The 57671-nt window shown below is 61.7% G+C and carries 53 protein-coding genes (1 of these 53 running past the window's edge); 29 read left to right on the plus strand and 24 right to left on the minus strand.

Features of this window, described 5'->3' with window-relative positions:
- Positions 1-4850: S-layer family protein (locus tag DNK59_RS27980; RefSeq protein ID WP_110725281.1), on the plus strand; the 4850-nt coding region annotated here is incomplete at its 5' end.
- A 52-nt stretch (positions 4851-4902) separates the two neighbouring features.
- On the opposite strand, the gene DNK59_RS27985 is transcribed toward DNK59_RS27980, so the two are convergent.
- Together DNK59_RS27985 and DNK59_RS27990 are read right to left on the minus strand one after the other, a co-directional pair.
- Positions 4903-5298 (minus strand): YbaN family protein, encoded by a 396-nt coding sequence (locus tag DNK59_RS27985; RefSeq protein WP_110725282.1) that lies wholly within the window; start codon positions 5296-5298, stop codon positions 4903-4905.
- A gap of 10 nt (positions 5299-5308) precedes the next feature.
- Positions 5309-5896 (minus strand): YecA family protein, encoded by a 588-nt coding sequence (locus DNK59_RS27990; protein WP_016962628.1) that lies wholly within the window; start codon positions 5894-5896, stop codon positions 5309-5311.
- Positions 5897-6170: 274 nt separating this feature from the next.
- Here DNK59_RS27990 and recQ point away from each other — a divergent pair, with 274 nt between their 5' ends.
- Positions 6171-8297, plus strand: a complete 2127-nt coding sequence (gene recQ, locus DNK59_RS27995; RefSeq protein WP_110725283.1) for a DNA helicase RecQ — start codon at positions 6171-6173, stop codon at positions 8295-8297.
- Between the two features lie 119 nt (positions 8298-8416).
- On the plus strand, positions 8417-8851 hold the full coding sequence (locus DNK59_RS28000) for a MarR family transcriptional regulator (RefSeq protein WP_016962630.1): 435 nt from the start codon (positions 8417-8419) through the stop codon (positions 8849-8851).
- Between the two features lie 97 nt (positions 8852-8948).
- On the opposite strand, the gene DNK59_RS28005 is transcribed toward DNK59_RS28000, so the two are convergent.
- Complete coding sequence (locus DNK59_RS28005) at positions 8949-11138, minus strand: patatin-like phospholipase family protein (RefSeq protein WP_110725284.1); 2190 nt, start codon at positions 11136-11138, stop codon at positions 8949-8951.
- A gap of 71 nt (positions 11139-11209) precedes the next feature.
- On the opposite strand from DNK59_RS28005, the gene DNK59_RS28010 reads away from it, so the two are divergent.
- A complete protein-coding gene (locus tag DNK59_RS28010) occupies positions 11210-11497 on the plus strand; it encodes a SelT/SelW/SelH family protein (RefSeq protein ID WP_110725285.1) in 288 nt (95 codons plus the stop codon).
- Here the strand turns inward: DNK59_RS28010 and DNK59_RS28015 are convergent.
- Both DNK59_RS28015 and DNK59_RS28020 read right to left on the minus strand, forming a co-directional pair.
- The gene (locus DNK59_RS28015) at positions 11491-12384 is read right to left on the minus strand and encodes a DMT family transporter (RefSeq protein WP_110725286.1); all 894 of its coding nucleotides are present in this window, start codon (positions 12382-12384) and stop codon (positions 11491-11493) included. The genes DNK59_RS28010 and DNK59_RS28015 overlap by 7 nt on opposite strands.
- A 50-nt stretch (positions 12385-12434) precedes the next feature.
- Positions 12435-13244, minus strand: a complete 810-nt coding sequence (locus DNK59_RS28020) for an AraC family transcriptional regulator (protein WP_092320494.1) — start codon at positions 13242-13244, stop codon at positions 12435-12437.
- Between the two features lie 132 nt (positions 13245-13376).
- Between DNK59_RS28020 and DNK59_RS28025 the strand changes: the two genes are divergently transcribed.
- A complete protein-coding gene (locus DNK59_RS28025) occupies positions 13377-14198 on the plus strand; it encodes a UDP-2,3-diacylglucosamine diphosphatase (RefSeq protein WP_110725287.1) in 822 nt (273 codons plus the stop codon).
- A gap of 13 nt (positions 14199-14211) precedes the next feature.
- On the opposite strand, the gene DNK59_RS28030 is transcribed toward DNK59_RS28025, so the two are convergent.
- Positions 14212-14802, minus strand: a complete 591-nt coding sequence (locus DNK59_RS28030) for an HD domain-containing protein (RefSeq protein WP_110725288.1) — start codon at positions 14800-14802, stop codon at positions 14212-14214.
- A gap of 95 nt (positions 14803-14897) precedes the next feature.
- A complete protein-coding gene (locus DNK59_RS28035) occupies positions 14898-15209 on the minus strand; it encodes a DUF962 domain-containing protein (RefSeq protein WP_092320496.1) in 312 nt (103 codons plus the stop codon).
- A gap of 159 nt (positions 15210-15368) precedes the next feature.
- Between DNK59_RS28035 and DNK59_RS28040 the strand changes: the two genes are divergently transcribed.
- Positions 15369-16430: an AraC family transcriptional regulator gene (locus tag DNK59_RS28040; protein WP_092320497.1), complete on the plus strand. Its 1062-nt coding sequence runs from the start codon at positions 15369-15371 to the stop codon at positions 16428-16430.
- On the opposite strand, the gene DNK59_RS28045 is transcribed toward DNK59_RS28040, so the two are convergent.
- Positions 16387-17841: a TrkH family potassium uptake protein gene (locus tag DNK59_RS28045; RefSeq protein ID WP_092320498.1), complete on the minus strand. Its 1455-nt coding sequence runs from the start codon at positions 17839-17841 to the stop codon at positions 16387-16389. The genes DNK59_RS28040 and DNK59_RS28045 overlap by 44 nt on opposite strands.
- A gap of 122 nt (positions 17842-17963) precedes the next feature.
- Between DNK59_RS28045 and DNK59_RS28050 the strand changes: the two genes are divergently transcribed.
- Positions 17964-18530, plus strand: a complete 567-nt coding sequence (locus DNK59_RS28050; RefSeq protein ID WP_092320499.1) for a nitroreductase family protein — start codon at positions 17964-17966, stop codon at positions 18528-18530.
- 82 nt (positions 18531-18612) lie between these two features.
- On the opposite strand, the gene DNK59_RS28055 is transcribed toward DNK59_RS28050, so the two are convergent.
- From DNK59_RS28055 to DNK59_RS28080, 6 genes are all read right to left on the minus strand, one after another.
- Positions 18613-19953, minus strand: coding sequence for a HAMP domain-containing sensor histidine kinase (locus DNK59_RS28055; protein ID WP_110725289.1), 1341 nt, complete (start codon positions 19951-19953; stop codon positions 18613-18615).
- A gap of 66 nt (positions 19954-20019) precedes the next feature.
- Positions 20020-20457 carry an LTXXQ domain protein gene (locus DNK59_RS28060; RefSeq protein WP_092320501.1) on the minus strand — a complete coding sequence of 146 codons (438 nt, stop codon included), beginning with the start codon at positions 20455-20457 and terminating at the stop codon, positions 20020-20022.
- A 138-nt stretch (positions 20458-20595) separates the two neighbouring features.
- A complete protein-coding gene (locus DNK59_RS28065; protein ID WP_016965848.1) occupies positions 20596-21273 on the minus strand; it encodes a response regulator transcription factor in 678 nt (225 codons plus the stop codon).
- A gap of 7 nt (positions 21274-21280) precedes the next feature.
- A complete protein-coding gene (locus tag DNK59_RS28070) occupies positions 21281-21691 on the minus strand; it encodes a translation initiation factor 2 (RefSeq protein WP_110725290.1) in 411 nt (136 codons plus the stop codon).
- A 110-nt stretch (positions 21692-21801) separates the two neighbouring features.
- Complete coding sequence (locus tag DNK59_RS28075) at positions 21802-22101, minus strand: YciI family protein (RefSeq protein WP_060838104.1); 300 nt, start codon at positions 22099-22101, stop codon at positions 21802-21804.
- Position 22102: 1 nt separating this feature from the next.
- On the minus strand, positions 22103-22699 hold the full coding sequence (locus tag DNK59_RS28080; RefSeq protein WP_110725291.1) for a septation protein A: 597 nt from the start codon (positions 22697-22699) through the stop codon (positions 22103-22105).
- Positions 22700-22786: 87 nt separating this feature from the next.
- Between DNK59_RS28080 and DNK59_RS28085 the strand changes: the two genes are divergently transcribed.
- The 5 genes from DNK59_RS28085 to rluB all read left to right on the plus strand — a co-directional run bounded on the left by DNK59_RS28085 (position 22787) and on the right by rluB (position 27588).
- Complete coding sequence (locus DNK59_RS28085; protein WP_016965852.1) at positions 22787-23647, plus strand: PHP domain-containing protein; 861 nt, start codon at positions 22787-22789, stop codon at positions 23645-23647.
- Positions 23648-23660: 13 nt separating this feature from the next.
- Entirely contained in the window at positions 23661-24290 is a 630-nt protein-coding gene (locus DNK59_RS28090) for an L-threonylcarbamoyladenylate synthase (RefSeq protein WP_092320606.1), read from the plus strand.
- 120 nt (positions 24291-24410) lie between these two features.
- Positions 24411-25109: a ScpA family protein gene (locus DNK59_RS28095; protein ID WP_177431316.1), complete on the plus strand. Its 699-nt coding sequence runs from the start codon at positions 24411-24413 to the stop codon at positions 25107-25109.
- A gap of 12 nt (positions 25110-25121) precedes the next feature.
- Complete coding sequence (scpB, locus tag DNK59_RS28100) at positions 25122-26135, plus strand: SMC-Scp complex subunit ScpB (RefSeq protein ID WP_110725293.1); 1014 nt, start codon at positions 25122-25124, stop codon at positions 26133-26135.
- Between the two features lie 262 nt (positions 26136-26397).
- Positions 26398-27588, plus strand: a complete 1191-nt coding sequence (gene rluB, locus DNK59_RS28105; RefSeq protein WP_092320507.1) for a 23S rRNA pseudouridine(2605) synthase RluB — start codon at positions 26398-26400, stop codon at positions 27586-27588.
- 168 nt (positions 27589-27756) lie between these two features.
- Here the strand turns inward: rluB and DNK59_RS28110 are convergent, their stop codons facing one another.
- The 3 genes from DNK59_RS28110 to DNK59_RS31740 all read right to left on the minus strand — a co-directional run bounded on the left by DNK59_RS28110 (position 27757) and on the right by DNK59_RS31740 (position 29554).
- The gene (locus DNK59_RS28110; RefSeq protein WP_110725294.1) at positions 27757-28722 is read right to left on the minus strand and encodes a leucyl aminopeptidase; all 966 of its coding nucleotides are present in this window, start codon (positions 28720-28722) and stop codon (positions 27757-27759) included.
- Positions 28723-28785: 63 nt separating this feature from the next.
- Positions 28786-28923, minus strand: a complete 138-nt coding sequence (locus DNK59_RS31965) for a hypothetical protein (RefSeq protein ID WP_016964425.1) — start codon at positions 28921-28923, stop codon at positions 28786-28788.
- Between the two features lie 274 nt (positions 28924-29197).
- Positions 29198-29554 carry a hypothetical protein gene (locus DNK59_RS31740; protein WP_146249913.1) on the minus strand — a complete coding sequence of 119 codons (357 nt, stop codon included), beginning with the start codon at positions 29552-29554 and terminating at the stop codon, positions 29198-29200.
- 395 nt (positions 29555-29949) lie between these two features.
- Here DNK59_RS31740 and DNK59_RS28115 point away from each other — a divergent pair, with 395 nt between their 5' ends.
- Both DNK59_RS28115 and arfB read left to right on the plus strand, forming a co-directional pair.
- Positions 29950-31371: an amino acid permease gene (locus DNK59_RS28115; RefSeq protein WP_092320509.1), complete on the plus strand. Its 1422-nt coding sequence runs from the start codon at positions 29950-29952 to the stop codon at positions 31369-31371.
- A gap of 181 nt (positions 31372-31552) precedes the next feature.
- Positions 31553-31966 carry an alternative ribosome rescue aminoacyl-tRNA hydrolase ArfB gene (gene arfB, locus DNK59_RS28120; protein ID WP_110725295.1) on the plus strand — a complete coding sequence of 138 codons (414 nt, stop codon included), beginning with the start codon at positions 31553-31555 and terminating at the stop codon, positions 31964-31966.
- Here the strand turns inward: arfB and DNK59_RS28125 are convergent.
- The 7 genes from DNK59_RS28125 to DNK59_RS31745 form a co-directional block, all read right to left on the minus strand.
- Positions 31963-33162, minus strand: coding sequence for an MFS transporter (locus DNK59_RS28125; RefSeq protein ID WP_110725296.1), 1200 nt, complete (start codon positions 33160-33162; stop codon positions 31963-31965). The genes arfB and DNK59_RS28125 overlap by 4 nt on opposite strands.
- 117 nt (positions 33163-33279) lie before the next feature.
- Positions 33280-33462, minus strand: a complete 183-nt coding sequence (locus tag DNK59_RS28130; RefSeq protein ID WP_110725297.1) for a hypothetical protein — start codon at positions 33460-33462, stop codon at positions 33280-33282.
- A gap of 85 nt (positions 33463-33547) precedes the next feature.
- Positions 33548-33679 carry a hypothetical protein gene (locus DNK59_RS32195; protein ID WP_256596728.1) on the minus strand — a complete coding sequence of 44 codons (132 nt, stop codon included), beginning with the start codon at positions 33677-33679 and terminating at the stop codon, positions 33548-33550.
- Between the two features lie 196 nt (positions 33680-33875).
- The gene (locus DNK59_RS28135) at positions 33876-35066 is read right to left on the minus strand and encodes an amino acid aminotransferase (protein ID WP_110725298.1); all 1191 of its coding nucleotides are present in this window, start codon (positions 35064-35066) and stop codon (positions 33876-33878) included.
- A complete protein-coding gene (locus DNK59_RS28140; protein WP_007930096.1) occupies positions 35066-35422 on the minus strand; it encodes a 4a-hydroxytetrahydrobiopterin dehydratase in 357 nt (118 codons plus the stop codon). Before DNK59_RS28140 ends, DNK59_RS28135 begins: the two co-directional genes overlap by 1 nt.
- A 69-nt stretch (positions 35423-35491) precedes the next feature.
- Positions 35492-36283, minus strand: a complete 792-nt coding sequence (gene phhA, locus DNK59_RS28145; RefSeq protein WP_110725299.1) for a phenylalanine 4-monooxygenase — start codon at positions 36281-36283, stop codon at positions 35492-35494.
- Positions 36280-36606, minus strand: a complete 327-nt coding sequence (locus DNK59_RS31745) for a hypothetical protein (RefSeq protein ID WP_146249914.1) — start codon at positions 36604-36606, stop codon at positions 36280-36282. Before DNK59_RS31745 ends, phhA begins: the two co-directional genes overlap by 4 nt.
- Here DNK59_RS31745 and DNK59_RS28150 point away from each other — a divergent pair.
- The 15 genes from DNK59_RS28150 to DNK59_RS28220 form a co-directional block, all read left to right on the plus strand.
- A complete protein-coding gene (locus tag DNK59_RS28150) occupies positions 36589-38142 on the plus strand; it encodes a sigma-54-dependent transcriptional regulator (RefSeq protein ID WP_110725375.1) in 1554 nt (517 codons plus the stop codon). The two genes, DNK59_RS31745 and DNK59_RS28150, sit on opposite strands and share 18 nt — an antisense overlap.
- A gap of 240 nt (positions 38143-38382) precedes the next feature.
- Positions 38383-39123, plus strand: a complete 741-nt coding sequence (locus DNK59_RS28155; RefSeq protein WP_016965788.1) for a flagellar basal body rod protein FlgF — start codon at positions 38383-38385, stop codon at positions 39121-39123.
- 45 nt (positions 39124-39168) lie between these two features.
- A complete protein-coding gene (gene flgG / locus DNK59_RS28160; RefSeq protein ID WP_110725300.1) occupies positions 39169-39954 on the plus strand; it encodes a flagellar basal-body rod protein FlgG in 786 nt (261 codons plus the stop codon).
- Positions 39955-40015: 61 nt separating this feature from the next.
- Positions 40016-40711 carry a flagellar basal body L-ring protein FlgH gene (gene flgH, locus DNK59_RS28165; RefSeq protein ID WP_110725301.1) on the plus strand — a complete coding sequence of 232 codons (696 nt, stop codon included), beginning with the start codon at positions 40016-40018 and terminating at the stop codon, positions 40709-40711.
- A gap of 15 nt (positions 40712-40726) precedes the next feature.
- The gene (locus DNK59_RS28170; protein WP_110725302.1) at positions 40727-41836 is read left to right on the plus strand and encodes a flagellar basal body P-ring protein FlgI; all 1110 of its coding nucleotides are present in this window, start codon (positions 40727-40729) and stop codon (positions 41834-41836) included.
- A gap of 10 nt (positions 41837-41846) precedes the next feature.
- Positions 41847-43109: a flagellar assembly peptidoglycan hydrolase FlgJ gene (gene flgJ, locus DNK59_RS28175; RefSeq protein WP_110725303.1), complete on the plus strand. Its 1263-nt coding sequence runs from the start codon at positions 41847-41849 to the stop codon at positions 43107-43109.
- A gap of 10 nt (positions 43110-43119) precedes the next feature.
- Positions 43120-45171: a flagellar hook-associated protein FlgK gene (gene flgK, locus DNK59_RS28180; RefSeq protein ID WP_110725304.1), complete on the plus strand. Its 2052-nt coding sequence runs from the start codon at positions 43120-43122 to the stop codon at positions 45169-45171.
- 13 nt (positions 45172-45184) lie between these two features.
- A complete protein-coding gene (locus DNK59_RS28185) occupies positions 45185-46750 on the plus strand; it encodes a flagellar hook-associated protein 3 (protein WP_110725305.1) in 1566 nt (521 codons plus the stop codon).
- Positions 46751-46859: 109 nt separating this feature from the next.
- Positions 46860-50441, plus strand: coding sequence for a glycosyltransferase (locus DNK59_RS28190; protein ID WP_110725306.1), 3582 nt, complete (start codon positions 46860-46862; stop codon positions 50439-50441).
- Between the two features lie 58 nt (positions 50442-50499).
- A complete protein-coding gene (locus DNK59_RS28195; protein WP_110725307.1) occupies positions 50500-53433 on the plus strand; it encodes a TIGR00180 family glycosyltransferase in 2934 nt (977 codons plus the stop codon).
- 247 nt (positions 53434-53680) lie between these two features.
- The gene (rfbF, locus tag DNK59_RS28200) at positions 53681-54451 is read left to right on the plus strand and encodes a glucose-1-phosphate cytidylyltransferase (RefSeq protein WP_110725308.1); all 771 of its coding nucleotides are present in this window, start codon (positions 53681-53683) and stop codon (positions 54449-54451) included.
- On the plus strand, positions 54433-55506 hold the full coding sequence (gene rfbG, locus DNK59_RS28205) for a CDP-glucose 4,6-dehydratase (RefSeq protein ID WP_110725309.1): 1074 nt from the start codon (positions 54433-54435) through the stop codon (positions 55504-55506). The genes rfbF and rfbG overlap by 19 nt, the downstream gene beginning before the upstream one ends.
- Positions 55499-56821 carry a lipopolysaccharide biosynthesis protein RfbH gene (gene rfbH / locus DNK59_RS28210; protein WP_110725310.1) on the plus strand — a complete coding sequence of 441 codons (1323 nt, stop codon included), beginning with the start codon at positions 55499-55501 and terminating at the stop codon, positions 56819-56821. The genes rfbG and rfbH overlap by 8 nt, the downstream gene beginning before the upstream one ends.
- Positions 56821-57516 (plus strand): sugar phosphate nucleotidyltransferase, encoded by a 696-nt coding sequence (locus DNK59_RS28215; protein ID WP_110725311.1) that lies wholly within the window; start codon positions 56821-56823, stop codon positions 57514-57516. The genes rfbH and DNK59_RS28215 overlap by 1 nt, the downstream gene beginning before the upstream one ends.
- Positions 57513-57671, plus strand: partial view of a CBS domain-containing protein gene (locus DNK59_RS28220; RefSeq protein WP_110725312.1) — the start only. The gene runs 1209 nt beyond the window's last position; the window shows 159 of its 1368 coding nt (coding positions 1-159); the start codon lies at positions 57513-57515; its stop codon lies beyond the right edge, outside the window. The genes DNK59_RS28215 and DNK59_RS28220 overlap by 4 nt, the downstream gene beginning before the upstream one ends.

Here is a 57671-nt window from a genome sequence, read left to right on the forward strand (position 1 = left end):
CCGGTACCGGCGTTGTCAGTTACAGCTACACCCTCAACGGTAACGATGCCCATCCGACGGCCAACGGCGCCAACAGCCTGAGCGAACACTTCAGCGTGGTGGCTACCGATACCGATGGCAGCAGCGCTACGGGGTCGCTGGATGTGAACGTGGTGGATGACCTACCCACCGCAGTCAACGACAGCAACCCGGGCACGGCCTCGGAGAGCCAACTGACCCTGACCGGCAACGTGCTGACCAACGACACTCAAGGTGCAGACCGCGTGCCTAGTGGGCCAGTCACGGCGGGCACGTTCACCGGTACCTACGGCACTCTGGTACTCAATGCCAACGGTTCCTACACCTACACGCTGAACACCTCGGATGCCGACTTCAAAGCCTTGCACGGCAATGGCAACGGCACTGAAACCTTCGCCTATACGATTACCGATTCCGATGGAGATCCCAGCACGGCGAATCTGGTGCTGCAGATCCATAACAATGACGATCCGGTGGTCCTTAACGGCCTGGACGTCAATGGTGGCGAACTCACCGTCTACGAGAAGAACCTGACCACCGGCAGCAGCCCTAATACCCCGGCCCTGACCCAGAGCGGCACTTTTACCGTGACCGCGCTGGACGGCCTGCAAACCCTGAGCGTGGGCGGTATCAATGTGGTCAGCGGCGGTGTGGCTGCGGGCTTCCCGCAAAGCGTCACCACCGCCCTGGGTAACACCCTGACCATCACTGGCTACAACGCCGGTACCGGCGTTGTCAGTTACAGCTACACCCTCAATGGCAACGATGCCCATCCGACGGCCAACGGCGCCAATAGCCTTAGCGAACACTTCAATGTGGTGGCGACGGATACCGATGGCAGCAGTGCCACCGGAACCCTGGACGTGAACGTGGTGGATGACCTACCCACCGCAGTCAACGACAGCAACCCGGGCACGGCCTCGGAGAGTCAGCTGACCCTGACCGGCAACGTGCTGACCAACGACACTCAAGGTGCCGACCGGGTAGCTTCGGGCCCAGTTACGGCGGGCACGTTCACTGGCACTTACGGAACCTTGGTGCTTAGCTCCAACGGTTCCTACACCTACACGCTGAACACTTCGGATGCCGACTTCAAAGCCTTGCACGGCAATGGCAACGGCACTGAAACCTTCGCCTACACCATTACCGATTCCGATGGAGATCCCAGCACGGCGAATCTGGTGCTGCAGATCCATAACAATGACGATCCGGTGATCCTTAACGGCCTTAACGTCAACGGTGGCGAGCTGACGGTCTATGAGAAGAACCTCAGCGATGGCAGCAGTCCCAATACCCCAGCCCTGACCCAGAGCGGCACTTTTACCGTGACCGCGCTGGACGGCCTGCAAACCCTGAGCGTGGGCGGTATCAATGTGGTCAGCGGTGGTGTGGCTGCGGGCTTCCCACAAAGCGCTACCACTGCTTTGGGCAACACACTGACCATCACCGGCTATAACGCCGTTACCGGCGTGGTCAGCTATAGCTACACCCTGCTGGACAATGAGGCCCATCCAACGGCGCAGGGTGCCAACAGCATTGCCGAACACTTCAATGTGGTGGCCACCGATGGCGACGGCAGTGCGGCTTCCGGGGTGATAGACGTCAATATCGTCGATGATCTGCCCGGCGCTGTGGCGGACACTGCCAGCGCAGTGGAAGGCGCCACCATCAATGTCAGTGTGCTGGGCAATGATGTGTTGGGTGCCGATGGCGCTGCAGTCGGCGGCGCGGTGGTCGGTGTGCGCGCCGGCAGCAATACCGCCACCTCGGCCATTGGTGGGCTGGGCACTGGCATCGCTGGCACCTACGGTACCCTGACCCTGGATGCCGCCGGCAACGCGGTGTACCACAGCAATCCGAACTCGGTGAGCCCGCCCGGAGCCAGTGATGTCTTCACCTACACCATCCGCGACAGCGATGGTGATGAGAGCACCACCACCCTGACCATCAATGTCACTGACAGCGGCCTGAAGGCGGTGACCGATCAAGACGTTACTGTCTATGAGAAAGCCCTGGACCTGAACAAGGATGGCCAGGATCTGGCCGCTGGCACCGTGATCGGCAGTAATCCGGGCTCCACCGCGGAAACCGCCAGCGGCACCCTGGTGGGATCGGTCAGTGGCGGCTCCGGAGGCATCACTTTCAGCCTGGTGGGCAGCGCCACAGGCAGTTACGGGCAGATTCTGCTCAACCCCAATGGCACCTATACCTACACCCTGACCTCGGCGCCGAAAACTACCCCCAGCGCCAACGATGGCGCCAATACCCTGAGTGAAAGTTTCACCTACAAGGCCACCGATGCGCTGGGCAACAGCACCACAGGCAGCATCCTGGTGAGCATTGTCGATGATGTGCCCAAGGCGGTGGCCAGCGAGCGCTCCGTCACGGCGGTGCAGGTGGATTCCAACCTGCTGCTGGTGATCGATGTGTCGGGCAGCATGGCCGATCCTTCCGGTGTCACTGGGCTGACGCGGCTGGACCTGGCCAAGCAGGCCATCAGCGCCTTGCTCGACAAGTACGACAACATGGGCGATGTCAAAGTCCAGCTTGTCACTTTCAGCAGCACTGCCACCGACCGGACTCCGGTGTGGGTAGACGTGGCCACGGCCAAGTCGATTGTCGCCACGCTGGTGGCTGGGGGCGGGACCAACTACGACGCGGCGGTGGCGGCGGCGAAGCTGGCCTTTGTCACCAGCGGTCAGCTCACGGGTGCGCAGAATGTCGGTTACTTCTTCTCCGATGGCGCGCCCACTGCGGGTCAGGAAATCGGCACCGCGGACGAGGCAGCCTGGAAAGCCTTCCTCGACGCCAATGGCATCAAGAACTATGCAATTGGCCTGGGCAATGGGGTCAGTAACACCAACCTCGACCCGCTGGCTTATGACGGCAGTACCCACATCAACACCAACGCGGTGGTGGTCACCGATCTGAACCAGCTCAATTCGGTGCTGGCCGGTACGGTGCAGGGCTATCCGGTCACCGGTAGCCTGCTGGGGGATGGTGGCAGCTTTGGTGCCGACGGCGGGTTCATCAAGTCGATCGTGGTGGATGGCGGAACCTACACCTACGACCCCAAAGGCAACAGCAACCAGGGCTCGCTGACCTTCAGCGGTACCACCAACAACGGCACCTTCAATACCGTCAACAACAGCGTCAGCATCGCTACCAGCAATGGCGGCACCCTGGTGGTGAATCTCGATACCGGGGACTTCAGCTACAGCTCGCAAAAGGTCACAGGCTCGGTAGTCACCGAAACCTTCGGCTATACGGTGAGCGATAACGATGGAGACCTGGCGAGCTCGACCCTGGTGGTCAAGGTCAATCCCAATTCGCCTCCGGTCGCCGGGGATGACCACGTCATCACCAACGTGCTGTCCAGCAGCGTGGCGATTCCCGGGGATGTGCTGCTGGCCAATGACAGCGACGCCAATGGTGATCCGCTGAATGCGGCGCCCACCACGTTCAACACTGGTTGGGCGGCCAGGGGCGCGGAGTTCACGGCGGCCAGCCAACAGACCATCAGTTTTGCCGGCACGGGCAACAATAGCGCCAATCAGGCCATCACCATTGATCGCGCCTCGTTCAATGCCAATGCGGCGACCATGACCGCGGTGGTGCTGGTCAGTGGTTACCTGGGGGCTGTCACCAACGCCAATGCCAACGATGAGGATGTAATCACCGTCAACCTCAAGCAGGGGGAAACCCTGAATCTGGATCACAATCTGGTTGCCGGCCACATCACCATGGAGTACGCCTTCAACGGCGGTGCCTACACGGCGATCGCCGATGGCGGTACCTTCACGGCGGCGGCAGACGGGCCCTACCAGATCCATATCGTCAACATCACCAACACCAGCGGTAGCAACACGACGGCCGCGGAATCCTATCAGCTGACCATGACCGTGAATTACTCCGGGGCGCAGAACGTCACCCCGGATTACCACGGTACTTACACGGCCAGCGATAGCCATGGTGGCAGCGATGTCGCGGCAGTGAGCATCTCCTATCAGGATGGACACACCCTGACCGGGACGTCCGGTGATGATGTGCTGGTGGCGGGCAGTGGTGACAGCATCCTCATTGGCGGCGATGGCAACGACGTCCTGACAGCGGGTGCGGGCAACAACTCCCTGTACGGTGGCAACGGCAATGACCTGCTGTTCAGCGGGCCGGGCAATGACCTGCTGGATGGCGGAGCGGGTATCGATACCGCCAGTTATGCCCATGCCACGGCGGCGGTGACGGTCAACCTCGGCCTGGTGGGAGCGCAGAACACCCTGGGCGCGGGCACCGACACCCTGACCGGCATCGAGAACCTGGTGGGTTCGAACTACAACGACACCTTGACCGGCGATGGCAATGCCAACGTCATTACCGGCGGCCTGGGCAATGATGTGCTCAATGGCGGTGGTGGCGATGACCTGCTGATTGGCGGGATGGGTAACAACACCCTGACTGGAGGCAGTGGCAGCGATACCTTTCAGTGGCTGCAGGGCAACAATGGGCACGATGTGGTGACCGACTTCACGCCGGGCACCGACAAACTGGACCTGTCGCAGCTGTTGCAGGGGGAGAATGCGACTTCCGCTTCCCTGGATGACTACCTGCACTTCAAGGTCACTGGCAGTGGCGCGACCCTGGTCACCAGCATCGATGTCAGTGCGGCGGCGGGGGCGACACCGACCCAGACCATTGATCTGGCGGGTGTCGACCTGGCCAGCCATTACGGAGTTACGCCGGGGGCAGGCGGGGTGATTGCCGGGGGGGCAGATACGGCCACCATCATCAACGGCATGCTCAACGATCACTCGCTGAAGGTGGATACCGTCTGATGCTTGTCACGGTCCTTGAGGCCGCTGCCCCGGCAGCGGCTGCAGGGACGGCTCAGGGGCGCTGCAAGGTTTTCTGCCGCAGGATGTAAGTGCTGACCAGCACCGCGCTGGTCAGCATGAAGCTGCGCGCCCAGATTGACGGCACCAGGTAGCAGGAAAAGCCGATGCTCAGCCACATCAGGCTGATCGCGTACACCTTGCCCTTGAGCGGAATGCCATTGCCATCCAGGTAGTCGCGGATCCATGGCCCCAGGTGCGGGTGCTGCACCAGCCATTGGTAGAAACGTGGCGAGCTACGGGCGAAAGAGGCGGCCGCCAGCAGCAGGAAAGGGGTGGTGGGCAATACCGGAAGGAAGATGCCGATGACCCCCAGCGCTACGCTCAGCCAGCCGATGGCCAGCAGAACGTAACGCAATACCCGGGGGCGTTGGCCTATGGACTTGGCCATAGGCGCCGACTCAGTGGTGACGAGGCTTGAGCAGCGCGGGTTTTTCGTCGGGGGCGTTGCACAGCAGGTACAACGCCGTCAGGGCTTCGGGGATCTGTACGATCATGTCGTCCATCAGGTTGGCATCGGTGGCGATGTCCGAGAATTCCGGCTGCTCGTCGAACAGGCCGGAGCCGACCATGATCGGCAGCAGCATCTCGCTGACTTCTTCCTCTGCGGTTTCGAACCAGGCCGCTTCACGCAGGAATACGCCCTCCATGAAACCGATGCACCAGCCGCGCAGGTCGGAGTCGTCCGGGTCGTCGCCCAGGTCGAGTTCGCAGGGCAGCTCGAACTCCTCGTCGGAGGCCAGTTGGCGGGCGATGTGCGCCTTGAGGGCCAGCAGCGTGGATTCGATGGCTTCGCGTTCGGCGTCGTCGCGGTAGTGCGGTTCTTCGGCGAACAGGGCGTCGATCCACTCACGGTCGGGAACGCTTTCCGAACAGATCGACAGCGCGGTCAGGTAGCCGTGAGCGGCCACGTAGTCCAGCGCCTCGTCGTGCAGATCATCTGCATCGAGGAAGACTTGCAGGCGGGTTAGTTGCTCAGCGAAGGACATTGACGGCTACCTTGGGGAATAAACGATGCTGAATTCTAGGCTTTCTTGCGCGCTCAAGCCAGCTGTGGGGCAGATTTGAGCGGTTCTAAAGGTTACCAGCGGTCCTTTGTCCGCGCCCTCTGTCGGGTAGGGCTCGGGTATACTGCCGCGTTTTGTGATGCCCCGCAGGCCCGAACGCAGTTGCGGACAAGTCCGCTAACGCATTTGTCGGTGAAGCGTGCCGGTTTTTCGGCCAGTCTGCGCCCAGGGAATTCGGTGATTTTTGGAGTTTTTCATGCTCGAACAGGCTCAACGCGTCCTCAAGGACATCTTCGGCTACGACAGTTTCCGTGGTCGCCAAGGTGCGATCATTGAGCGCGTGGCCAGTGGCGGCGATGCCTTGGTGCTGATGCCCACCGGTGGTGGCAAGTCCCTGTGCTTCCAGGTCCCGGCCCTGCTTCGCGAAGGATTGGCGGTGGTGGTATCGCCCCTGATCGCGCTGATGGACGATCAGGTAGCGACCCTTGAGGAACTCGGTGTCGCGGCTGCCGCCTTGAACTCGACCCTGAGCGCCGAGCAGCAGCGTGACCTGGCGGCGCGCATTCGTCGCGGCGAGGTGAAGATGCTCTACCTGGCCCCGGAACGCCTGGTTCAGCCGCGCATGCTGGCGTTCCTGCAGAACCTCGACATCGCCCTGTTCGCCATCGACGAAGCCCACTGCGTGTCCCAGTGGGGCCACGATTTCCGTCCCGAGTACCTGCAGTTGGGGCAACTGGCGGAAATGTTCCCCAATGTGCCGCGCATTGCCCTGACCGCCACCGCCGACAAGCGCACCCGGGAAGAGATCGTCAATCGCCTGCACCTGCAGGACGCCGAGCGCTTTCTCTCCAGCTTCGACCGGCCGAACATCTTCTACCGCATCGTACCCAAGGAGCAGCCGCGCAAGCAGTTGCAGGCGTTCCTCAACGAGCGGCGCAGCGATGCCGGGATCGTCTATTGCCTGTCGCGCAAGAAGGTCGACGAGGTGGCGGCCTTCCTCTGTGAGCAGGGCTTTACCGCGCTGCCGTATCACGCCGGCCTGCCCAACGAGCTGCGGGCCTATCACCAGAAGCGCTTCCTCAACGAGGAGGGCCTGATCATGGTGGCCACCATCGCCTTCGGCATGGGCATCGACAAGCCCAACGTGCGTTTTGTCGCTCATATGGATTTGCCCAAGTCCCTGGAAGCCTACTATCAGGAAACCGGTCGCGCCGGCCGTGACGGCCTGCCGGCGGATGCCTGGATGGCCTACGGGCTGCAGGACGTGCTGATGCTCAAGCAGATGCTGCAGAACTCCGAAGGCGACGAGCGCCACAAGCGTCTCGAGCAGCACAAGCTCGATGCGATGCTGGCCCTGTGCGAGGAAACCCGCTGCCGGCGCCAGACATTGCTGGCCTATTTCGATGAAGACATGCCCCAGCCTTGTGGCCATTGCGACAACTGTGTCGACGGGGTGCAGACCTGGGACGCCACCGAGCCGGCGCGCCAGGCACTGTCGACGATCTACCGCACCGGCCAGCGCTATGGCGTCGGTCACCTGGTGGATGTGCTGCTGGGCAAGGACACGGAAAAGGTGCGCAGCTTCGGTCATCAGCACTTGTCGGTGTTTGGTGTCGGCAAGGCTCGCAGCGAAGGCGAGTGGCGCTCCCTGTTTCGCCAGTTGGTGGCGCGCGGGCTGGCGGATATTGACCTGGAAGGCTACGGCGGCCTGCGTCTGAGCGACAGTTGTCGTCCCTTGCTCAAGGGCGAGGTGACCCTGGAGCTGCGCCGCGATCTCAAGCCGCAGAGCAGCCCGAAAAGCAGCACCAGTCAGGCCAGCCAGCTGGTACGGGGCGAGGAACGCGAGCAGTGGGAAGCGCTGCGAGCCCTGCGTCGCAAGCTGGCGGAAGAGCATGGGGTGCCGCCTTATGTGATTTTCCCCGACTCGACCTTGTTGGAGATGCTGCGCAGCCAGCCCGGCTCCATGGCGGAGATGGCCGAAGTCAGCGGCGTCGGTGCGCGCAAGCTGGAGCGTTATGGCGCGGCCTTCCTCGAAGTGCTGGGGGGCGGTGTCGAGGCGCCGAAGGTGGTCGCCGATATCCGTCACGAGTTGATCACCCTGGCCCGTGCCGGGATGACCCCGGTGCAGATCGCCGGGCAGCTGCAATGCACGGAAAAGAATGTCTACACCTTGCTGGCCGAAGCCATAGGCAAGCAGCAGTTGTCTCTGGAACAGGCTCTGGACCTGCCGGAGGACCTGCTGGGAGAAATCCAGGATGCCTTCCTCGACGGTGAGGGCGAATTGCCCCCGGTGGCCGAGATCAGCGAGTTGTTTGCCGGACGCGTGCCTGAAGGGGTTTTGTATTGCGTGCGCGCGGCCTTGCAGTCGGAGTTTGAAATATGAGGGGGTGCGTCAATGTTGTAACGATTCAGTCCCTTACAGGCCTTGCCTCCGTGCAAGGGGCATGCTTAGCTGACTAATAATTAGGTTTTCTTTATTTTCAGTCTGATCATGAGTGTTTTATGCCGTTAACCGATGAACACCGTTTTGGTATGCAGCTGGCGCATATGTCTCGCGGCTGGCGTGCCGAACTGGATCGCCGCCTGGCCGGGCTCGGCCTGTCCCAGGCCCGTTGGCTGGTGCTGTTGCACCTGGCTCGTTTCGAAGACGCGCCAACCCAGCGTGAGCTGGCACAAAGTGTCGGCGTGGAAGGTCCAACCCTGGCCCGTCTGCTGGACAGCCTGGAAACCCAGGGTCTGGTCCAGCGTCAGGCGGTAATGGAAGATCGTCGGGCGAAGAAGATCGTGCTCTGTCCTTCTGCCCGGCCTCTGATCGAACAGATCGAAACCATTGCTACCGCCTTGCGCCATGAATTGTTCATTGGCGTCGACGATGAAGACCTGCGGGTCTGCATGCGCGTTCATGGGCGCATCCTGGCCAATCTGGAAAAATCCTGACACCTTCCGCCGGGGTTGCCTGACCCCGGTTCGTCCTGTATTCGCCTCTCCCTGAATATTGCTGATTGCGCCACCCGGTGCGGCACTTGCGCGTCTGTCAGAAAGTCTGGCCGAGGTTCAGCGACAGGGCCTTCTGGTTGTCGTCGTTGAAGCCGTAGCTGAAATTCAATGGCCCCAGCGGTGTATCGAACCCGAGGAAGATGCTTGCGGCATTGATATAGCCGCTGTCAAAGGCGTTGTCGTTGTTCCACGCCCGACCACGCTCCAGCGAACCTCCCAGGTACAACGGGAAATCCAGCGGCAGGTAGGAGCGTGGCGTCAGTCGACGCAAGTACACGGCCCGGGCCAGGGTGATGTTCTGCCCGGACAACGCGTCCTGGCGGAAGCCCGACAACTGCCGGGCGCCACCGAGGAGGAAGCTCGAAGTCACCACGTCGGTGTTGTCCAGGGTCCGGCCGTAGCGTCCGCCGAGGACGAAGGTGTTGGGGCCGCTGCTCAAGGCCTTGTCCAGCTTGAATTCCCACTGGCGGTAGCGATTGTCCGAGCCCAAGCTGGGTTCGAACTGGCGCAGGGTCAGTCCGATGTCCTCACCGGAGTGCGGGAAGTAGACGTTATCCAGCGAATCGAAGGAGTACTGCAGCTGGTAGTAGCCTTCGTTGAAGTGCACGCTGGGCAAGTCGTGATCGCCGATGCGTACATCGGCCTTGCCCCAGGCTTCGCCGACACCGAAGCGGACTTCGCCGCTGTTGCCGATCTGTCGTCCCAGGTTGAGGCCGAGGCCGTAGCGTTCCACGCGATACTCGGCGATCGGATCGTTGTCCAGCACCGCTTCGACGTTCTGTGCTTCGGCGGCGATGAAGGGGGCAATGAAGTAGCGCGAGCCGGCGTCCAGTGGCTGGTAGAACTCGCTGTAGATTTCCTGCTGGTCGCCGACCTGCACACGGGTCAGCCACTCCGCACCGAGGCTGTTGATTCCGTTCATGCGATAGCTGGCGCCGATATTGAAGGCGCTGTCGCCACGCATGTCATCGGACAGGTTCAGGCCCAGGCGCAGGTAGTCGGTGCCGCTGCGCTTGCCGCGGGCACTGATCACCAGGGTGTTGTCCTGGCCCTTGTGGGTTACGCGATACTGCACCTGCTCGAAGAAATCCAGGCCGTACAAGGTGCCCATGTCGGTTTCCAGGCGGCCCAGGTCCAGGGGCTCGCCGATCCGCTGGCGGATGTAGTAGCGAATGACCTCATCGCTGACCTTGGAGTCGTTCTCCACCTTGATCGCGCTGATGATGGGCGTGCGCTGGCTGGGCTGGCGCGCGGCCGTCAACTGCGCGTCCTGCGGCTCGGCGGGGTGCAGGCGAGCCAGGCGCGCGTCGAGGATGCGGGTAGCGCGATAACCGGCGTCGATCACTTCCTGGGCGCGGCCGAAGTCGGTGACGCCGAAGCTCGACAGCGAAGGTTGGATCAGCACGTCGTCCTTGTGCAGAGTCGCCAATTGTTCTTCCGAGTTGCGGCGGGTCATCAGGGTGATGGACTGGTTGAGCACATCCACCACGGTATTGAGTTGCTTGCGCGAGCGCAGCGGGGTGCCGATGTCTACCACAATGGCAATGTCGACTCCCATGTCCCGGGCCACATCCAGGGGAATGTTGTCGGTCATGCCGCCGTCCACCAATAGCCGCCCATCCAGTTCCACCGGGGCGAATACCGCCGGAATCGACATGCTGGCGCGGATTACCTGGGGCAGGTGGCCTTTGCGGAACACCACCTTTTCGCCGCTGGCGATGTCCGTGGCCACGGCCCTGAAGGGGATTGGCAGCTTGTCGAAGTCCCGGGTGTCACTGGCGTGGGCCAGTTTGCTTTCCAGCAACAACGCCAGGTTCTGGCCCTGGATCACCCCCAGGGGCAGGCCGAGACTGCCGTCGTCACGGAAGCTGAGTTTCTGCTTGACCAGAAAGTCCCGATCGTCCTGCTTGCGCCGAAAGGGCACGTCCTCCCGGGGCGGGGCATCGGACAGGGCCTGTTTCCAGTCAATGTTCAGGGCCAGTTTCTCCAGCTCGTCGATCTTGTAGCCCGAGGCATAGAGCCCTCCGATCACTGCGCCCATGCTGGTGCCGGCGATCGCATCGATGCGGATGCCTTGCTCTTCCAGGGCCTTGAGCACGCCGACATGGGCCAGGCCGCGGGCCGCGCCCCCCGAAAGCACCAGGCCGATTTTCGGGCGCGGCGCTTCACTGGATTGAGCGATCAGGGGCAGCAGGCAGAGCAACAGGCAGGACAGCAGGCGGCGCATCGTGGATCTCGGGACGGGCGATGAAGCCGGCTATTATAGCGACGCCCTTGAACCCAGGAGTCCGCCGGACCATGACTGAACGTAAACCCGAAGTGATCATCACCTATTGCACCCAGTGCCAGTGGCTGCTGCGGGCGGCCTGGCTGGCACAGGAGCTGCTGAGCACCTTCAGTGACGACTTGGGCAAGGTGTCCCTGGTGCCCGCTACCGGTGGAACCTTTCATATCAGCTGCGATGGCGTGCAGATCTGGGAGCGCAAGGCCGACGGCGGCTTTCCCGAAGCCAAGGTGCTCAAGCAAAGGGTTCGCGACTGCATCGACCCCGAGCGTGACCTGGGACACAACGACCGGGTTCAGTGAGAGCCGGCCGGCGCCGTTGTGGCCTGCTTGTTTGAGGCGGCCGAGAGTCGGCTCGACACCACGATCGCGACGATGATCAAGGCGCCCCCCATCAACATGCGCAGCGTCGGATTCTCGCCGAACAGCAGCCAGGCCACGGTAATCCCATAGACCGGTTCCAGGGCGAAGACCACCGCCGCCGTGCGAGCCTTGATCACCGCCAGGCTGGCGACAAACAGGCTGTGGGCCAGACCGGTGCAGAAAATCCCCAGCAGACTGATCCACAGCCAATCCATGGCCCGCACCTGGCCAAGCTCGGGGGCCGCCACCGGCAGCAGGCACAGGGCGACCACCATGTTCTGGCAGAGGGCCGCCTGCACCGCGGGAATGCGTCCGGAACTGGCGCGGTTGTTCAAGGACAGCAGGGCAAACAGCAGGCCCGAACCCACGGCCCAGAGCAGGCCGGTGGTGGCCTGGCTGGCGAGGTCGAAGTCCGGTGTGACCAGTACCAGGCCGATGCTCACCAGGCTCACCAGCAGTATCTCGTTGAAGCGGATCCGCTCGCGGAAGATCAGCCCCTCCAGAATCACCGTGAAGGCCGGGAAGCTGGCAAAGCCCAGGGTCGCGATGGCCACCCCGGCGACCTTCACCGCGACGAAGAAGCTGACCCAGTGTCCGGCCAGTAACAGGCCACTGAGCAGCAGGCGCCGCCAATCGGTGGCTGCCAGTGTCTGCCAGGGCGTGGCGCTGGCCAGGCGCGCGAAGCCAGCCAGGGCCAGCACGGCAAAGGCCGCACGACCGAACACGATAACCGCAGGCGAGGCGACGGCCAGTTTGCCGAACACGCCGGTCAGGCCGAACATCAGGGCGCCGATATGCAAGGCGCCAAGGGCGGTACGTGGAGTCATCTTGATCCTCAAACAAAAGACGGTGACGGCCTGAAGGGCTGCGGCTCAGTTTAAGTAGGGTCGGTGCCAGCGTCTGTCGCGATCCTGGGTTTTTTTGTCGAGGGATTAGCCTGGGCTCCCTGCCTGAGCCGTCGGGGGGAATGACCGAACTCGCGCAACATGGCGGCAGCGAAGGCGCTCTGTGAGCTGTAGCCCACCCGGCTGGCGATCTCGCCGACCGGCAGGGCCGAACCACGCAGCAGTTCCAGGGCCATGTGCAGGCGCCGTCGCCGCACGTATTCCATGGGCGTTTCGCCACACTCGGCGATGAACCGTGCGTGCAAGTGGGCGCTGGAAAGACCGGCAATTCGTGCCAGATCGGCCACCTGTAGCGGATGGGCGGCGTGGCGTTCTATGTGGGCCTTCATGGCGGCGTAGGGCAGCCGTCGCTCGCCAGGATGAAGCGGCGTCGAGTGGTTGAGGCTGGCCAGCAGCAGGACTGCGCCTTGCTGGGCAATCAGGGGATCGTCCACCGGGCTGTCCGCCAGCCAGTTGACCAGGCGGCTCTGGCTCGGCCCGAGGAGCCGATGTCGGGGCACATCGAGCAAACGCCGGCTGGCCTCGGCGTGTTCGCCCAATGATTGTTGCACCCAGTGTTCATCGGGGATGTCCAGCACCAGGCAATGGCTTCCACTGGGGCTGCCGCACACATGCCGGGCGCCGGCCGGCACCACCACGAAGCTCTGTTGCTGCACCTGACTGCCCCGGCCTTCGACTTCGAAATCGAGCTGGCCACGCAGGCCGAACACCAGTTGCGCATGCTCGTGGCTATGGGCGATCAGGTCGTGAGTGTAATGGCGCAGGGTGAGGATAGATCCCATCACGGTCTCCTTGGCAGAGGCGCAGTCTACACCGCCAGTCGGGCGGTTCGGGCTGTCATCGCATTGCCGCATTTTTGTCATGGGCTATTAATCGCTGGGGCGCAAGCTCGCAAAAAATCCCGGAGAGCGTCCATGACCCATGTCGAACTCGCCAAGCCCAGTCGCAAGCAACGGGTACGGACCTTATGGATTTCCGACGTACACCTGGGGACCCGGGATTGCCAGGCGGAGCATCTGGCGCAGTTTCTCAAGGGCTACCAGGCTGATCGCATCTACCTGGTGGGGGACATTATCGACGGCTGGAAGCTGCGCGGCGGCATGTACTGGCCCCAGGCCCATACCAATGTGATCCGCCGCTTGCTGACCATGAGCAAGCGCGGCACCGAGGTGATCTATGTCACCGGCAATCATGACGAATTTCTGCGCCGTTACTCCAAGCTGATCCTGGGCAATATCCAGTTGGTGGACGAAGCGGTGCATGTCACGGCGGATGGGCGTCATCTGCTGGTGATTCACGGTGACCAGTTCGACGTCATCACCCGCTATCACCGTTGGCTGGCCTTTCTCGGCGACTCGGCCTACGAGTTCACCCTGACCCTCAACCGCTGGCTCAATCACTGGCGGGCGCGTTATGGCTACGGCTACTGGTCGCTGTCGGCCTACCTCAAGCACAAGGTCAAGACCGCGGTGAGCTTTATCAGTGACTTCGAGGAGGCCATTGCCCACGAGTGCGTCAAGCGCGAGCTGCACGGGGTGGTCTGTGGCCACATTCACCATGCCGAGATCCGCAAGGTCGGTGAGGTGGACTATCTCAATTGCGGTGATTGGGTCGAGTCCTGCACCGCGTTGATCGAGCATTGGGACGGCAGCATCGAACTCTATCGCCTGGCCGACGCCCAGGCCCGGGAAGCCCAGCTCAAGGCCGAACTCACGAAAGTGGCGGAGCCGGCCTGAGCAGGAACGGGCCTCAGTCGGAGTCGGACTGTTCCATGGCCGCCTGGTACAGCGACTGCCGGGGCTTTGCGAACAGCCGTTGCAGCATGGGTTCGAAGAAGCTCAGGGGCAGACTGGCGTAGGTTGGGTCGAACGCCGCGGCATCGTACTTGGCGCAGAATTCGGCAGTGCGCTGGTACAGCGGATGCTCGCAAAATTGCTCGCGCAGATGGCGGTCCATGCCCAGATGGTGGAAGAAGTAGTAGCCCTGGAAGATTGCGTGCTTTTCCACCATCCACAGGTTCTCCGGGCTGACGAAGGGCTTGAGGATGGCGGCGGCGATATCCGCATGATTGTAGGAACCCAGGGTGTCGCCGATGTCGTGCAGCAGGGCGCAGACTACGTACTCCTCGTCGCGCCCGTCATGCCAGGCGCGGCTGGCGGTCTGCAGTGAATGGGTCAGGCGGTCCACCGGGAAACCGCCGAAGTCGCCTTCCAGCAGCTGCAGGTGGGCCAGGATACGGGCGGGCAGTTGCTTGGCATAGGCACTGAAATCCGCAGCGATGATCGCCCAGTCCTCTTGGCTGCCATCCCGCATGTGGGTGAAGCGTGCGTGAGCCTTCATCGTTCGGCCTCTTGTTGTCAGGGGAAGTCGGGCCTGTGCCCGAGCCCGGCCGTGGCATTGATCGCGCGGTGGCGAGGACGGATGGCCGGTGGGCTCTAGAACGGCACTTTGCCGAGAATCATGTCGCGGTACATGACGAAGTCCCCCAACAGGCTGTACAGCGGGTGCTGAAAGGTGGCCGGACGATTTTTTTCAAAGAAGAAATGCCCGACCCAGGCAAAGCCGTAGCCGGCCAGCGGCAGCGCCAGCAACAGCAGCCAGGCACCCCTGCCGATGGCCAAGGCCAGGAGGAAGATCACCAGGCTGGTACCGATGAAGTGCAGGCGACGGCAGGTGCTGTCGCTGTGCTCGCTCAGGTAATAGGGGTAGAACTCGGCGAAGCTGCTGAACTGTCGGATGTTTTCCATGGCCGCGATCTCGGTTGTTTGTTGTTGTGCGGGCGGATGTTCTGCGGGAGCTTATGTGAGTCTAGAATCCCTGGCTGCGCAGGCCAGTGACAATAGGCGCCACTTTAGTATCCTTGGGAAATCGGCCGTAGCATGCGGCTTGTCATGTAAGAAGCCCTAATGAGCGAACGAACGACTTCTGCAAGCTGGGCCTTGGGAATAGTCAAGGCTCTGGAGATGGATGGCCTGGACTGCCGTGCTTTGTTCAAGCAGTTGGGGCTCGACTACGGCGCTCTCGAAGACCCCGACGCGCGCTTCCCCCAGGATTCGATGACCCGGCTCTGGCAGCGTGCCGTCGAGCTGTCCGGCAACCCGGCGATTGGCCTGAATATGGGCAAGGTGGTGCGTCCCGCATCCTTTCATGTGGCCGGTTACGCCTTGATGTCGAGTCGTACCCTGGTCGAAGGCTTTCAGCGTCTGGTGCGCTATCAGCGCATCATTGCCGAAAGTGCCGACCTGAGCTTTCGTCTTTTACCCGAGGGTTATGCGCTGATCCTGACGGTACATGGCGACCATCTGCCGCCCACCCGGCAAAGTGCCGAGGCCTCCCTGGCCTGCGCGCTGGCCCTGTGCAGCTGGTTGACCGGGCGTGCCCTGCAGCCACGCAAGGTCCTGCTGCAGGGCGAGCAGCCCGAGGATGTGCAGCCTTACAAGGATATGTTTCATGCCCCGCTGGCGTTTTCCGCACCCTTTGATGCGCTGATCTTCGAACGTGCCGACATGGAGGCGCCGCTGCCCACGGCCAACGAGGCCATGGCCTTGCTGCACGACCGTTTTGCCGGTGAGTACCTGGCGCGTTTTTCTGAAAGCCGGGTGACCCACAAGGCGCGACAGGTGCTGTGTCGCCTGTTGCCCCAGGGCGAGCCCAAGCGCGAAGTGGTGGCGCAGGCCCTGCACCTGTCCCAGCGCACGTTGCAGCGTCGCCTGCAGGAGGAGGGCACCAGCTTCCAGACCCTGCTGGACGACACCCGGCGAGAATTGGCCGAGCAGTATCTGGCGCAGCCGCGCATGACCTTGCTGGAGATTGCCTACTTGTTGGGGTTCGCTGATCCGAGCAATTTCTTCCGGGCGTTCCGCCGCTGGTTCGACATCACGCCGGGTGAGTATCGGGCGCGCCTGCAGGCGCTGCCGGCGTCGGTCAATGACGCCAGAACGCCGGAATACACAACACGAACACCGTGATGATCTCCAGTCGGCCCAGGAGCATGCCCAGGGACAGGATCCACTTGGCGGCATCTGGCAGGGTCGAGAAGTTGCCCGCCGGGCCGATGGTTTCGCCCAGGCCCGGGCCCACGCCGGACACGGTGCTGGCGGCGCCGGTCAGCGCGGTCATCCAGTCCAGGCCCAGGAGCGACAGGGCCAGGGCAATCATGCAGATGGTGATGGCGAAGAAGAACGAGAAGGTCAGGATCGAACGGACGATTTCCTCGTCCAGGCGGTGGCCGTTGTACTTCTGCTTGATCACCGCCCGCGGGTGGATCAGCTGATTGAGGTTGGCCTTGAGCAGGATGTAGGCCACCTGGAAGCGGAAGATCTTGATCCCTCCGGCCGTGGAGCCTGAACAGCCGCCGACGAACCCCAGATAAAAGAACAGCATCAGTGAGAAATTGCCCCACAGGCTGTAGTCGCCCAAGGCGAAGCCGGTGGTGGTGACCACCGAAGTCACGTTCAGCGCCACGTGACGCAGGGCGTCCAGCCAGTGCAGGTCGGTGGTCCACCAGTACCAGGTGCCCAGCACCAGCCAGGTCACCAGGAGCATGCCGAGCAGGCCCTGGACCTGCTGATCCTTGATCAACGCCTTGCGGTTGCCGCGCAGGGTCGCCACATAGAGGGCGAAGGGCAGGCTGCCGAGGATCATCACCACCACCGCCACCCAGTGCACCGCCGGTTGCTGCCAGTGGGCCAGGGAGTCGTCGGAGGTGGAGAAACCGCCGGTGGAGATTGCCGACATGGCGTGGTTGATGGCGTCGAACACGTTCATGCCGGCCCACCAGAACGCCAGGCTGCCGAAGACGGTGATGCCGACATAGGTGGCGACAATCAGCCGCGCCACCATGTGCGAGCGCGGCATGACCTTTTCCGAGCGGTCCGAGGACTCGGTCTGGAACAGGCGCATGCCGCCAATGCGCAACAGCGGCAGGATGGCCACCGCCATGCCGATAAAGCCTATGCCCCCCAGCCAGTGCAACATCGAGCGCCAGATCAGGATGCCCGGGGACATGCTGTCCAGGCCGCTGAGCACGGTGGCGCCGGTGGCGGTGATGCCGGACATGCTTTCGAAGAACGAATCGGTGTAGCTGATGTGCTGGGTCAGCAGGAACGGCAGGGCGGCGAAGATGCACACCACCACCCAGCTGGAAACCGTCAGCAGGTACATGTCTCGCGGGCGCAAGTGGATGTGCTCGGGGCGCCCCGGGATCACCAGGGCCAGCCCGGCGATAAAGGTGATCATGCTGGCCCAGAGGAAAGACGGCAGGTCGCCGGTGCGATCGAAGATCACCAGTGTCGCCATCGGTACCACCATGGCGATGGCCAGGGTGATGAGGAAGATGCCGATGATGAAGCCAATGATTCTTAAAGTCGGCAACGCCATGTATTGCGCTCGGGCTGGTAGCTGAAGGGCGCTCATTCTACCTGCGGGGCAGGGCATGTAAACCGGCACCCTGGCGGCGGATGCCGTTAGAATGGCCGGACATTTTTTTCAGGAGGTGGCCGATGGAGGCTCTCGACGCTTTGCTCAACCGTGTTTCCGTGCCGCGCCTTGTGGAGCCCGCGCCCAGCGCCGCGCAGCGCGAAGCACTGTTCGCAGCCGCCCTGCGGGCGCCGGACCACGGGCAATTGCGCCCCTGGCGGTTCCTCACCGTCGAAGGTCAAGCCCGTGATCAGTTGGGTGAGCTGCTGGTCGAAGCCGTGCAGCTACAAGGCGGCGAAGTGACCCAGGCCGCGCTGGACAAGGCCCGGGCCATGCCTCTGCGTGCACCGCTGGTGGTGGTGGTCGTGGCGCGGCTGCAGGAGCATTTCAAGGTGCCCAAGTCCGAGCAATTGCTGGCGGCGGGCTGTGCCGCCCACGGCATTTTGCTGGCGGCCTATGCCCAGGGCATTGGCGCCGTGTGGCGCACCGGCGAGTTGTCCTATTCGCCGCACGTGGCCAAGGGGCTGGGCCTGGCTGAGGGGGAAGAGATCATCGCCTTCCTGTACCTGGGGACGCCGCTGAACGAGCCTCGGGTCGCACCGAAAATCGATACCGGCGAGTTTGTCAGCGCTTGGACCGCCAAGGCCTGATCGGCACCAGCGATCTCTGTATTGCATCGCGGGCAAGCCCGTTACCGCCGGACCTGGCAGTAGCGGTTTGCCCGCGCTGGTTTCAGGCGGGGGCTGGCGCGCCGGGCAGCAGGGGCAACTCCAGGGTGGCGATGAAGCCGCCCTGGGAATGATTGTCCAGTAACAGACTGCCGCCATGACGCTCCGCCGCCCGGCGAGCAATGGCCAGGCCCAGACCATGGCCGGGCGCGTTTTGCCCTGGCGCACGGAAGAACGGCTCACCCAATTGTTTCAGGTGCTCGGCGTCCACCCCGGGCCCGTGGTCGCGCACGCTGATCAGGATCCTGTCGCCGTGGCGCTGGGCCTGGACCTCGATCGGTTGCCCTGCGGGGTTGAAGCGCTGGGCATTGCGCAGCAGGTTATCCACCGCCCGCTCCAGCATGGTCGGCCAGCCCCGCAGGCTCAGTTGCGGCTGGGCGTCGATCTGCACCTGTTGCTCCGGGCAGGCCAGCTGCGCGTCTTTTTGCAGGGCCAGCAACAAGGCATTGAGGTCCACGTCCTCGGCGCTGGCGTTGTCCGCGTCGACCCGGGCCAGCACCAGGATCTCGCTGATCAGCGCCTCCAGGCGATCACATTCCCGAGTCAGTCGGGGCCAGAGCTTTTCCCGCTCTTCGGGGGCGGCACGCTCGGCCAGGGCCAGGGCGATGCGCAGCCGTGCCAGGGGGGAGCGCAGTTCGTGGGACACATCCCGCAGCAACTGGCGCTGGCTGCCAATGAGGCTTTGCAGGCGCGAGCCCATGCGGTTGAAGTCCCGGGCCAGCACGCCGAACTCATCGCGCCGATTGGCCAGGCGCGCCAGGCTGTTCTGCTGGTAGCTGGCCTGGCCCAGATCATGTACGGCACCGCGCAGGCGGCTCAGCGGGCGGGTGATGGACAGGGTCACCAGCAGGCTGAACAGGGTCAGCACCACCAGGGCGATGGCCAGGGCGCTAAGGGGCCAGGTCAGGCTGTCGCGGTGCCAGGCGTCCAGCTCCGGATGGGGGATGCGGTAGATGAACAGGTAGGTGTCGCCGGTGGTCGGGCTGGTGTATTCCGCGGTAAGGCGGCGCCAGGGCAGGTGGCGGTCGTCGTTGTTCTGCCGGGCCTCGAAGGCGGCGGCGCGGCGCGGGAACGTCCCGCGTACCACCGGGTCGCCGCTCTCATTGAGGACTTGAACATCGATGTGGTACTGGCGCTTGCGCTGCTGGAGGATGTCCTGGGCGGCGTCTTCGCCCTGGGTTTCGTAGGTTTGCGTCCACTCCGCGGTGAGGCTGTTGAGCCCCGGATGGCGGCTGAGGATCCAGGCGTCCTGGTTGAGCATGTGCCCGAGCAGGATCGACAACCCGGCAACCAGGGTGATGGCCAGCCAGAAACTGGCCAGGATGCGCCAGAACAGTGAACGCACAGAAACTCCTCGAACGCGAAAGCCCAGTGGCGCGGGCCACTGGGCTGGGGGATGAAGGCTAACGCATTATTGCGCCTTTTGCGGTTGTTGCGCTTTCCAGGCCTTGAACTCGGCCCATTCGGCGCGACGTTCTTCTTGTTTCTTGACGATGGCGTCGAACTCTTTCTGCTGCTCGGGCTTGAGCAGGGCGCGGATATCGGCCTGGGTTTTCTGCTGTTTGGCGGCCAGTTCGTCTTTCATGGCTTTCTGGTCGGCCGGCGAGAGTTTCTCCAGGTATTTTTCCACCACGGCCTTGCGGTCGTGCATCTGCTCGCCCATCAGCTTGCCGATCTGCTGGCGTTGCTCACGGCTCAGGTCCAGTTGACCGAAGGGGCCTTTGCCGCGCATGTGCTCGCTGTGCCGTGGACCGTCCATCGGCCCCATCGGGCCCGGGCCTTCGGGCATGGCCATGGCCACGGTTGGCAGGGCGGCGGCGAACAGCAGAGCGATCAGGGTCTTGCGCATGGTGTGTCTCCTTGTCTCATTCCCGGTAAGTTCCGGATGAGTTCAGGTTACCCAGATCAAGGTCAGCGGCGGTCAGTGGAGGGTAAAGCTTGGGTAAAGACGCCGGGCCGGCGCCCTGACAATAGCGTCGGGACGCGCTTACAGGCTGTAGTAGTAGCCGCGGCTGCGCAGGGCGACGATGCGCGGGCGACCATCGGGATGGGGGCCGATCTTCTTGCGCAGATTGCTGACGTGCATGTCCAGGCTGCGGTCGTACAGGGTCAGCTTGCGGCCCAGCGCGATCTGCGCCAGTTCCTGCTTGTCCAGAGGCTCGCCGGGTTGCTTGAGCAGGGCCTCCAGCAGGCGACTTTCGGAAACCGTGAGGCTGATGTCCTGCTCGTCGATGGTGGCCACGCCGCGAATCGGGCTGAAGCACAGGTCGCCCAGCTCCAGCTGACTGGAAGCCGCCACCGGGTGGCTGCGGCGCAGGACCGCGCGCAGGCGGGCGGTGAGTTCGCGAGGGTCGCAAGGCTTGGCCAGATAGTCGTCGGCGCCCAGTTCCAGGCCGAGGATGCGGTCCAGGGGCTCGCCGCGGGCCGAGAGCATCAGCACCGGGAGGTCGGGGTGGTCGTTGCGCAGTTGCTTGAGCAGTTCCAGGCCGCTGCCGTCGGGCAGCATGACGTCCAGCACCACGGCTGCCGGGGCCGCTTCGGCCAGGGCCCGGCGTGCGCTCAAGCCGTCGTGGCAGGCACGTACTTGAAAGCCTTCCTGGCCGAGCCAACTGCTCAGGAGCTCGCACAGCTCCTGGTCATCATCAATCAGTAACAGGTCGCTCATGAATCACTCAATTTAGCCATTGTCGACGCTTGCGATGCCCGCCACTGGCGAAGATACCGCAGAGCAGGGCGATCAGGGCCACGCCGCCGCCAGTGACGAACCATTGCTGCTGATCGGTCAGCAGTCGCGGCACCGGGTTGGCCTGGGCCTCTTTGAGCTGCAGCTTGAGGCGCTGGTTCTCCTGGCGCAAGCGGGCCAGCTGTGGGCTTTCCCGTTCGGCGTCGGCGCTTTGCAATTGTTTGCTCAGCTCTTCTCGCAGGCGCTCGCTTTCTTTCAAACGTTGCTGCAACTCGGTGATCTGACTGCCGGCGCTCAGGGACAGCGGCGTCGAATGGCCGGTTTCCTGGGGTTCCTCGGCAAGGGCCGGAGCCCCGATCGACAACATGACCAACAGCAGGCACAGCGGACCTTGGCGCATCGAAACTCCTGATTCCAATCGAGTGTTGGGCAGGTTGTCGGCCGTCAAACGAGAATAATGAGCGATTGAGAACGCGATGGACCCTGAAGGTTCATCGCGCCGGGGAGGATTTACGGCATCGATTGCCTGAACGGCTTGACTAGCACATTGGCGTAGACGCCGGCGGTGACGAAGGGGTCGGCTTCGGCCCAGGCCTGGGCGGCTTCCAGGGACTCGAATTCGGCGACGATCAGGCTGCCGGTGAAGCCGGCGGCGCCGGGGTCATTGCTGTCGATCGCCGGGTGCGGGCCGGCCAGCACCACACGCCCTTGTTCATTGAGTACCTGCAGGCGCTCCAGGTGCGCCGGGCGTGCGGCCAGGCGTTTTTCCAGGGAGTTGGCGACGTCTGTGGCAATGATTGCGTAAAGCATGTCAGTCCTCGGTTTTCGGGGTGGTGGGGTCGGCGTCGTGCAGGTGGCGCGACAGGTAGATACCCTGGCCCACCAGGAATAGTACGGTCATGCCCAGGCTGCCGAAGACCTTGAAGTCGACCCAGATGCTCTGGAAAGTGAAGGCGACGAACAGGTTGGCGGCGCCGCAGAACAGGAAGAACGCGATCCAGGCAATGTTCAGGCGGGTCCACACCGGATCCGGCAGGGTCAGGGCATGGCCCATGATGCGTTTGATCAGCAGGCGGTCGCCGATGAAATGGCTGCCGATGAAGGCCAGGGCGAACAGCCAGTTGACCACCGGGGCTTTCCACTTGAGGAAGGTTTCGCTGTGGAACGCCAGGGTCAGGCTGCCGAAGACCAGGCAGGCGACCAGGGTCAGCCACTGGCTCTTTTCCAGTTTGCGCTGGGAAATGAACAGCGCGCCGTACACCACCAGGGAACTGATGATCAGCACCGCCGTGGCGCTATAGATGCCGCCCACGCTGACTTCGTGCCCGGCCAGGTCGACGACCCGGGGGTCGATTTTATAGATGATGAAAAACAGGAACAGCGGGATGAAGTCGATGAATTGTTTCACAGTGGCAGCCAGAAGCAGGATGTGGCGGCATAATAACAAACATCCCTGATCGCGAAAGCGCCAGCTGACTTGAGGTTTTAACATCCTGTGAATGTCGATTTGCACTGCCATAGCACGGCCTCCGACGGCGCCCTGGCGCCTGCGGTTCTGGTTGCGCGTGCGTACGAGAGAGGCGTGCGAATCCTGTCCCTGACCGACCACGACACCCTCGAAGGGCTGGACGAGGCCCGTCAGGCCGCGGCGCAACTGGGCATGCAACTGGTCAATGGCGTCGAGCTGTCCTGCACCTGGGGTGGCGCCACTATTCATGTGCTGGGCTACGGATTCGATACCAGAGCCCCGGCTCTGGTGACCGCCATCGAGAAGCTTCACGCAGGGCGCTGGCTGCGTTCCGAGGAGATCAGCCGCAAGCTGGCCCTCAAAGGCATGCCGGGCGCCTTGGAAGGCGCCCGGGCCATCCAGCAGGAGCTGGGCGACAGCGGCAACGCCCCGGCGCGGCCGCATTTTGCCGATTACCTGGTGCGTGCCGGCTTCGTCAAGGACCGCGCCGAAGCCTTCCGCAAGTGGCTGGGGGCGGGAAAGCTGGGTGACGTCAAGCTGCACTGGCCCACCCTGGAGGAAACGGTCGGCACCCTGCGCGAGGCCGGTGCCTGGGTCAGCCTGGCCCATCCCTGGCACTACGATTTCACCCGCAGCAAGCGTCGCCGTCTGATTGCCGACTATATTCAAGCCGGTGGTCATGCAATCGAAGTGGTCAATGGCCACCAACCTGCGGAGCAAGTGGGCAGTTTGGCTATTCTTGCTCGTGAATTCGGACTGCTGGTCAGCGCCGGCAGTGACTTTCATGGTCCAGGAGGCTGGTCCGAGATCGGCGAATACCGCCCGGTACCCGAGGATCTGCCACCGCTATGGTGTCGCTTCAAACATGAGCCAATTATTGCCGCCTGAACAGGTAGAGACAGTGAGTCAATTTTTCCAGATCCACCCGGAAAACCCCCAGCCGCGCCTGATCAAGCAGGCTGTCGAGATCATTCGTGGCGGTGGCGTGGTGATCTATCCCACCGATTCGTCCTACGCCATTGCCTGCCAGATGGGCGACAAGGGGGCGATCGAGCGAGTACGGCGCCTGCGGCAGTTGGACGAAAAACACAACTTCGCGCTGATCTGCAGCGACCTGTCGCAATTGGGCCTGTTCGCCAAGATCGACACCGGCACCTTCCGCCTGCTCAAGGCCCACGTGCCGGGGCCTTACACCTTTATCCTCAATGCCACCCGTGAAGTGCCGCGCCTGCTGCTGCATCCCAAGCGCCGCACCATCGGCCTGCGGGTGCCGAGCAATCCCATTGCCCTGGCGTTGCTGGCCGAGCTGGGCGAGCCGCTGATGAGCGTCAGCCTGATCATGCCCGGCGATACCGAGGCCCTGAGCGATCCCTATGAGATGCGCCAGTTGCTGGAGCACCAGGTGGACCTGATCATCGACGGTGGTTTCGGCAGCACCGAGTCCTCCACGGTGATCAGCCTGGCCGATGGCGAGCCGGAAGTGATCCGCGTCGGTTGCGGCGACCCTGCGCCGTTCATGGCCGAGGCCTAGATGTCCGCAGTAGAAACCGTCGACGAGCAGGCCGGTGCCCAGCAGGAGCTGCCATTCGCCATGGTCTACGGCCAGGCGGTCATGGAAATGCCCCTGGACCTGTACATTCCCCCGGATGCCCTGGAGGTCTTCCTCGAAGCCTTCGAGGGTCCGCTGGACTTGCTGCTGTACCTGATCCGCAAGCAGAACATCAATATTCTCGATATCCCGGTGGCGGAAATCACCCGCCAGTACATGGGCTATGTGGAGCTGATGCAGTCGGTGCGCCTGGAGCTGGCCGCCGAGTACCTGGTGATGGCGGCGATGCTCGCCGAGATCAAGTCGCGGATGCTTCTGCCGCGTTCCGCCGAGGTCGAGGAAGAAGAGGACGACCCGCGGGCCGAACTGATCCGTCGCCTGCAGGAATACGAGCGCTTCAAGGCGGCCGCCGAAGGCATTGACGGCCTCAGTCGGGTCGGCCGCGATGTGCTGGTACCCAAGCTGGATGCTCCCGAGGCCCGAGTGCGCAAGCTGCTGCCGGATGTGGCCCTGGAAGAGTTACTGATGTCCATGGCCGAGGTGCTGCGCCGTGGCGACATGTTCGAAAGCCACCAGGTCAGCCGCGAGGCCCTTTCTACCCGCGAGCGCATGAGCGATGTGCTGGAGCGGCTCAAGGGCGGCGGTTTCGTGCCCTTTGTCGAGCTGTTCACTGCCGAGGAAGGGCGCCTGGGGGTGGTGGTGACCTTCATGGCGATCCTCGAACTGGTCAAGGAATCCCTGGTCGAGCTGGTGCAGAATGAGCCCTTTGCGGCCATCCACGTACGGGCGCGAGCCGAATAACGAGCTTAAATCATGAACCTGAATGAACCCCGCGAGCTGGCTTCCCTGCTCGAAGCCTTTCTGTTGGCCTCGGGAAAACCCCAGTCCCTGGAACGCCTGTTCGAACTCTTCGAAGAAGCCGAGCGGCCGGATCCTGCGGTCTTCAAGAAGGCCCTGACCCTGCTCGGCAAATCCTGCGAGGGGCGGGCGTTCGAGCTCAAGGAAGTGGCTTCCGGCTATCGCCTGCAGATCCGCGAAAAGTTCGCCCCCTGGGTTGGTCGCCTGTGGGAGGAACGCCCGCAGCGCTACTCCCGTGCCCTGTTGGAGACCATGGCCCTGATCGCCTACCGCCAGCCCATCACCCGTGGCGAGATCGAGGACGTGCGCGGCGTGGCGGTCAACAGCAACATCGTCAAGACCCTGCTGGAGCGCGAGTGGATTCGGGTGGTGGGCTACCGTGATGTGCCTGGCAAGCCGGCGATGTTCGCCACCACCAAGGCCTTTCTCGACCATTTCAACCTGAAGAACCTCGACGACCTGCCGCCGCTGGCCGAGCTGCGGGAGATCGAGGCCGAGCCGGTGCTGGAGTTCGATGACGCCCCCGTGCCCGAGCACTTGCAGCAACTGGCCGATGCCAGCGCCGAGCAGGAGGAGCCCAAGGAGGAAACCAGCTTCCATACCCTGTTGCTGGAGCTGGACTCCATGGAGGAGGGGATCAAGACCGACTTCGATGACCTGCATCGCGATGCTCCGGTAGAGCTGGAACAGGTGGAGCAGCAAGAACCGGTGCTGGGCCTCCCCCGGGAAGAGGTCCAGGCCGAAGCTGAGATCCTCGCTGATGAAGCCGATGAATTCCCGGTCGAGCCCGAGGATGAGCCACTGTTCGAAGCGCAGGACGATGTGCTGGGTGTCGCCGAGGCCCGGGCCAAGTTACTGGCCGCGGTAGCCGCGCTGGAGCCCGCTGCGCCGGAGTTGAGCGAAGAAGAGGCCGAGGCCCTGGCCCTGGCCGAAGCCATCGAAAACGAACGCCGCCTGCTGGACGACTGACCGTGTAGGAGCTGGCTTGCCAGCGAAGGCGTCAACCGCTCCGGTGCAAGGCCTGCGGCCTTTTTCGCCAGCAAGCCGGCCCGGCGCTGCGTCACCGGTGGGCGGAAAAAAGCCCGGGCGGCGACTTATCAACTAGTCTGTGATGCGCAATCGCCGCCATGAGCGTATGATTCGCGACCCTTTGGCGATCCCTTCGCCACAGAATCTGTTTTCACGTCTTCAGGCCGCTCTAGCCTGAAGCGCTACACCGGGAGGTGCCCAGATGAGCGATACCGATCAGAACGACCAGGAAATCCGTCCAGCCGGCGAGAAGCTGCAGAAAGTCCTCGCCCGCATCGGCGTCGGCTCGCGCCGCGACGTCGAGTCCTGGATCAGCCAGGGCCGGATCAAGGTCAACGGCAAAGAGGCCACCCTGGGCCTGCGCGTCGACCTGCATGACGCCATTTCCATCGATGGCAAGGTGATCAAGCGCGAAGAGGCCGCCGAATCGGTGCGCCGCGTGATCATGTACAACAAGCCCGACGGCGAGATCTGCACCCGTGACGACCCGGAAGGCCGTCCGACCGTGTTCGACAAGCTGCCGCGTCCACGCGAAGGCCGTTGGATCAACATCGGCCGCCTGGACATCAACACCACCGGCTTGCTGATGTTCACCACCGACGGCGAGTTGGCCAACCGCCTGATGCACCCGTCCTACGAGATGGACCGCGAGTACGCGGTGCGTGTGCGTGGTGAAGTCGACGACGAGATGATCGAGCGCCTCAAGGCCGGGGTCATGCTCGAAGACGGCCCGGCCAAGTTCACCGATATCCAGCAGGCGCCCGGTGGCGAAGGTTTCAACCACTGGTATCACTGCGTGGTGATGGAAGGTCGCAACCGTGAAGTACGCCGCCTGTGGGAATCCCAGGGGCTGGTGGTCAGCCGCCTGAAGCGGGTGCGCTTTGGTCCGGTGTTCCTCAACTCCGACCTGCCGATGGGCCGCTGGCGCGAAATGAGCCAGTACGAAGTCGACGTGCTCAGCGCCGAAGTCGGCCTGACCCCGGTGGCCTTGCCGCAGCTCAACGCCAAGTCCAAGGACAAGCTGGAGCGCATGCAGCGCAAATCCTCGCGTCCGGTGGGCAAGAGCGAGCGCGTGCGCACCCTGCGTCCGGCCAATGGCGCGCCAGCCACCCCGCGTGTTTCCCGTGAACCGCAGATCGAAGGCGAGCGTCCAGGGCGCAAGCCGGCGGCCCGTCAGGACGGTGAGCGTGCGCCACGCGCGCCGCGTCCGGCCAGCGGTCGGGGCACACCGGTAGCTGAGCGTCCGGCGGACACCAAGCGCCCGGCCAAGCCAGCGCCGAAGTCCAAGCGCCCAAGCCTGGTGCTGGACAAGGACGCACCGTCCGGCAAGCGTCGTGGCGCTCCGGCCGGTACCGGCCAGCGTCCTGGCTTCGGTCGTCGCAAGCCGGAGTAAGCGTCGGCCAGCCGACAACAACGCCAACCCTCGGGTTGGCGTTTTTTTTGCCCGGTGCTTCGTAGGAGCCGGCTTGCCGGCGAACCGGCTCTCAAGTCCTTGGCAAGGCTTGTGATCGCCTTCGCTGGCCAGCAGCCCCTACACAAGCCAGCGTCTACGCCAGGAGGGTTAGAAGGCGAACTGGCCGTCGAACACCGGCTTGTTGTCCACCGCCAGCACCCCTGAGCTGAAGATCAGGTCCAGGTGGTGGCTGCCCTTGGCACCGCCTCCCAGCCCCAGGTGCAGGCCGCAGTGACGCTCCTCGAAGCCGGAATTGCGCCCGTAGAGGGACCTGATGCCTTCGTTGGTGCCGATGCCCAGTTCCTCGATGCGCCGGTTGGACGGGTTGGCATCCAGGTATTTGTTGAAGTCGTTGGCCAGTCCGGGCACCTCGGTGGCGACGCGGGTGATGGTCGAGTTGTCGATCCACAACTCCAGCGGTGCTTGCAGTACCCCGTACTTGCGGGCGAAGGGGATGGTGCTGAGGAAGGTGCCGAGAAACTTCACATGACCGTTGATGGCCTCGCTGTGGGTGGCGATTTCCCCGGGGGCCAGGTCGTAGTTGCCGACGCCGTTGATGTCGGTCCATTTCTTCACGCCGCTCAAGGGCGTCTCGAAATATGAGCCCTGGGGGTCGCTGAAACTCAGGGTCGAAGCCTGGGACAGGCGGCGGATCAAGGTGGCATTGAGGTCGGCGATACGCTGCGGCTCGACGCTGAAGGTGTCGTAGAAGTACTCGCCGTAATCCTTGAACAGCAGCGACTTCTTCCAGTGCTCGGCCATCAGAGCGTGCAGCGGGCGGAGGAACTCCGGGCCGTCGGGGCGGGGCTGGGCCAGGGTCGAGGAGTCGTAGAAGAAAATGTACAGGTCGCAGTCGATGATCGCCCGTGCCAGGCGCTCGGCCGGCTCCAGGTCCAGGCGCAGGGCGTTGAGCGCCAGCGGCGTGGTCTGGCGCGCCTGTTCGAGGATGGCACTGACCATGGCCTGGTAGTCGGCGGTGTGGCCGATCACCACCTGCGGTGACCGGGCGTTGCCCAGGGCCGGGTGGCGTTCGAGGTAGTACAGGAAATGGCGGATGGCGCGAGTCTGGTCCATAAAACCTCCCTGGAGGACAAAGGTGACCGGGGCAGGCGCAAGGCCTGCTCCGGTCCGGGCGCCTTACATTGGCCACATCGCCGTGCCGAACGGCACCACGGCGTCGGCCTGCATCATTTCCACGGCTGCATCATGAGTGGCCGCTTCGAACCACTCGTCCAGTTGCAGTTCGGTTTCCAGGTCTTGTTCCAGTGTTTGCATGGTGACTCTCCTAGATGACGTAGTGCATAGCAGTCCATTGGCGGAGCGGATCAGCAGTGCTGAACGGGATGGTTGCAAAGGCTGCCTGGCCGCTCCTCGTACCCGTCGGACGAGGCGTCCGGCAAGTGGCTGGAAACCTAGTTCAGGGCATTTTGAAGTGCAAAAAAATAATTAGATTTTTTTCTACTGAACTTTATTTTCTATTTTTGCGCGGAATATTTATCGCCTGAAAACAAAAAGCTAAGGCATTCCCGGCGGCGCAGCGGCCAGTGCGTCAATTTGCAGTCGCAGGCGCGGATGATCTGTATCGGCAAGTTAACGTTACGGTCTGTAAAGAAAAAATTACGAAATTTGACGTATTGCCCCCTGAAACGGCGCGGGTGGCGGCGCTGTAAGGAAAAACTGCCGCCGGGTCGCCAACCATTCGTTTGCCGAGGCTCTGGCCCGCTTGTTCCAGAGCGCCAAGGCGGGTGAGATGCACACCTGCCTGCGTACAGGTGCATAACAAGAAGGAGGCGCAATGAACGCCGTAACCGACTTTCACCGACACCCTTCGAAGGACGATGGTCATCGCGCCTTCATCGACGACCCCACGCGGTCCGTCCAATGTTCCGCCGCCGATGTCGAGCATCGAGCAGGCCCCGCAAGATCCCGGTTACCGGCACGCTGATACAGCGGTGTCTGGCGGCAGGGGGTCAGGGGTGTACAATGCGCGGCGTTTTAACTGTGACCCAACTGCGTACCCGCGCATTTTGCGTCTGCGCCGCGCGTTTCAGGCTGCCCCGAGGGCGCTGAGAGCACCGCTGCCGGGCCAATAAACTCAAGGTTATCCACCTTGTTCACTCCGCCGCGTCACGAGCGTGGTGGGTTCGATTTCGTCACAGATAAAAACAAACAGGTGACGCATGACCGTTAGAAAAACGCTGAACTTCGGGTGCCTGCGCTGGGGTTTGCTCCGCGCCGCTTAAGCCTCACCGGGCGGCAACGTCTTGCAAACATCATCAAACCTTGCGTGAGAACCTTTTCATGAGTGGACAAAACTCGCATTCGGGCGAGCTGAAACGCGGCCTGAAAAATCGCCATATTCAACTGATCGCCCTCGGCGGCGCGATCGGCACCGGTTTGTTCCTGGGCTCGGCCGGGGTACTCAAATCCGCCGGTCCGTCGATGATCCTTGGCTACGCCATCTGCGGTTTCATCGCCTTCATGATCATGCGCCAGCTCGGCGAGATGATCGTCGAAGAGCCGGTGGCCGGCTCCTTCAGCCACTTCGCCCACAAATACTGGGGCGGCTTCGCCGGTTTCCTCTCCGGCTGGAACTGCTGGATTCTCTACATCCTGGTCGGCATGTCGGAGCTGACCGCGGTCGGCAAGTATGTGCACTACTGGTGGCCGGACGTCCCGACCTGGGCTTCGGCGGCGGTGTTCTTCGTGATGATCAACGCCATCAACCTGGCCAACGTCAAGGTCTTCGGCGAGGCCGAGTTCTGGTTCGCCATCATCAAGGTGGTGGCCATCGTCGGCATGATCGCCCTGGGCAGCTATCTGCTGGTCAGCGGCCATGGCGGCCCGCAGGCCTCGGTGAGCAACCTCTGGTCCCACGGCGGCTTCTTCCCCAACGGCGTCAACGGCCTGGTGATGGCCATGGCAATCATCATGTTTTCCTTCGGCGGCCTGGAAATGCTCGGTTTCACCGCCGCTGAAGCCGACAAGCCGAAGACCGTGATCCCCAAGGCGATCAATCAGGTGATCTACCGCATCCTGATTTTCTACATCGGCGCCCTGGTGGTGCTGCTGTCGCTGACCCCGTGGGACACCCTGCTGGTGACTCTGAACGCTTCCGGCGATGCCTACAGCGGCAGCCCGTTCGTCCAGGTGTTCTCGATGCTGGGCAGCAACACCGCGGCGCACATCCTCAACTTCGTGGTCCTGACCGCGGCGCTGTCGGTGTACAACAGCGGCACCTACTGCAACAGCCGCATGCTGCTGGGCATGGCCGAGCAGGGCGATGCGCCGAAAGTCCTGGCCAAGATCGACAAACGCGGTGTGCCGGTGATGTCGATCCTCGCCTCGGCGCTGGTGACCTTCGTTGCCGTGGTGCTCAACTACCTGATCCCGCAGCACGCGCTGGAGCTGCTGATGTCCCTGGTGGTGGCGACCCTGGTGATCAACTGGGCGATGATCAGCTACTCGCACTTCAAGTTCCGCCAGCACATGAACCGCACCGGCCAGACCTCGCTGTTCAAGGCCTTGTGGTACCCCTATGGCAACTACATCTGCCTGGCGTTCGTGGTGTTCATCCTCGGCATCATGCTGATGATCCCGGGCATCCAGATCTCGGTGTACGCGATCCCGGTGTGGGTGGTGTTCATGTGGGTCTGCTACCTGATCAAGAACAAGCGCAGTGCCCAGCACGCGCTGCAGGCGGCCGGTGCTGCGCTGAAGTAAGCGCGGCTATGGCCATGACCGACCCGGCTGCGGCCGGGTTTTTCATGCCTGTGATTCTTGTGCGGGCCCAGGTTTCTCTGGCCGGCAGGCCGGCTGCAAGTGTGTGCTGGCCAGCGAAGAGGTCCGCCAGTGCCTGGGTAATGGAGGTATCCTGTGGGCCCTGAACACGGATTCCTGTTCCATGCTGGTGATTTCCAACAACGTGCATCTGCCGGATGCCGAGATCGAGCTGACCGCCATCCGCGCCCAGGGCGCCGGCGGGCAGAACGTCAACAAGGTGTCCAGCGCGGTGCATCTGCGCTTCGACATTCCGGCCTCTTCCTTGCCGCCGTTCTACAAGGAGCGGTTGCTGGCGCTGCGCGACAGTCGCATCACCAGTGATGGCGTGATCATTCTCAAGGCCCAGCAATACCGCACCCAGGAGCAAAACCGCGCCGATGCCCTTGAGCGCCTCACCGAGCTGATCCTCAGTGCCGTCAAGGTGGAAAAGAAGCGCCGCCCCACCAAGCCGACCCTGGGTTCGAAGAAGCGCCGTCTGGAGAGCAAGGCCAAGCGCGGCAACATCAAGGCCGGTCGCGGCAAGGTGGACTTCTAGCCGAGCGCGCGTTCCTTGCGTTGCCTGGGTGCCTGACGGTACAGGTACAGGCTGAGTATCAGGCCGCTGCAGGCGGCGATGGCGGCGAAGAGAAAGATCGAGGCAAAGCCGAAGCCGGCGGCAATCGCCCCGGCCAGTGGCCCGGTGATGCCCAGTGACAGGTCGATGAACAGCGAGTAGGCGCCCACCGCGGCACCCCGGCTGGAGGCTGGCACCAGGTTCACTGCTTCCACCCCCAGGGCCGGGAACACCAGGGAGAAGCCGAAGCCGCTCAAGGCCGCGCCAGCCAGCGCCCAGTGAGCGTCCGGGGCCTGCCACAGCAGCAACAGGCCAAGGGTTTCCACCGACAGGCAGGCGATCGCCACGCGAAAGCCGCCGAGGCGGTTGATCAGGTTGCCGAACAGCAAGCGGGCACCGATGAAGCTGGCGCCGAACAGGCTCAGGCACAGCACTGCGTTGGCCCAATGCTGAGTGGCGTAGTACAGGGTAATGAAGGTGGCGATGGTGCCAAAGCCGATGGAGCCCAGGGCCAGGCCGCAGCCGTGGGGAAAGACCTTGCCCAGCACGTGGATGAATGGCAGGCGTTCGCCGGCAACGATGGGCGCGGCGACTTTCGGCCAGGCCAGCAGCAGGCCGAGCACGGCCAGCAGGATGATGCTCGAACCCATGCTCCACAAGCCGAGATGATCGACCAGCCAGGCGCCCAGGGGCGCGCCGATGGCCAGGGCGCCGTAGTTGGCGATGCCGTTCCAGGAGATCACCTTGGCGGTGTTGGCCGCGCCGACCCGGCCGATGCCCCAGCCAATCGAACCCGAGCCCACCAGGCTTTCCGCGCTGCCCAGCACCAGGCGGCCGGTCAGCAGGCTGATCAGGCTCAGGGTCGGCAGATGTTGCAGCCAGGCCGAAAGCAGCATGAACACCCCGCTCAGTCCGCAGCCGGCCAGGCCGTACATCACCGCGCGCTTGCTGCCCTGGTTGTCGATGATGCGTCCGGCGTAGGGGCGGGTGAGCAGGGTCGCCAGGTATTGCACGCTGATCACCAGGCCGGCGATCGCCGCGCCAAAACCCAGGTCGCTATGCACATAGCCCGGCAGGACCGCCAGGGGAATGCCGACATTCAGGTAGCCGATAAAGGTGAACAGGACGATGGAGACGACTTGCAGCGTGACCGCCAAGGGGCGCTGGGAATCTGGCATGGGGATGGGTCCACGGCGACAGCTAAATAGATAGGCTGCTTATGATACCGATGTGGATGCTGATGCAGGGGGGAGAATTCGACGCGTTGTTCAGATCTTTCGGGTCAGGATTTTGACTCAGGCGTTTTGGTCTTGCAGCAGGTGAGTGGTGACCAGGGCGGCGATTGCGTTTTCCTGGGTGCCGAAGCGGGCCAGCAGGGCGGCCTGTCTTTGCGCGCTCAGGCGGTTCCACACCTCGATCATTTTTTCCGCGGTGCCGATCAGTACGCTGGCCTGGGTTTCGCTGAAGGAGTCGGTCATGGTTGGGTGAGGCTCGGAGGGAGGTTTCAGGCGGTGTGGAAAGCGCTTGAGTAGCGCTTTCCACACGGTCTGGTTACAGCATTTTTCAGTCTTCGCTGTCGGCCTTGCGGCGGTCGGCGGCTTCTTGCACTACAGGCTTTTCAGCACTGGCTTGGGGCGGGGTGGTCTGCTCAGTTTCGTGCAGGCTTGGGAAGGGGAGATTCGGGATCTCATGCATGTCGTTGCTCCTCGCAAAGTCTGTTTTTTAAATCGCTGGGTAGGTCCGCGCTTTTAAAAAGCCTGGGCAGGATACAGCACTGGAAATGACAAAAAGATTTTTATCGCGATTTTTGGGATGAAAGGATCGGAGTAGCGCCGCAAGTGCCTTGCCGAGATGGGCGTTGTGGAGACGCCCACCTCGACAAGCACATGTTTCAGACGACCCGAGCGATCGCCTCGGCCAGCAGGTCCAGGCGAGTGGCGTCGATTCCGGCCACGTTGGCGCGGCCGGAGCTGACCATGTACACGCTGTGCTGTTCACGCAGCGCCTGCACCTGAGTCGGGCTCAGGCCGGTGTAGGAGAACATTCCGCGTTGCACGCCGATGTGGGCGAAACGCTCGGCCAGGCCGTGGGGTTGCAAGGCTTCCACCAGGCCGGCGCGCAGCTGCGCGATGCGCTGGCGCATGGCTTCCACTTCGTCGATCCAGAGACGCTTGAGTTCGGCATCGCCGAGGATGGTAGCGACCACCGCGGCGCCGTGGTCCGGTGGTGTGGACCACAGGTTGCGGGCGATGTGGGCCAGTTGGCTGCGCACGTCCAGCAGCTTTTCGGCGTCCTGGGTACAGACGATCAGGGCGCCGGTGCGATCGCGGTACAGGCCGAAGTTCTTCGAGCAGGAACTGGTGATCAGCACTTCCGGCAGTTCGGCGGCGAACAAGCGCACCGCCCAGGCATCCTGCTCCAGGCCATCGCCAAAGCCCTGGTAGGCGAAGTCGATCAGTGGCAGCAGCTTGCGGCTGCGCACCACGTCCAGTACCCGTTGCCAGTCGGCGTGGCTGAGGTCGAAGCCGGTCGGGTTGTGGCAACAGGCGTGCAGCAGCACCACATCGCCCTCGGGCACCCGGTTCAGGGTGGCCAGCATGGCCTCGACGTCCAGGCGGTTGTCGCTGCCCACGTAAGGGTAGTGACTGACCTTGACTCCGGCTGCGGCAAAGATGGTTTCGTGGATCGGCCAGGTCGGATCGCTCAGCCACACGCCGCGGCCCGGCAGGCAGTGAGCGATGAAGTCGGCGCTCAGGCGCAGGGCGCCAGTGCCGCCCGGGGTCTGAGTGGCGCCGGCGCGCTGGCTGGTGATCAGTGGTGAATCGTTGCCCAGCACCAGCTCATTGATGACCTTGCCGAACGCCGCGTCGCCGTGGCCGCCGATGTAGATCTTGGTGTCCTGACGATCCACCAGGCGCTGCTCGGCCAGCTTCACTGAACGCGGGATTGGCGTCAGGCCCTGAGCGTCCTTGTAGACCCCCACGCCGAGGTCGAACTTGTTCGGGTTGGGATCGCTGGCGTAGGCCCCCATCAGGCCGAGAATCGGGTCGCCGGGTACCCGGCCGATGGCGTCGAAATGCATTACTTGCGTCCTTCTGCGGTCTTGGCTACTTCGTCGGTACGAGCCGCCATGATGAAGTCGTTGCGGTGCAGGCCCTTGATCGAGTGGCTCCACCAGGTCACGGTGACCTTGCCCCATTCGGTGAGCAGGCCTGGGTGATGGCCTTCGGCCTCGGAGATCTCGCCCATGGCATTGGTGAAGGCCAGGGCGAACTTGAAGTTCTTGAACAGGAAGACTTTTTCCAGCTGCATCACGCCGTCGCGAACTTCGATGTTCCAGTCAGGGATCTGCTTGATCAGTACCGGCAGTTCTTCGTCGCTGACTTGTGGGGCATCGGCGCGGCAGGCTTCGCAATGGGCTTGGTTCAGAGCGGTCATGGTGTGTTCCTGAGTTCGATTCTTGTTGGAAGTTACTATCTTTCGCAGCGGCTCGCGAGTGCGAACCGCTCAGGCCGCCTTGGGTTTTGGCGGAAACTTGGGAGCGTGCAGGCCCAGCTGCATGCCTTGGTGGACCAGGGCCATGATGTCTTCATGGGCCAGGTCGAACAGGCGCTTGAGGTTGGGCAGGACGAAATAGATCGGTTGCAGGATGTCGATGCGATACGGCGTGCGCATGGCTTCCAGCGGGTCGAAGGCCTGGTGTTCCGGCTCCTCGGAGAGGCTGTACACGGTTTCCTTGGGCGAGGAGAGGATGCCGCCGCCGTAGATGCGCCGACCGGCCGGGGTTTCTACCAGGCCGAACTCGATGGTCATCCAGTACAGGCGCGCCAGGTATACCCGCTCTTCCTTGGTGGCTTGCAGGCCGAGCTTGCCGTAGGTGTGGGTGAATTCGGCGAACCAGGGGTTGGTCAGCAGCGGGCAGTGGCCAAAGATCTCGTGGAAAATGTCCGGCTCCTGCAGGTAGTCCAGCTCTTCGGGGGTGCGAATGAAGGTCGCCACCGGGAAGCGCTTGCTGGCCAGGAGTTCGAAAAAGGTCTGAAAGGGAATCAGCGCCGGAACCCGGGCCACTTGCCAGCCGGTGGTTTCGCCGAGGACCTTGTTGATTTCGCTCAACTGCGGGATGCGGTCGTGGGGCAGTCCGAGCTTGTCGATGCCATCCAGGTACTCCTGACATGCGCGACCCTCGATGACTTTCAGCTGACGCGTGATCAGGGTGTTCCACACCGCGTGTTCTTCGGGTGGATAGTCGATAAAACCTTGCGCGTCGGGCTCGCGGGCCACGTACTGCGTCTGCTTCATGCTGCTCTCCTGCCAGGGGATGCGTTCTTGTTATGTGTGACTCCAGTGTTACCCGAGGGTGCGACGCTTTGCAGCAGGCGTTCGCTGGGCTTGAGGCAGCATTGGGTGCCTATTTGTAAAGTAATCGTTACGGATTTGCCCGGGTGGCCGGCATGTTGTGGGTTTCCAGCTTTGAAAAAGCCCTTTGCTGTCACATAATCTTGACGATTATCTGCGTCACCCTGCAGAAAGTTTGCAAAGACCGGCGTCAAAAGCGTCGGTTTTCGGCGTTTATGCCCTTTATCATCAGCTCCGGGCCTCCTTTTATGCGTATCAAAGTTCATTGCCAGAACCGCATCGGCATCCTGCGCGACATTCTCAATCTGCTGGTGGAGTACGGGATCAACGTGGCCCGTGGCGAGGTAGGGGGCGAGCACGGCAACGCCATCTATCTGCACTGTCCGAACCTGATCAATCTGCAGTTCCAGGCGTTGCGCCCCAAGTTCGAATCCATCGCCGGGGTCTTCGGTGTGAAGCGCGTCGGTCTGATGCCCAGCGAGCGTCGACACATGGAGCTCAATGCACTGCTGGGAGCGCTGGAGTTCCCGGTGTTGTCCATCGACATGGGCGGCTCCATTGTCGCTGCCAACCGGGCCGCCGCACAGTTGCTGGGGGTGCGGGTGGATGAGGTGCCGGGGATTCCCCTGTCGCGCTATGCCGAGGATTTCGACCTGCCAGAGCTGGTGCGGGCCAACCAGTCGCGGATCAATGGCTTGCGGGTCAAGGTCAAGGGCGATGTGTTCCTGGCGGATATCGCCCCGCTGCAATCCGAGCACGACGACAGCGAAGCCATGGCTGGCGCGGTATTGACCTTGCATCGGGCGGATCGGGTCGGTGAGCGCATCTACAACGTGCGCAAGCAGGAATTGCGCGGCTTCGACAGTATTTTCCAGAGTTCGAAAGTCATGGCGGCGGTGGTGCGTGAGGCGCGGCGCATGGCGCCACTGGATGCGCCGCTGTTGATCGAGGGTGAAACCGGCACTGGCAAGGAGCTGCTGGCCCGCGCCTGCCACCTGGCCAGCCCGCGTGGGCAGTCGCCGCTGATGGCGCTCAACTGCGCCGGATTGCCGGAATCCATGGCTGAAACCGAGCTGTTCGGCTACGGCCCCGGAGCCTTCGAAGGGGCACGGGCCGAGGGCAAGCTCGGGCTGCTGGAGTTGACCGCAGGTGGCACTCTGTTTCTTGACGGTGTGGGGGAGATGAGCCCGCGTCTGCAGGTCAAGTTGCTGCGTTTTCTGCAGGACGGCTGCTTCCGGCGGGTGGGCAGCGATGAAGAGGTGTATCTGGATGTGCGGGTGATTTGCGCGACCCAGGTCGACCTGTCGGAGCTCTGTGCCCGCGGCGAGTTTCGCCAGGACCTCTATCACCGGCTGAATGTGCTGTCGCTGCACATACCGCCCCTGCGCGAATGCCTCGATGGCTTGACCCCGCTGGTGGAGCATTTTCTCGATCAGGCCAGTCGGCAGATTGGCTGCCCGCTGCCGCGACTGGCACCGGCCGCCATGGAGCGCCTGAGTCACTACCACTGGCCGGGCAACGTCCGGCAGTTGGAGAACGTGTTGTTCCAGGCTGTCTCGTTGTGTGATGGCGGCATGGTCAAGGCCGAGCACATCCGCTTGCCGGACTACGGCGCCCGCCAGCCCCTGGGGGATTTCTCCTTGGAGGGCGGTCTGGAGCAGATTGTCGGGCGTTTTGAAAAGGCCGTGCTGGAAAGCCTGTACGCCGAGCATCCCAGCAGTCGGCAGTTGGGCAAGCGCCTGGGGGTGTCCCACACCACCATCGCCAACAAGTTGCGTGAATACGAAGTCGGCAAGCCGTAATCCCAGTCGCAGCGTGGAGCGGCGGTGGCGGCTGGGCATGTATCCGGGCCGTTACTTGCCGTTTGCGGCATAAGGCCGCCGTTTTTCCGTCTCCACTACCGCCCGCTGAATGCCTTGTGGGCTAGGCAAAGCCTTGCCCCGCCTGGGGGGAACCCCTCTCGAAAAAACTTGGTGCGCTTATTGCTTATGGCTTCGCAGTACAGCGTGGGGCGGCAAACGTCCGGCAGATGAGGAACGATTGTGGACAAGTACCTTTATGTGGCAATGACCGGCGCCAGCCAGAACGCACTGGCGCAAAAGGCTCATGCCAACAATCTGGCGAACATCTCCACCAACGGCTTTCAGCGCGACCTGGAACAGGCGCGGGCGATGCCGGTGTTTGGTGACAGTTTTCCGGCGCGGGCCTTTGCCATGGGTGAGCGGCCAGCCACGGACTTTACTCCTGGCTCGATGGTGGAAACCGGTCGTGACCTGGACGTGGCCGTCAGCGGCAAGGGCTGGATCGCCGTACAGAGCCCCGATGGCAGCGAAAGCTATGTGCGCACCGGCAGCTTGAACGTCGACGCCCTGGGTGTGCTGCGTGCTGGCAATGGCATGCCGGTCATGGGCAATGGCGGGCCGATCGCCGTGCCGCCGGAGCAGAAGATCGAAGTGGGCCAGGACGGCACCATCAGCATCCGGGCCATGGGTGAGGGGCCGCGGGTCATGGCCGAGGTCGATCGCATCAAGCTGGTCAATCCGGATATCAAGAACCTGACCAAGGGGCTCGATGGCTCGATCAAGACCAAGGACGGCCAGCCGGCGCCGGCCGATGCCAATGTGCAACTGGTGTCGGGATTCCTGGAGTCGAGCAACGTCAATGCCGTGGAAGAGATGACGGCAGTGCTGGCCTTGTCCAGGCAGTTCGAATTGCACATCAAGATGATGAACAGCGCCAAAGAAGACGACCAGGCCATGGCTCGGGTCTTGCAGATCAGCTAATTACCAGTACCTAGCGCCGTAAAACAGGCGCGAGAGGAGAATCGAATGCTTCCGGCTCTATGGGTTGCCAAAACCGGTCTGTCCGCCCAGGACACCAACCTGAGTGTGATTTCCAACAACCTGGCGAACGTCTCGACCACGGGTTTCAAACGTGATCGCGCGGAATTCCAGGACCTGCTGTACCAGATCAAGCGTCAACCGGGTGCCCAGACGACCCAGGACAGCGAACTGCCTAGCGGCCTGCAGGTCGGTACCGGTGTGCGCATTGTCGGCACCCAGAAGAACTTCACCGCCGGCAGCCTGCAAACCACCGAGCAGCCGCTGGACCTGGCGATCAACGGCCGGGGATTCTTCCAGATCCTGCAGCCTGATGGCACCACGGCCTACACCCGTGACGGCACCTTCCACCTCAACTCCAATGGCCAGATCGTCACCGCCAGCGGTTTTGCCCTGGAGCCGGCGATTGTCGTGCCCAATGACGCGCAGACTTTCACCGTGGGTCAGGACGGCACCGTGTCCATCACCATCGCCGGCAACCCGGCGTCCCAGGTGATCGGTAACCTGCAAACCGCCGACTTCATCAACCCGGCCGGCCTGCAGGCCCAGGGCAACAACCTGTTCCTGGAAACCGCCGCCAGCGGTGCGCCGCAGATCGGCACCCCGGGGCTCAACGGTTTCGGCACCACCCTGCAGAACACGCTGGAAGCGTCCAACGTCAGCACGGTCGAGGAGATGGTCAACATGATCACCACCCAGCGTGCCTACGAGATGAACTCCAAGGTGATCTCCACCGCCGACCAGATGCTCTCGTTCATAACGCAGAAGCTGTAATCAAGTCTTGAGGTCGCCACAGGTCTGACGTGGCGTGCCGGCAACATCGTGAGGAAGGGTCATGAATCGGTTTATTTGTGTTTTAGCGCTGAGTGGGAGTGCCGTGCTTGCGGGCTGTGTTGCCCCGCCGCCCAAGCCCAATGACCCTTACTACGCGCCAGTATTGCCGCGTACGCCGCTGCCTTCCGCGTCCAACAATGGCTCGATCTACCAGGCCGGCTTCGAGCAGAACCTGTACAGCGACCGCAAGGCGTTCCGGGTCGGTGACATCATCACCATCACCCTCAACGAGAAGACCGCGGCCAGCAAAGGCGCCAACTCGGCGCTGACCAAGACCAGCTCCAACAGTATTGGCCTGACCTCGCTGTTTGGTGCCGTGCCCAACACCAACAACCCCCTGGGCAGTGGCGACTTGAGCCTGAATGCCGGCTACAACGGCAATCGCGCCACCAAGGGCGACAGCAAGGCGGCCCAGAGCAACAGCCTGACCGGTTCGATCACCGTTACCGTGGCCGATGTGTTGCCCAACGGCATCATCGCGGTGCGCGGCGAGAAGTGGATGACCCTCAACACCGGCGACGAGCTGGTGCGGATCGCCGGTCTGGTGCGGGCGGACGACATCGCCACCGATAACACCGTGTCCTCGACCCGGGTCGCGGATGCGCGCATCACCTATTCGGGTACCGGCTCGTTCGCCGATGCCAACCAGCCTGGCTGGTTCGACCGTTTCTTCCTCAGCCCGCTGTTCCCTTTCTAGGTGATGAGAAGCCTCATGTTCAACTTCAAGCACCTGCTGGCGGCGGCCTTGTTGCTGTCCACTTCCCTCGGCGTCCAGGCCGAGCGGTTGAAGGACATCGCCAGTATTTCCGGCGTGCGTTCCAACCAGTTGATCGGCTACGGCCTGGTGGTCGGGCTTAACGGCACCGGCGACCAGACCACCCAGACTCCGTTCACCCTGCAGACCTTCAACAACATGCTGTCGCAGTTCGGCATCAAGGTGCCGGCCGGTTCCGGCAACGTGCAGTTGAAGAACGTCGCGGCGGTGTCGGTGAGTGCCGACCTGCCGGCTTTCGCCAAGCCCGGCCAACAGGTGGATATCACGGTTTCGTCCATTGGTAACTCCAAGAGCCTGCGTGGCGGCACCCTGTTGCTGACGCCCCTCAAGGGGATCGATGGCAACGTCTATGCCATTGCCCAGGGCAACCTGGTGGTGGGCGGTTTCGACGCCGAAGGGCGCGATGGTTCGAAGATCACCGTCAATGTGCCGTCGGCCGGGCGGATTCCCGGTGGTGCTTCGGTGGAGCGTGCCGTGCCCAGCGGTTTCAACCAGGGCAACAGCCTGACCCTGAACCTCAACCGTTCGGACTTCACCACCGCCAAGCGCATCGTCGACAAGATCAACGACATGCTCGGCCCGGGCGTGGCCCAGGCCATCGATGGCGGTTCGATCCGGGTCACTGCGCCTTTGGACCCAAGCCAGCGCGTGGATTACCTGTCGATCCTGGAGAACCTGGAAGTCGATCCGGGTCAGGCGGTGGCCAAGGTCATCATCAACTCCCGGACCGGCACTATCGTCATCGGGCAGAACGTCAAGGTGTCGCCGGCGGCGGTGACCCACGGCAGCCTGACCGTCACCATCACCGAAGACCCGATCGTCAGCCAGCCTGGTCCGCTGTCCAATGGGCAGACTGCGGTAGTGCCGCGTTCGCGGGTCAATGCGCAGCAGGAAGCCAAGCCGATGTTCAAGTTCGGCCCGGGCACCACCCTGGATGAGATCGTTCGCGCGGTGAACCAGGTGGGAGCAGCCCCAGGCGACCTGATGGCGATTCTCGAAGCCTTGAAACAGGCCGGCGCGCTGCAAGCCGACTTGATCGTGATTTGAGGTGGCGGCCATGGATATACGTAAGAGCGGACTGATTGGCAGCGGCGATTCCGGGTCCTATTCCGACCTCAATCGTCTGCAGCAGCTCAAGGTCGGAGACAAGAACGGCGAAGCCAACGTGCGCAAGGTGGCGCAGGAGTTCGAATCGCTGTTTCTCAACGAAATGCTCAAGTCCATGCGCAAGGCCACGGATGTCATCGCCCAGGACAACCCGCTCAATACCCCGGCCGCCAAGCAGTATCAGGACATGTACGATCAGCAGCTCGCGGTGTCCTTGTCGCGTGAGGGCGGCGGTATCGGCCTGGCCAATGTGCTGATGCGCCAGATGATGAAGAACAAGCCGGCCACGCCGGGCGCCACGCCACCGGCGCCGGCCGCTGCGCCGGTGGCGACAGCGACGCCGATTGCCGCGGGCACCAGTGCCCAGGATGGTCCCTTGAGCCGCTCCAATGGCCAGCGGCCGTTGTGGGCCTCCCGCGCCCATGACCCGTTGCGCACCTCCGTTGCCCATAACGACATGGTCCTGCTCAACCAGCGCCGTCTGTCGCTGCCGAGCAAGCTGACCGATCGCCTGTTGACCGGGATCGTGCCGTCGGCCGGTGGTGTTGCCGATACCACTACACAGAATGCGGCGCCGAGTCGCACCACGGCCGCCGCTGATGCGGTACTGCGCGGCGAATGGCGGGTCAATCAGGGCTATGCCGCGTCCCAGGGCAAAATGCGCGTGTATGGTCGGGCCATGGCCCAGCCGCCGTTGGCCCCGGCCAAGCGTGCCTTCAGCTCCGCCGACGATTTCGTGGCCACCATGCTGCCAATGGCGCAGCAGGCAGCTCAGCGGATCGGCGTCGACCCTCGCTATCTGGTGGCCCAGGCCGCTCTTGAAACCGGCTGGGGCAAATCGGTGATGCGCCAGCAGGATGGCACCAGCAGTCATAACCTGTTCGGCATCAAGGCCGGCAAGAGCTGGCAGGGCGCCCAGGCCCGGGCGATCACCAGCGAATTCCGCAATGGGCAGATGGTCAAGGAGACGGCGGCGTTCCGTTCCTACGATTCCTATCAGGACAGCTTCCACGATCTGGTGACCTTGTTGCAGAGCAACAATCGCTATCAAGAAGTGCTGAAGGTGGCCGATAAACCAGAACAGTTTGTTCGCGAGTTGCAAAAAGCCGGGTATGCAACGGACCCGGATTACGCTAGCAAGATTTCGCAGATAGCCAAGCAGATGAAGAATTACCAGAACTACGCTGCGGCGAGCGTTTCCACGAATTTATAAGGTCTGAATCATGAGTTTGCTCAATATCGGGATGTCGGGGCTGGCCGCCAGCCAAACGTCGTTGATGACCACGGGTAACAACATTGCCAACGCCGATACCGCCGGGTACTCGCGCCAGCAGACCGTGCAGGGCACCAAGGCCTCCGCTCAATTCGGCAATGTCTTCATCGGCACCGGTACCACCCTGGCCGACGTGCGCCGGGTGTACAACAGCTTCCTCGATGCCCAGTTGCGCACCGCCACGTCCCTCAACAGTGACGTTGCGGCCTACCAGGGCCAGATCAGCCCGGTCGACCAGTTGCTGTCGGACAACGGCACCGGCATGAACGGCGCCCTGACCAAGTTCTTCGCCTCGCTGCAGAACCTCAACGCCAAGCCTACCGACGAGGCTTCCCGGCAGTTGCTGCTCAGCGACACTCAGGCCTTGAGCAACCGTTTCAACTCGGTGTCCAGCCAGCTCAACGAGCAGAACAGCAACATCAATGGCAACCTGGCGAGCATGGCGGACCAGGTCAACAAATTGGCCAATACCGTGGCTCAGCTCAACCAGAAGATTTCCGAGCTGTCGACCAACGGCAATGGCATGCCCAACGATCTGTTGGATGCCCGTAATGAAACCGTGCGTCAGCTTTCGACGTTCATCGGCGTACAGGTATCCGAGCGCGGTTCGAGCCTCGATCTGTACCTGGGCAGCGGCCAGCCACTGGTGATGGGCAACTCCGCCAATACCCTGGAAGTGGTGCAGGGCAAGAACGATCCGACCCGCTCCATGCTGCAGATCAACCGTGGTACCAGCACCGCGGACATCACCAACGTCACCACCGGCGGCGAGATTGGCGGCCTGTTGCGCTATCGCAGCGAAGTGCTGGACCCGGCCATGAATGAACTGGGGCGCGTGGCCCTGGTGGTAGCCGACCAGATGAACAGCCAGATGGCCCAGGGCATCGACAAGAACGGTGAATTCGGCGGCAACCTGTTCAACGACATCAACAGCCTCAGGATGATCAGTCAGCGCAGCATGGCCAGTGCTGGCAACAGTGCCGGTTCGGGCAACTTCAATGTGACGATCAAGGACACCGGCAAGCTGAGCACCAGTGACTACACGGTGACTTTCAGCAGCGCCACCGATTACAGCGTCAAGCGTTCCGATGGCACCGACATGGGCAGCTTCAGCACGACGACCAGTCCGGCGCCGGTGATCGACGGCTTCTCGCTGAACCTCAGTGGTACGGTGGCCGCCGGTGACAGCTTCAAGATCATCCCGACCCGCAATGCCGCGGCCACCATCCAGACGGAAATGACCGACGCCAAGCGCCTGGCGTTGGCTGCACCGTTGAAGGCCGAGATCGGTGCCGGGGTCAAGAGCTCCCTGAGCATTTCTGCGCAGCCGTCCCTGGCGGTGCCGATAGACAACTACGATGCAGCCAGCAAGCTGGAGATGCAGACCGCCCTGAAGAATTCCGGCCCGGTCAAGGTGGTGTTCAATGCGGCGTCCGGCGGTAGCCAGACCTACGATTACTTTGATGCCAAGGGCGTCAAGATGGGCAGCGGCTCTATCGTGCCGGGGCAGAGCAATGTCCTGAACCTGCAAGTCAAGATGCTCGATGCCAGCGGCAACCCGATCACTGACGGCGGCACGCCACCTGTGACCAAGACCTTCACGGTGCAGATGACCGTTGCTGGTTCGCCCAACGCCGGTGACAACATGAGCATCTCGGTGAATGGCGCCGGCTCTTCCGATAACCGCAACGGCCTGGCGCTGTCGGGCCTGCAGACCAAGCAGACCGTGGACACAGGTGCGGCGAGCAAGGGCATCACCCTGGTGGATGCCTACGGCAAGCTGATCGAGAACGTCGGCGCCAAGGCCAGCCAGGCCAAGCTCGACAGCGCTGCCAACGGTTCCATCCTGGCCAACGCCAAGGGTGCCCGGGACTCGCTGTCCGGGGTCAACCTGGATGATGAAACCGGCAACCTGGTCAAGTTCCAGCAGTACTACACCGCGTCTTCGCAGATTATCAAGGCTGCGCAGGAAACCTTCAGCACGCTGATCAACAGCCTTTAAGGAGTCGTAGCTCATGCGCATTTCCACCGCCCAGTTTTACGAGACTTCGGCTGCCAACTATCAGAAGAACTTCGCCAACGTAGTCAAGAGCAGCGAAGAGTCCAGCAGTCTGGTTCGCGTCAATACCGCAGCAGACGATCCGGTAGGTGCTTCGCGCTTGCTGCAATTGGGCCAGCAGGCTTCTCTGCTTGATCAGTACAAGAGCAATACCAACTCGATCAAGGCCTCGCTGGGCCAGGCCGAGTCGGTGATGACTAGTATCAACAACGTGTTGGCGCGAGCCAAGGAACTGGCGCTGGGGGCTGGCAACGCTGGCTACACTGATGCCGACCGTCAGGCCAATGCCTCTGAACTGGGGCAGATCGAAGAGCAGTTGCTGAGCCTGATGAACACTCGGGATGAAAACGGCAAGTACATTTTTGGTGGTTCCAAGGATGATGTGCCGCCATTCTCTCGCAACTCTGATGGCACCTATAGCTACAACGGTGACCAGAGCAGCCTCAAGCTGCCGGTGGGCGATACCATGACAATGGCCGCCAATAGCACTGGCTGGGATGTTTTCCAGCAGGCCCTCAACACCAGTCGCAGCGAGGTCACTCGTGTCTTGCCGGCGGTGGATGATGGCCGTGTGAGCTTGTCCAATGGGCAGGTAACCAATAGCGTCAATTACAACAACAGCTTTCGCAGCGGCGAGCCCTACAAGGTCGAGTTCGTCACTGGCACTCAGTTGAAGATCACTGACACCAATGGTGTCGATGTCACATCCGAAGCGAGCAAGGGTGGGGTATTCGACACCAGTCCCAACCAGACCGTGAGCTTTCGTGGGGTCGACCTGAACCTGAACGTCAACTTGAAGGCGGGCGACGACCCAGCGGCCTTATTGCCAGGGCATCAATTCACCTTGGCGGCCAAGCCCGATACCTTCAATGTAGCCCGCAGCCCGGGTAACCCGAGCATGGCCCAGGTCAGCAGTACTACTGTGACCGACCAGGCGGCCTACAAAGCGGCTTTTCCTAGTGGTTCGGCGGTGCTCAAGTTTACCAGCGCCACCAATTTCGATCTGTATGCTGCTCCCGTGACTGCCGATAGTAAGCCGGTGTCTTCGGGAACGCTGACTGCGGGCAACGTAGCTACGGCGGCTGGCGTGAGTTTCCAGTTGAACGGCACCGCTCCCGCTGCCAACGATCAGTTCAGTGTTGCGGTCAATACTCATGAAACGCAGAACATTCTGGACACCGTGAGCCAGTTGAAAAACGCCCTCAACACCCCAGTGACCGGCGATACCATTGCTACCCAGAAGCAGCTTGCCGACCTTGCCTCGGGTATTGCCAACCTGACCAGCGGTGTTGATCAACTGGCTATCGGTATCAGTTCGATTGGTGGTCGCGGTCAGGCCCTGGATACCCAGACAGAAATCAATGAGAGCTTGTCTGAGGCCAACATCAAGACCCGTTCTGCGATCAGCGATTCCGATCCGGCCGAAGTGATGACTCGCCTGACCCTGCAACAAACCATGCTGCAGGCTTCGCAACTGGCATTCAGCAAAATCGCTCAGTTGGGCCTGTTCAACAAGGTCTGATTCAGTGCGGGGATCGTGGCGGCCTGTACGATCCCTGTTCTTATTCTTTTATGGATCGGGGCGTTCCGCTTTCACGTGAGCCGGCGCATACCGGTCGAGAGTTACGTGCGTGAAACCAGCCCCTCTTGTCAGCATCGCCATTGCGGCATTCAACCCTCGCTTTTTCAGTGCGGCACTGTGCAGCGCGCTTGACCAGACCTACTCCAGTCTTGAAATCGTTGTCTGCGATGACTGTCGGACGGATGAAATCGAACAGATCGTAGCCGAGGCGCGTAGCTCGCATCCTGCCGTCAATCTGCGTTATGTGCGCAATCCTCAGCGGCTGGGGTTTCAGCGCAATATCCTGCGTTGCCTGGAAGAGGCTACCGGCGAATACATCAAGTTTCTCTGTGACGATGACCAACTGGTGGCCGATTGCATCGAACGCCAGGCGCAGATTCTCGATACCCGGGACGACGTCCGGCTGGTGGTGAGCAAGCACCACTTCTTCGATGCTGACAGCTATGTGCTGCCAATCCGCATGGAAAATGTGGGTCTTACTCAGTTCGATGCGCTGTTCAACGGGCAGGACCTGCTGGCGTACTTTGAAAAGGCTCCGCGCAATATTATCGGGGGCTTCAGTTGTGCATTGATGCGCCGGTCGGACATCGAATCTCTGTTGCCGGCCCTGGCACAGGAGCAAGGTGGATTTGTTGCGACGCTCGACTTTGCCTTGTTCGTCTGTCTTTTGCGGCGCGGCAACCTGGTGGAACTAAATGTCCTAGGCAGTTTCGAGCGCCTTTATCCGGAGCGCCTTTCGCGCCGTCCGGAAATAGTCAGCGCCGCAATCGTTGAGTGGGGCTGGCTGGAGCAGATGCTCAAACAGCGCAGCGGTGATCAGGCTCCGGCCCAGGGCTGGGTGCGTCACCTTGCGCTGGATGAGGCGCAAGAGGCGTCACCGCGTGACTGGGAGGAAATCAACCTATATGCGCTTATGGCGGGGCGCCAAGGCATTATCCAGAGCCATGTCGGTACCGATACTGAAAGTTATGGCGATCTCTATGTTCAATGGTTGCGGTATCGTCGTTTTAGCCCGGCGCAGCAGCAGTTGCTATCCAGGCAGATGAGTTTCTGGGCAAGGCGTCCGCAGATCATGCTTTTGGTCATCGACACCGATGCGGATGACAGCGCCGTGGACCTGACGTTGGCCAGCATTGCAGCTCAGGGCTACGAGTCGCATGTGTTGCTCTTGTCCGATGGCCAAGGCGCCCTGGATCAGAAGGTTCGGCGGCTTGCCCTGGGCCGCGATTGGCTGATTCGGGTCAACGAGCTATTGGTCCAGCAAGATGGTGTGGACTGGTTTTATCTGCTGCGTGCGGGCGACTGTTTGCGGGATACGGCGCTGCAGATTCTGGCCGAACGGATTGCCTGCAGCCAGGGAGTCTTCTGCATATACAGTGACGAAGGAGCCCTGGTCGATGGGAGATCGATGGAGCCGATCTTCAAACCGGACTTCAATCTCGATCTGTTGCGTTCATACCCCTATGTGGGGCGTACGTTGGCATTCGATCGCCAGGCTGTGCTGAGTCTGGGCTGTTTCGATGCGCGGTTTGGCGAGTTGGCACCTCATGACCTTATCTGGCGGCTGGTGGAGAGCCATGGACCGCAGGTGATCGAGCACATTGCCGAGATTCAGGTCGAGTCTCAGTTTTCCTTTGCTCAATGGCTTTCACTGCCGCAAGTCGTGGAGCAGAACCCGCGCCTGCTAGCAACCCATTTGCAGCGCATCGGTGTAGAGCATCGATTGCATGAGGAGGGGGGCTTGCAATTGATTCCGCGGATTGAATATGTGCATGCCTCTGAACCGCTGGTGTCGATCCTCCTCTCGGTCAAGGATGATCTGGTGGCGCTGGAGCGGTGCATCAATAGTCTGATCACTCATACCTCCTACACCCGCTATGAAATCATCATTGTGGATAACGCCAGCACCCAACCCGAATTGGGTCGCTGGTTGCGGTCCATGGCAGATCTCGACAGTGACGCGTTGCGGATCTTCTTCCATGAGCAGGGTGGCAGTGAAGCGCAGTTGATGAACTTCGCGGCGCGCCAGGCTCGGGGTGATTATCTGTTGATGTTCAAGGCCAACTGTGTTGTCCGCGATAAGGATTGGTTGCAAGAGCTGCTCAATCACGGACAGCGTCCGGAGGTGGGGATAGTCGGGCCGCGGACCTTGAATTTGCAGGGCAATGTCATCGATGCAGGATTGATACTTGGCCTGGAAGGCCTTGCTGGTCGAGCCTTTGTCAACGAGCCGGTGTCCTCGGGCGGCTACATGCAACGCATGCGGGTGGTGCAGAACTGGAGCGCCGTCAGCGGTCATTGCCTATTGGTGCGAGCCCAGGTCTTCGAGGACGCAGGCGGTTTCGACGTAGAGGTTGGTACTCAGGGGATCAGTTCCCTGGAGTTGTGCCTGCGTGTGGGCAAGGACGGTTACCTGATCGTGACTACGCCGCATGCGGCGGTTGTATTGGTAGCTTCCCAGGAAGTTCGACGAGAGGAGGGCTGGGAGCAGCAACTGGAACGTGAACAGGAAACGTTCTTCAGGCGCTGGCTGCCGAAGGTGGCTCGGGATCCTGCCTACAACCACAATCTTACTCTGTCGGGCATCAGCTTCGGATTGATGCCCGGTTCGCGTGCGGGATGGAGTCCACTTTGCAGTCGATCAGTGCCCTCAATTCTCGGCTTGGCCCTGAACAATTCTGCCATCGGTCACTACCGTGTCAGCCAGCCACTGATGGAGTTGCAGGCGGCTCAGAGGGTAACGGGTAGCGTGGCTTATCATATGCCTTCGATTATCGAGGTTGAGCGCCTGCAGCCGGACGTGGTGATCTTTCAGGGGCGCTACAACACCTCCAAGTTCAAGGACATCGGCCAGGTTCGCAATTACTCCCAGGCCCGCAGGATCTATGAACTGGACGATTACGTTGCGCATATCCCCGAGCGCAATGAGCACGCTCGCAACATGCCCGACAACATCGAGGATTTGTTGCGTCGTGGGATCGCACAGTGTGACCGGGTGGTGGTCTCGACCTATGCCCTTGCCAACACCCTTTCCAGCATGCATCAGGATATCCGGGTGGTGCCGAACATGCTGGCGCCGCATTTGTGGAGCCAGATTCGCAGTCAGCGCCGTACCTCACTCAAGCCGCGGATTGGCTGGGGCGGCGGCACCAGCCACCGTGGTGATCTGGAGTTGATTGCCGATGTAGTGAAGGAGCTGGCCGATGAGGTGGAGTGGGTGTTTTTCGGAATGTGTCCTGAAGTACTCAAGCCTTATGTACACGAGTACCACCCTGGTGTGAGTCTGGCGAATTACCCGGCCAAGCTGGCAAGCCTGAATCTCGACCTGGCGCTGGCGCCACTGGAGTTTCATATTTTCAATGACTGCAAGAGCAATCTGCGCTTGCTTGAGTACGGTGCCTGCGGTTATCCGGTGATCTGTTCGGATACCGAGGCCTATCGTGGTCATCTACCCTGTACCCGGGTCATCAGTAACTCGGCGCAGGAGTGGCTGCAGGCTATCCGGATGCACCTGGCCGATCCACAAGCCAGTTACCAGATGGGCGATGAGTTGCGCGAGGTGGTACTGCGCGACTTCATGTTGCGTGGCGATAACCTGCAGTACTGGGCCGATGGCTGGCTTGCAGACTGATGGGTGTGAGCGACATCAGCCCAACCTAATGCCTCCGATTGAGCGGACAGGAATTCATATGCTAAGCAATTTTCCCAACGGCGCATCCCCCTTGAGTGAGCGTTTCACCTTGGTTTTGCTGGCTCATGAGCAGCCTCGGGCTTTGCGTCGAGCGCTGCGCTATTACAGTGAATGGCCTTGCAGGGTGCTGGTGGTCGACTCGTCGAGCGATAGCGATAACGAGATCGGTGCCGAGTTTTCCGATGTGCTTTATCTGCATCTGCCGACGGACGGTGCCGAGCATTTTAGCGGCAAATTGCGTCAGTCCATCGCCATGCTGAAGACTCCCTACATGGCCATGGCCGATGTCGAGGATTTCCTTTTGCGTGAAGGGGTCGAGCAGTCTCTGGACTTTCTTGAGACCCATTGCGACTACGGTGCTTGCCAGGGATACAGCCTGGCTTTCGAGGCGCATGCCCAGCGAGTCGATTACCTGCGTCTTGATCGCAAGGGAGAAGAGGACTATTGCGCGGAGTCTGCCGAGGCTCGGTTGGAAGTGTTTACCCGTCATTGTCCATCGTTGATCAGTGCAGTGACCCGTACTGAGCTACTGCGTCAGTGGTATGTCTCGATGCCGGCGGATTTCAATCCGGCCCTGCAGGAGATCGGGCATTCCTATGGTCTGACGGTCGCTGCCAAGGTGCGTCTGTTGCCACTCCCCTACGGGCTGCATGAGCGGCATTGCGCTTCAAGGCTGCAAAGCCAGCAGATCGCAGCGCAATTGAGCTACCGTGACGCGCAGGCCCGGGTTGAATACGAGCGTTTCGCTCAGGCGCTGGAGGCTTTGGCTTTAGACGCCTCTGACGGCGAGGGCATTCGCCAGCGTACCCGGGACAACCTGCTGGCCGTTGGCAAGTACCTCGCAAGCTTGCCGGCGCTTGAAACGGAAAAGCTGATCGAGTCGACCTGGGACTCGCTACTGGAACAGCCGGTCCGGCGCTTCGAGCCGACCCAGTACGTAGAGTTGCCCTTCTACAACCAGGCGTTTTTCGAACAATTGAGCACCTTGGAATTTCTCCTGCATGCGGTACCAAGTGGTCGCCGGCAGTTGGAGGAACTCGAAGGCGTCATGCTCCAGCAGAAAGAGCTTTTGCGAGTCCAGCGTAACGCTAGTGCCGAGCCTCTCGATGATCGGCTACAGAAAGCCTTCGAACTCTACGCCTTCAATTTGCCAGTGGTACAGCAGATGAGTCAGTCGCTGCAGGCCCGAGGTGAGGAGCAGCGTGCGCAGGCGGTACGGGGCTGGGAGGTTCGATTGCAGGCAGCATCACTGGCGCAATGCGCTAAGTGGTTTGATACAACCCGCTCCGGACGCCTTCTGCATTGGCTCGAAGCACGTGAGCCGGATGCCGGTCAGGTGGAGAAGATCGGTCGGCACTTGGCGCGCCACTCCGGTGGGCCTTCTTTCGGGATATTGCTACTGGACCTGCAGGCCGACATCCTCAAGTTGCAGGCGACCTTCGATAGTGTGATCAACAGCTATTGCCGCAATTTCAAGATCATTGTCTTCACCTGTGGTGACCTGCCTGCGGTCACCACCCCGCAGAACACCTTGCATTTCGTCAAGGTCGACGAGAACAACTACGTCGACAAGATCAACCAGTCAGTGCGACAAAGCGACTGCGATTGGCTGGTCATGGCGCAATCTGGAGACGAACTCACGCCCAGCGGCTTGTATCAGGCAAGCCTTGAGCTGTTGGCTGCACCGCAATGCCGTGCGGTGGCCATGGATGAGATCCAGCGCCTACCGGATGGCACCTTGCGCGATGTATTCCGTCCGGGTTTCAACCTGGACCAGTTGCAGAACTGTCCTGCCCTGCTGGCACAGCATTGGCTGGTACGCCGCGATGCTCTGGTGCAGGCAGGGGGCTATTCCCGCGAATTCAAGGGGGCCCTGGAATTTGATCTGCTGTTGCGCCTGATCGAGCAGGGTGGTTTGGACGGGCTAGCCCACCTGGCCGAGCCGTTGCTGGTATGCCAGGCGCCCATGGCACAGAACAATGCTGACGAGCGCAAGGCGCTATTGCGGCATCTGGCCACCCGAGGCTATCAGGCCGATATCAGCGCGCCGGTACCGGGGACCCATAAGATCGACTACCGTTTTACTGAGCGTCCGCTGGTATCGATCATCCTTCACGGTGTTAAGGATCTGCCGGCCTTGCAGCGCTGCCTGCTCAGCATACTGCAGCGAACCCGCTACCAGCGTTACGAGATCCTGTTGGCTGAAGACCCGGCCTACTCGGCGCCATTGAATGATTGGCTGGCCTCTCAGGGGCAGCAAGCCAAGCGTTTGCGTCAATTCGGTATTCAACCCGGCTTGTCTGCTGCGACATTGATCAACACCCTCAGCCAGCAAGCCAAGGGTGAATACCTGGTGACGCTGGCAGCTGACAGCGAAGTCCTCAATGTCAACTGGATTGAGTCACTGCTTAACCAGGTCCTGCGCCCTGAAGTCGGCGTTGTGGGGGGTAAGTTGGTGGATCGGCAGGCGCGGGTAACCCAGGCGGGGCTGATCATGGGCTTCAATGGTAGTGTCGGTTCGGCGTTTGTTGGTGAGCCCAAGACGTCCGTGGGGTATCTCAATCGATTGGTGGTGGAACAGAACTGTTCGGCGGTGTCTTTTGCCTGCCTGATGATTGCCAAGCAATTGTTCGACGCCGCCGATGGCGTCGACGACAACTTGTTTGCCGAGGGGTTGGGCGATGTCGACCTGTGTCTGCGTATTGGCCAGGGTGGTTATCTGACAGTCTGGACTCCCCATGTCCAAGTCATTCAGCCGGGATTGCTGGAATCATCGCCAAGTGCATTGCAAGCACTTCAGGACAAGTGGTCGCAGGTTTTGGAGCATGATCGCTTCTACAACAAGAACCTGACCTTGCAGGGGCGTGGCTATGGCCTTGGTCCTGTGGCTGCGGTTCCTTGGATGGAGCTGCTGGAGCAGTCTGCTGGCTGAGAGTCATCAATATCCTCTCGCAGCGTGCTGTACACAAAAAGCCCACTTTAAGTGGGCTTTTTTACATCTTCGCAAAACCGGTGAAAGTGCTGAAGCGCTGGTTTTTCATGTGTTTTTTCGATGGCACCAATATTGCTTTCCAGTGTCTGCGCCGCCGGTTAATCGCACAGACGCCGAATTATTGGCGTACAGGTTGAGGGGCTAGCAGGCCATTGAAGACGATGCTGTTCACATTTGAGAGATGCACATGAAGGCGGTAATTCTGGCGGGGGGAGGGGGAGCTCGCATCAGTGAGGAATCACACCTCAAGCCCAAGCCGATGATCGAGGTTGGCGGCAAGCCAATCATCTGGCACATCATGAAAATCTACTCTCACTACGGCATCAACGACTTTGTGATCTGCCTGGGTAACAAGGGCTACATCATCAAGGAGTACTTCGCCAACTACTTCCTGCACATGTCGGATGTGACCTTCGACATGGCGGAAAACAGTATGCATATACACCAGCATCATGCGGAGCCCTGGCGTGTGACCCTCGTAGACACTGCAGAAGCCACCGGTACTGGCGGTCGCTTGAAGCGTGTACGCGACTATCTGGGGGGGGAGAGCTTCTGCCTCACCTATGGCGATGCCGTTTCGAACGTGAATATTCCTGAGTCGATCGCCTTCCACCGCCAGCACGGCAAGCTTGCCACTGTGACCACTGTCCAGCCTCCTGGCCGCTTCGGCGCCATGGATCTGGAAGGCTCCTGCGTACGTGGTTTTCAGGAAAAGCCTCAGGCTAATGGGGGAGGGATCAATGGTGGATTCTTCGTGCTGGAGCCGGGTGCGCTTGATTACATCGAAGACTATTCCACCACTTGGGAATACGAACCTATGCGCAGCCTGGCCCGAGAGGGGCAGTTGATGAGCTATCTGCATCGTGGTTTCTGGCAGCCGATTGATACCCTGCGCGACCAAGTTCTGCTGGAAGAGCGCTGGAGCAGTGGACAGGCTGAATGGAAGCTTTGGAGTTGAAAGGGTTCTGGTCGGGTAAGAAGGTCTTCCTTACCGGGCATACAGGCTTCAAGGGCGGCTGGCTGGCGCTTTGGTTGCGTGAGTTGGGTGCGCAGGTGCAGGGTTATGCCTTGCCCGCAGCGACCAATCCATCGCTATCGCAGGAAGCGGGGCTGGATCGCCTGATCGCTGGCGACCTGGCAGATAACCGCGATTTGGCATTCGTCACCCGGGCGGTACAGGCTTTTGCACCGGACGTGGTGTTTCACCTGGCGGAGCAACCTCTGGTCCGTGAGTCCTACCATACTCCGGTGGACACCTACGCCATCAACGTCATGGGCACAGTCAACCTGTTGGAAGCGGTACGCCAGTGTCCCGGAGTGCGCGCGGTGGTGGTGGTCACCACTGGCAAGTGCTACGAGAACCGCGAATGGGTGCTGCCCTATCGTGAGTACGACGCCCTTGGCGGCTTCGATCCCTACAGCAATAGCAAGGCCTGCGTGGAACTGCTCTGCGCCTGTTATCGCGATGCCTTCCAGCAGGCCTCGGGAGCGGCCCTGGCCACGGCCCGAGCGGGCAATGTCGTGGGCGGTGGCGACTGGTCGTCGGAACGTCTGGTGCCGGACACTTTTCGTGCTTGGCAGCACAACGAAGAGGTGGTCCTGCGCTATCCCCAGGCCACTAGTCCCTGGCAGCACGTTCTTGAACCACTGATGGGTTATTTGATGCTGGCCAAGGCTTTGTTCGAAAACGGCGAGAAGTATGCCGGTGCCTGGAATTTTGCTCCTGACAGCAACAATGTGGCCACGGTCCAGAACATTGTCAGCCAGCTCGCCGAGTTGTGGCCCGGACCTGTGCGCTGGACTGTCGAACAGGATGCTCAGCCCCATGAAGCCAACCAGCTGGCGCTGGACTCGGACAAGGCGCAGACGGAGCTGGGCTGGACTCCGCGCTGGTCTCTGGCAACCACATTGGAGCAGGCCCTGGCCTGGAACCTCGCCTGGCAACATGGCGAAGACATGCACACCTTTACCCGCAAGCAGATTGCGGACTATCAAGGCGATACCCATGAGTGAAAGTACTTCGCAGCAGTTACGCCAACAAATTGTCGAGTTGGTTGGGCGTTATGCGCAGTTGCAGATGGCTCCACAAGTGTTTGTGGCTGGCCAGAGCGCCGTACCGCCTGCGGGCAAGGTGATCGGTGCCGGCGAGTTGCAGTCGATGACCGAAGCGGTACTGGATGGCTGGCTGACCACCGGGCGCTTCAATGATGCCTTTGAGAAACGTTTGGCCAAGTACCTCGGTCGGCGTTGCGTATTGACCACCAACTCGGGCTCGTCGGCGAACCTGCTGGCCTTTTCGGCGTTGACTTCGCCGCGCCTGGGCGAGCGCGCGATAAAACCGGGTGACGAAGTGATCGGGGTCGCAGCGGGCTTCCCCACCACAGTCAACCCGATCCTGCAATTCGGTGCGGTGCCGGTGTTCGTCGATGTCGAACTGGCTACCTACAACATCGATCCAGCCAAGATCGAGGCGGCTATCGGTCCCAAGACCAAGGCCATCATGCTCGCCCACACGTTGGGTAATCCCTACGACCTGAGTGTGGTCCGGGCCCTTTGCGACAAATACAAGCTATGGCTGATCGAAGACTGCTGCGATGCCCTGGGTTCCACCTACAAAGGGCAGTTGGTGGGTACCTTTGGTGATATCGGAACCCTGAGCTTCTACCCGGCGCACCATATCACCATGGGCGAGGGCGGGGCGGTGTTCACCAACAATCCGCTGCTCAAGCGGATCATGGAGTCCTTCCGCGATTGGGGGCGTGATTGCTATTGCGCGCCTGGCCAGGACAACACGTGCAAGCAGCGCTTCTGCAAGCAGATGGGGGAGTTGCCAGAGGGCTACGACCACAAGTACACCTATTCGCACCTGGGCTACAACCTCAAGATCACTGATATGCAGGCTGCCTGCGCCTTGGCACAGATGGATCGAGTGGATGATTTCACCCTGGCGCGCAAACGCAATTTCCAGTGGTTGCGCGAACGTCTGGCCAACTGCACCGACTTCCTGATCCTGCCTGAGGCCACCGCAGAGAGCGATCCGTCCTGGTTCGGCTTTCCACTGACCTTACGCGATGGCTGTGGGATCAAGCGGGTCGAGCTGTTGCAATATCTGGATAGCCAGAACGTCGGCACGCGATTGCTGTTCGCCGGTAACCTGGTGCGCCAACCCTACATGGTCGGACGCAACTTTCGCGTCAGCGGTGAGCTGACCGTGACCGACAAGGTCATGAACGACACTTTCTGGATTGGCGTTTGGCCAGGTCTGGGCGAGGAACATCTGGCCCACACGGCACGCTGCCTCGAACACTTCTTCGGGCTGGATCGCTGATGCGTGCCTATATCCTCTGTGGCGGCTTTGGTACACGTCTGAGCAGCGTACTGCAAGGTTCGCAAAAGGCCGTGGTTGATATACACGGCCGGCCATTCCTGGAGCTGGTATTGCAACAGTTGAAGCTGGCCGGGCTCAGCGAAGCCGTGTTGTGCGCCCATTACCGTGCCGATCAGTTGGACGAGCTGTTGCCTGCTCTCGCAGCTCAGAGTGGTCTGAAGTTGCGGTTGGTGGTCGAAGAGCAACCCATGGGTACGGGGGGCGCAATATTGCATGCGCTACACGAGGTGCGGGCTGAGGGACGCTATCTGGTGATCAACGCCGATACGTACCTTGATCAGCAGGCCTACCGCTTGGCCCTTGGTTCGCCAGCGGACTGCGTGCTTGGGGTGATGGTCGAGGACCGCACGCGCTATGGCAGTCTCGCCTGCTCGCAGGATCTGCGTCTGTTGGCCCTGAATGAGAAGGGCACGTCCGGACCGGGCCTGGTGAATGCCGGTGTGTATGGATTCTCCGCAAACGCCCTGAATGAGTTCGAGCGCCAGGCCTGTTCCATGGAGCAGTTGATCCTGCCAGGGCTGATCGACCGGCAACGGTTGCAAGTGATCCATTACAGCGGACCGTTCATCGATATTGGAACACCCGATGCTTTGAGCGCTTTCAAGTCCCGTGCGCAAGAGGTCGGGAAACCATGAGCCAATTGGTTAAAACCCAGACGATCTATACCCACCAGACCATCCTCGAGGCAGTTGAGTGCATCGAATCGGGGGGCTTGCAGATTGTCTTTGTGGTCGACAACGGCGACCGCCTGGTTGGCGTGCTGACAAACGGTGACTTGCGCCGTTATCTG

Origin of the sequence: Pseudomonas sp. TKO26 (genome assembly GCF_003225665.1) — a bacterium.
Lineage (GTDB): Bacteria > Pseudomonadota > Gammaproteobacteria > Pseudomonadales > Pseudomonadaceae > Aquipseudomonas > Aquipseudomonas saponiphila.

Bases quoted from the DNA above. Each gene is read 5' to 3' on its own strand.
- DNK59_RS27985 (WP_110725282.1), bottom strand. From the start codon at position 5,298: ATGGCCAAGTCCATAGGCCAACGCCCCCGGGTATTGCGTTACGTTCTG.
- DNK59_RS27990 (WP_016962628.1), bottom strand. From the start codon at position 5,896: ATGTCCTTCGCTGAGCAACTAACCCGCCTGCAAGTCTTCCTCGATGCA.
- recQ (WP_110725283.1), top strand. From the start codon at position 6,171: ATGCTCGAACAGGCTCAACGCGTCCTCAAGGACATCTTCGGCTACGAC.
- DNK59_RS28000 (WP_016962630.1), top strand. From the start codon at position 8,417: ATGCCGTTAACCGATGAACACCGTTTTGGTATGCAGCTGGCGCATATG.
- DNK59_RS28005 (WP_110725284.1), bottom strand. From the start codon at position 11,138: ATGCGCCGCCTGCTGTCCTGCCTGTTGCTCTGCCTGCTGCCCCTGATC.
- DNK59_RS28010 (WP_110725285.1), top strand. From the start codon at position 11,210: ATGACTGAACGTAAACCCGAAGTGATCATCACCTATTGCACCCAGTGC.
- DNK59_RS28015 (WP_110725286.1), bottom strand. From the start codon at position 12,384: ATGACTCCACGTACCGCCCTTGGCGCCTTGCATATCGGCGCCCTGATG.
- DNK59_RS28020 (WP_092320494.1), bottom strand. From the start codon at position 13,244: ATGGGATCTATCCTCACCCTGCGCCATTACACTCACGACCTGATCGCC.
- DNK59_RS28025 (WP_110725287.1), top strand. From the start codon at position 13,377: ATGACCCATGTCGAACTCGCCAAGCCCAGTCGCAAGCAACGGGTACGG.
- DNK59_RS28030 (WP_110725288.1), bottom strand. From the start codon at position 14,802: ATGAAGGCTCACGCACGCTTCACCCACATGCGGGATGGCAGCCAAGAG.
- DNK59_RS28035 (WP_092320496.1), bottom strand. From the start codon at position 15,209: ATGGAAAACATCCGACAGTTCAGCAGCTTCGCCGAGTTCTACCCCTAT.
- DNK59_RS28040 (WP_092320497.1), top strand. From the start codon at position 15,369: ATGAGCGAACGAACGACTTCTGCAAGCTGGGCCTTGGGAATAGTCAAG.
- DNK59_RS28045 (WP_092320498.1), bottom strand. From the start codon at position 17,841: ATGGCGTTGCCGACTTTAAGAATCATTGGCTTCATCATCGGCATCTTC.
- DNK59_RS28050 (WP_092320499.1), top strand. From the start codon at position 17,964: ATGGAGGCTCTCGACGCTTTGCTCAACCGTGTTTCCGTGCCGCGCCTT.
- DNK59_RS28060 (WP_092320501.1), bottom strand. From the start codon at position 20,457: ATGCGCAAGACCCTGATCGCTCTGCTGTTCGCCGCCGCCCTGCCAACC.
- DNK59_RS28065 (WP_016965848.1), bottom strand. From the start codon at position 21,273: ATGAGCGACCTGTTACTGATTGATGATGACCAGGAGCTGTGCGAGCTC.
- DNK59_RS28070 (WP_110725290.1), bottom strand. From the start codon at position 21,691: ATGCGCCAAGGTCCGCTGTGCCTGCTGTTGGTCATGTTGTCGATCGGG.
- DNK59_RS28075 (WP_060838104.1), bottom strand. From the start codon at position 22,101: ATGCTTTACGCAATCATTGCCACAGACGTCGCCAACTCCCTGGAAAAA.
- scpB (WP_110725293.1), top strand. From the start codon at position 25,122: ATGAACCTGAATGAACCCCGCGAGCTGGCTTCCCTGCTCGAAGCCTTT.
- rluB (WP_092320507.1), top strand. From the start codon at position 26,398: ATGAGCGATACCGATCAGAACGACCAGGAAATCCGTCCAGCCGGCGAG.
- DNK59_RS28110 (WP_110725294.1), bottom strand. From the start codon at position 28,722: ATGGACCAGACTCGCGCCATCCGCCATTTCCTGTACTACCTCGAACGC.
- DNK59_RS31965 (WP_016964425.1), bottom strand. From the start codon at position 28,923: ATGCAAACACTGGAACAAGACCTGGAAACCGAACTGCAACTGGACGAG.
- DNK59_RS31740 (WP_146249913.1), bottom strand. From the start codon at position 29,554: ATGCTCGACATCGGCGGCGGAACATTGGACGGACCGCGTGGGGTCGTC.
- DNK59_RS28115 (WP_092320509.1), top strand. From the start codon at position 29,950: ATGAGTGGACAAAACTCGCATTCGGGCGAGCTGAAACGCGGCCTGAAA.
- arfB (WP_110725295.1), top strand. From the start codon at position 31,553: ATGCTGGTGATTTCCAACAACGTGCATCTGCCGGATGCCGAGATCGAG.
- DNK59_RS28125 (WP_110725296.1), bottom strand. From the start codon at position 33,162: ATGCCAGATTCCCAGCGCCCCTTGGCGGTCACGCTGCAAGTCGTCTCC.
- DNK59_RS28130 (WP_110725297.1), bottom strand. From the start codon at position 33,462: ATGACCGACTCCTTCAGCGAAACCCAGGCCAGCGTACTGATCGGCACC.
- DNK59_RS32195 (WP_256596728.1), bottom strand. From the start codon at position 33,679: ATGCATGAGATCCCGAATCTCCCCTTCCCAAGCCTGCACGAAACTGAG.
- DNK59_RS28135 (WP_110725298.1), bottom strand. From the start codon at position 35,066: ATGCATTTCGACGCCATCGGCCGGGTACCCGGCGACCCGATTCTCGGC.
- DNK59_RS28140 (WP_007930096.1), bottom strand. From the start codon at position 35,422: ATGACCGCTCTGAACCAAGCCCATTGCGAAGCCTGCCGCGCCGATGCC.
- phhA (WP_110725299.1), bottom strand. From the start codon at position 36,283: ATGAAGCAGACGCAGTACGTGGCCCGCGAGCCCGACGCGCAAGGTTTT.
- DNK59_RS28150 (WP_110725375.1), top strand. From the start codon at position 36,589: ATGCGTATCAAAGTTCATTGCCAGAACCGCATCGGCATCCTGCGCGAC.
- DNK59_RS31745 (WP_146249914.1), bottom strand. From the start codon at position 36,606: ATGAACTTTGATACGCATAAAAGGAGGCCCGGAGCTGATGATAAAGGG.
- flgG (WP_110725300.1), top strand. From the start codon at position 39,169: ATGCTTCCGGCTCTATGGGTTGCCAAAACCGGTCTGTCCGCCCAGGAC.
- flgH (WP_110725301.1), top strand. From the start codon at position 40,016: ATGAATCGGTTTATTTGTGTTTTAGCGCTGAGTGGGAGTGCCGTGCTT.
- DNK59_RS28170 (WP_110725302.1), top strand. From the start codon at position 40,727: ATGTTCAACTTCAAGCACCTGCTGGCGGCGGCCTTGTTGCTGTCCACT.
- flgJ (WP_110725303.1), top strand. From the start codon at position 41,847: ATGGATATACGTAAGAGCGGACTGATTGGCAGCGGCGATTCCGGGTCC.
- flgK (WP_110725304.1), top strand. From the start codon at position 43,120: ATGAGTTTGCTCAATATCGGGATGTCGGGGCTGGCCGCCAGCCAAACG.
- DNK59_RS28185 (WP_110725305.1), top strand. From the start codon at position 45,185: ATGCGCATTTCCACCGCCCAGTTTTACGAGACTTCGGCTGCCAACTAT.
- DNK59_RS28195 (WP_110725307.1), top strand. From the start codon at position 50,500: ATGCTAAGCAATTTTCCCAACGGCGCATCCCCCTTGAGTGAGCGTTTC.
- rfbF (WP_110725308.1), top strand. From the start codon at position 53,681: ATGAAGGCGGTAATTCTGGCGGGGGGAGGGGGAGCTCGCATCAGTGAG.
- rfbG (WP_110725309.1), top strand. From the start codon at position 54,433: ATGGAAGCTTTGGAGTTGAAAGGGTTCTGGTCGGGTAAGAAGGTCTTC.
- rfbH (WP_110725310.1), top strand. From the start codon at position 55,499: ATGAGTGAAAGTACTTCGCAGCAGTTACGCCAACAAATTGTCGAGTTG.
- DNK59_RS28215 (WP_110725311.1), top strand. From the start codon at position 56,821: ATGCGTGCCTATATCCTCTGTGGCGGCTTTGGTACACGTCTGAGCAGC.